General features: G+C 73.3%; 35 protein-coding genes and 4 pseudogenes (1 of these 39 running past the window's edge). 22 read left to right on the forward strand and 17 right to left on the reverse strand.

Features of this window, described 5'->3' with window-relative positions; genetic code table 11:
- Nucleotides 1–196: 196 nt before the first annotated feature.
- Nucleotides 197–571, reverse strand: coding sequence for an ankyrin repeat domain-containing protein (locus MUK52_RS30995; protein WP_284573923.1), 375 nt, complete (start codon nt 569–571; stop codon nt 197–199).
- A gap of 125 nt (nt 572–696) precedes the next feature.
- Here MUK52_RS30995 and MUK52_RS31000 point away from each other — a divergent pair, with 125 nt between their 5' ends.
- From MUK52_RS31000 to MUK52_RS31010, 3 genes are all read left to right on the forward strand, one after another.
- The gene (locus MUK52_RS31000) at nt 697–1,257 is read left to right on the forward strand and encodes a hypothetical protein (protein WP_284581811.1); all 561 of its coding nucleotides are present in this window, start codon (nt 697–699) and stop codon (nt 1,255–1,257) included.
- Entirely contained in the window at nt 1,254–3,914 is a 2,661-nt protein-coding gene (locus MUK52_RS31005) for a DEAD/DEAH box helicase (RefSeq protein WP_284581812.1), read from the forward strand. The genes MUK52_RS31000 and MUK52_RS31005 overlap by 4 nt, the downstream gene beginning before the upstream one ends.
- Before the next feature lie 662 nt (nt 3,915–4,576).
- Complete coding sequence (locus MUK52_RS31010) at nt 4,577–6,013, forward strand: PKD domain-containing protein (RefSeq protein WP_162793223.1); 1,437 nt, start codon at nt 4,577–4,579, stop codon at nt 6,011–6,013.
- Here the strand turns inward: MUK52_RS31010 and MUK52_RS31015 are convergent.
- The 4 genes and pseudogenes from MUK52_RS31015 to MUK52_RS31030 form a co-directional block, all read right to left on the reverse strand.
- Nucleotides 6,007–6,177, reverse strand: a complete 171-nt coding sequence (locus MUK52_RS31015; RefSeq protein WP_284573925.1) for a hypothetical protein — start codon at nt 6,175–6,177, stop codon at nt 6,007–6,009. The two genes, MUK52_RS31010 and MUK52_RS31015, sit on opposite strands and share 7 nt — an antisense overlap.
- 471 nt (nt 6,178–6,648) lie before the next feature.
- Nucleotides 6,649–7,935 (reverse strand): annotated as a pseudogene (locus MUK52_RS31020) (IS256 family transposase).
- A 227-nt stretch (nt 7,936–8,162) separates the two neighbouring features.
- On the reverse strand, nt 8,163–8,702 hold the full coding sequence (locus MUK52_RS31025) for an NUDIX domain-containing protein (protein ID WP_114058692.1): 540 nt from the start codon (nt 8,700–8,702) through the stop codon (nt 8,163–8,165).
- Nucleotides 8,703–8,754: 52 nt separating this feature from the next.
- Nucleotides 8,755–9,315: a hypothetical protein gene (locus tag MUK52_RS31030; protein ID WP_284581813.1), complete on the reverse strand. Its 561-nt coding sequence runs from the start codon at nt 9,313–9,315 to the stop codon at nt 8,755–8,757.
- An 83-nt stretch (nt 9,316–9,398) separates the two neighbouring features.
- On the opposite strand from MUK52_RS31030, the pseudogene MUK52_RS31035 reads away from it, so the two are divergent.
- The 6 genes and pseudogenes from MUK52_RS31035 to MUK52_RS31060 all read left to right on the forward strand — a co-directional run.
- Nucleotides 9,399–9,581: pseudogene (locus tag MUK52_RS31035) on the forward strand (transposase); the annotation flags it as partial.
- Between the two features lie 27 nt (nt 9,582–9,608).
- Nucleotides 9,609–10,103: a TetR-like C-terminal domain-containing protein gene (locus tag MUK52_RS31040; protein WP_284582056.1), complete on the forward strand. Its 495-nt coding sequence runs from the start codon at nt 9,609–9,611 to the stop codon at nt 10,101–10,103.
- 165 nt (nt 10,104–10,268) lie between these two features.
- Entirely contained in the window at nt 10,269–11,126 is an 858-nt protein-coding gene (locus tag MUK52_RS31045; RefSeq protein WP_284581814.1) for an MBL fold metallo-hydrolase, read from the forward strand.
- 428 nt (nt 11,127–11,554) lie between these two features.
- On the forward strand, nt 11,555–12,130 hold the full coding sequence (locus MUK52_RS31050; protein WP_284581815.1) for a GNAT family N-acetyltransferase: 576 nt from the start codon (nt 11,555–11,557) through the stop codon (nt 12,128–12,130).
- A 347-nt stretch (nt 12,131–12,477) separates the two neighbouring features.
- Nucleotides 12,478–12,546 (forward strand): annotated as a pseudogene (locus MUK52_RS31055) (helix-turn-helix domain-containing protein); the annotation flags it as partial.
- Between the two features lie 187 nt (nt 12,547–12,733).
- On the forward strand, nt 12,734–13,012 hold the full coding sequence (locus tag MUK52_RS31060) for a transposase (RefSeq protein WP_350206468.1): 279 nt from the start codon (nt 12,734–12,736) through the stop codon (nt 13,010–13,012).
- 399 nt (nt 13,013–13,411) lie between these two features.
- Here MUK52_RS31060 and MUK52_RS31065 read toward each other — a convergent pair whose 3' ends face one another.
- From MUK52_RS31065 to MUK52_RS31080, 4 genes are all read right to left on the reverse strand, one after another.
- A complete protein-coding gene (locus MUK52_RS31065) occupies nt 13,412–14,104 on the reverse strand; it encodes a DsbA family oxidoreductase (protein ID WP_284581817.1) in 693 nt (230 codons plus the stop codon).
- Nucleotides 14,105–14,142: 38 nt separating this feature from the next.
- Complete coding sequence (locus tag MUK52_RS31070; RefSeq protein WP_114059148.1) at nt 14,143–14,628, reverse strand: nucleoside deaminase; 486 nt, start codon at nt 14,626–14,628, stop codon at nt 14,143–14,145.
- 114 nt (nt 14,629–14,742) lie between these two features.
- The gene (locus MUK52_RS31075) at nt 14,743–15,153 is read right to left on the reverse strand and encodes a DMT family transporter (protein ID WP_114059149.1); all 411 of its coding nucleotides are present in this window, start codon (nt 15,151–15,153) and stop codon (nt 14,743–14,745) included.
- 144 nt (nt 15,154–15,297) lie between these two features.
- Nucleotides 15,298–15,618 carry a DMT family transporter gene (locus tag MUK52_RS31080; RefSeq protein ID WP_114059150.1) on the reverse strand — a complete coding sequence of 107 codons (321 nt, stop codon included), beginning with the start codon at nt 15,616–15,618 and terminating at the stop codon, nt 15,298–15,300.
- A gap of 142 nt (nt 15,619–15,760) precedes the next feature.
- On the opposite strand from MUK52_RS31080, the gene MUK52_RS31085 reads away from it, so the two are divergent.
- From MUK52_RS31085 to MUK52_RS31120, 8 genes are all read left to right on the forward strand, one after another.
- Nucleotides 15,761–16,210, forward strand: coding sequence for a MarR family winged helix-turn-helix transcriptional regulator (locus tag MUK52_RS31085; RefSeq protein ID WP_114059151.1), 450 nt, complete (start codon nt 15,761–15,763; stop codon nt 16,208–16,210).
- Between the two features lie 380 nt (nt 16,211–16,590).
- A complete protein-coding gene (locus MUK52_RS31090; RefSeq protein ID WP_284581818.1) occupies nt 16,591–18,075 on the forward strand; it encodes an AMP-binding protein in 1,485 nt (494 codons plus the stop codon).
- Nucleotides 18,072–18,338 (forward strand): acyl carrier protein, encoded by a 267-nt coding sequence (locus tag MUK52_RS31095; RefSeq protein ID WP_114059153.1) that lies wholly within the window; start codon nt 18,072–18,074, stop codon nt 18,336–18,338. The genes MUK52_RS31090 and MUK52_RS31095 overlap by 4 nt, the downstream gene beginning before the upstream one ends.
- Nucleotides 18,339–18,473: 135 nt before the next feature.
- Nucleotides 18,474–18,848 carry an ectoine synthase gene (locus MUK52_RS31100; protein ID WP_114059154.1) on the forward strand — a complete coding sequence of 125 codons (375 nt, stop codon included), beginning with the start codon at nt 18,474–18,476 and terminating at the stop codon, nt 18,846–18,848.
- 95 nt (nt 18,849–18,943) lie between these two features.
- On the forward strand, nt 18,944–20,062 hold the full coding sequence (locus MUK52_RS31105) for an acyl-CoA dehydrogenase family protein (RefSeq protein ID WP_114059155.1): 1,119 nt from the start codon (nt 18,944–18,946) through the stop codon (nt 20,060–20,062).
- A 43-nt stretch (nt 20,063–20,105) separates the two neighbouring features.
- Nucleotides 20,106–20,783, forward strand: a complete 678-nt coding sequence (locus MUK52_RS31110; RefSeq protein ID WP_114059156.1) for a transglutaminase-like domain-containing protein — start codon at nt 20,106–20,108, stop codon at nt 20,781–20,783.
- A gap of 11 nt (nt 20,784–20,794) precedes the next feature.
- Entirely contained in the window at nt 20,795–21,601 is an 807-nt protein-coding gene (locus MUK52_RS31115) for a maleate cis-trans isomerase family protein (RefSeq protein ID WP_114059157.1), read from the forward strand.
- A complete protein-coding gene (locus MUK52_RS31120; RefSeq protein ID WP_114059158.1) occupies nt 21,598–21,858 on the forward strand; it encodes a DUF6253 family protein in 261 nt (86 codons plus the stop codon). The genes MUK52_RS31115 and MUK52_RS31120 overlap by 4 nt, the downstream gene beginning before the upstream one ends.
- Before the next feature lie 74 nt (nt 21,859–21,932).
- Here MUK52_RS31120 and MUK52_RS31125 read toward each other — a convergent pair whose 3' ends face one another.
- The 4 genes from MUK52_RS31125 to MUK52_RS31140 all read right to left on the reverse strand — a co-directional run bounded on the left by MUK52_RS31125 (nt 21,933) and on the right by MUK52_RS31140 (nt 25,677).
- The gene (locus tag MUK52_RS31125; protein WP_284581819.1) at nt 21,933–23,114 is read right to left on the reverse strand and encodes an IS701 family transposase; all 1,182 of its coding nucleotides are present in this window, start codon (nt 23,112–23,114) and stop codon (nt 21,933–21,935) included.
- Nucleotides 23,115–23,351: 237 nt separating this feature from the next.
- The gene (locus MUK52_RS31130; RefSeq protein ID WP_114059160.1) at nt 23,352–23,918 is read right to left on the reverse strand and encodes a TetR family transcriptional regulator; all 567 of its coding nucleotides are present in this window, start codon (nt 23,916–23,918) and stop codon (nt 23,352–23,354) included.
- Between the two features lie 203 nt (nt 23,919–24,121).
- Nucleotides 24,122–25,081 (reverse strand): NAD-dependent epimerase/dehydratase family protein, encoded by a 960-nt coding sequence (locus MUK52_RS31135; protein WP_284581820.1) that lies wholly within the window; start codon nt 25,079–25,081, stop codon nt 24,122–24,124.
- Nucleotides 25,078–25,677 (reverse strand): ScbR family autoregulator-binding transcription factor, encoded by a 600-nt coding sequence (locus tag MUK52_RS31140; protein WP_342777157.1) that lies wholly within the window; start codon nt 25,675–25,677, stop codon nt 25,078–25,080. Before MUK52_RS31140 ends, MUK52_RS31135 begins: the two co-directional genes overlap by 4 nt.
- Before the next feature lie 130 nt (nt 25,678–25,807).
- Between MUK52_RS31140 and MUK52_RS31145 the strand changes: the two genes are divergently transcribed.
- The 4 genes and pseudogenes from MUK52_RS31145 to MUK52_RS31160 all read left to right on the forward strand — a co-directional run bounded on the left by MUK52_RS31145 (nt 25,808) and on the right by MUK52_RS31160 (nt 28,452).
- A complete protein-coding gene (locus MUK52_RS31145; protein WP_114059163.1) occupies nt 25,808–26,755 on the forward strand; it encodes a ScbA/BarX family gamma-butyrolactone biosynthesis protein in 948 nt (315 codons plus the stop codon).
- Nucleotides 26,756–26,979: 224 nt separating this feature from the next.
- Nucleotides 26,980–27,415 (forward strand): annotated as a pseudogene (locus MUK52_RS31150) (transposase); the annotation flags it as partial.
- Between the two features lie 151 nt (nt 27,416–27,566).
- Nucleotides 27,567–27,725, forward strand: coding sequence for a hypothetical protein (locus tag MUK52_RS31155; RefSeq protein WP_162793357.1), 159 nt, complete (start codon nt 27,567–27,569; stop codon nt 27,723–27,725).
- Nucleotides 27,726–27,897: 172 nt separating this feature from the next.
- Complete coding sequence (locus tag MUK52_RS31160) at nt 27,898–28,452, forward strand: SMI1/KNR4 family protein (RefSeq protein WP_284581821.1); 555 nt, start codon at nt 27,898–27,900, stop codon at nt 28,450–28,452.
- Nucleotides 28,453–28,861: 409 nt separating this feature from the next.
- Here MUK52_RS31160 and MUK52_RS31165 read toward each other — a convergent pair whose 3' ends face one another.
- On the reverse strand, nt 28,862–29,065 hold the full coding sequence (locus tag MUK52_RS31165) for an EF-hand domain-containing protein (protein WP_114059164.1): 204 nt from the start codon (nt 29,063–29,065) through the stop codon (nt 28,862–28,864).
- Between the two features lie 175 nt (nt 29,066–29,240).
- Between MUK52_RS31165 and MUK52_RS31170 the strand changes: the two genes are divergently transcribed.
- On the forward strand, nt 29,241–30,515 hold the full coding sequence (locus tag MUK52_RS31170) for a DUF1266 domain-containing protein (RefSeq protein WP_284581822.1): 1,275 nt from the start codon (nt 29,241–29,243) through the stop codon (nt 30,513–30,515).
- 346 nt (nt 30,516–30,861) lie between these two features.
- On the opposite strand, the gene MUK52_RS31175 is transcribed toward MUK52_RS31170, so the two are convergent.
- The 3 genes in view from MUK52_RS31175 to MUK52_RS31185 are tightly spaced (each overlapping or abutting the next) and all read right to left on the reverse strand, a layout consistent with a single transcriptional unit that may run on beyond the window.
- On the reverse strand, nt 30,862–40,164 hold the full coding sequence (locus MUK52_RS31175; RefSeq protein WP_284581823.1) for a type I polyketide synthase: 9,303 nt from the start codon (nt 40,162–40,164) through the stop codon (nt 30,862–30,864).
- Nucleotides 40,161–47,132, reverse strand: coding sequence for an SDR family NAD(P)-dependent oxidoreductase (locus MUK52_RS31180; protein WP_284581824.1), 6,972 nt, complete (start codon nt 47,130–47,132; stop codon nt 40,161–40,163). Before MUK52_RS31180 ends, MUK52_RS31175 begins: the two co-directional genes overlap by 4 nt.
- A protein-coding gene (locus MUK52_RS31185) for an SDR family NAD(P)-dependent oxidoreductase (protein ID WP_284581825.1) crosses the window boundary here: on the reverse strand, nt 47,129–57,671 show its 3' portion. Its footprint extends 8,969 nt past the window's final position; only the last 10,543 of its 19,512 coding nucleotides appear in the window; its start codon lies beyond the right edge, outside the window — the gene reads right to left on this strand; the stop codon is at nt 47,129–47,131. The genes MUK52_RS31180 and MUK52_RS31185 overlap by 4 nt, the downstream gene beginning before the upstream one ends.

The following is a 57,671-nucleotide window of genomic DNA, read 5'->3' on the forward strand; positions in this document are numbered from 1 at the left end:
CCTCCGGCTGCGCCTGCTGGGACCACGGCGCTGGGCGCGGCCGGGCTGGCTGCAAAGGGTTTGGGGTGGCGTGGCTTGGGTGGATGCGCTCCCCCGGTCCTTCCGGCTTCGCCTCCAGGGGCCATGCCCCGGTGGCGCCATTTCACAGAGTCCGTCCGTCTTTCGGCCCATTGGGCGTGCGCTTCACTCACGTCCGTCAGTCCTTCCGGCTTCGCCTCCAGGACCACAGCCCGCTTCGCGGGCGGCTGGCAGTAGCTGAGGTGATGCGGTCTATCAGGCGGTAGGCGATATCGTGACCGTAGTAGTCGGCCAGATCGACCGCGCTCATGCTCCCCGGGGGTTGCGGTCTCGGATCGGCCCCGTAGGCCAGCAGGATCACTGTGAGCCGGCTGTCGATCGGGGCCCCTGACTGAAGTGCCGAGTCCCCTTCCAGGTCGATGGCATGCTCCAAGAGAGTCATTCCGCAGCAGACCTCGTTGACGTCTGCGCCTTCCTCGAGGAGGCGGGTCAGCGCGGCGTGGTCGCTGGACTCGACCGCCTGGTGGGCGGGCGTCCAGGGGTTCTCGACCATTCGGCTCTCTTTAGTTCCACTACACACTGTCAGCTATGCGCTCGCCTTCGACCCTACATGATGCAGCATGTACCATTGGGGAAATAGGGTCACTCCTTCCCGGAGCTTCGAGTCAGGGTTCACGGATGTCTGTCTACGAGTACCTGCCCCATGAATTAGCTCGCCTCGGGGTGCTGAGAAGAGCGACGGGCATGGACCTGGCCCAGGTTACGGAGCAGGTACGTCTCGCGCAGGAACGCGAGGCGCTCGCGAGTACCGGGTCGGTCGAGCCGCTCGCACTGAGCGAGGGGTGGATCGCTTCTTTTCAGCACAACCAGTGGCGACGGATCGCTCACGCCATGACCGAACAACGGATGCCCCACTACGAGCCCTCCAAGGACCCACGCGCCGTCCGCCATGAGGAGCAACGGCTACGACGCCTTGAAGAAGACCGGGCACACGCAAGAAAGCCTGACGGTCAGGCGCCCCTCGAACTGCTCAGACACCGGGTCTACCGCATCACCGGCCGACCCATCGGCCAGCACGCCTCAGCTGGCGCCGACTTCGTCGTCCACCTGATGGCCGGCACGCTCAGCGAGGCAGCCCACCGAGCCTGGAACACCTACGAGCGACCCGAAGGCGCCTACCGGACGAGCCACATCACATCCGTCGAACAGGTCCTACCCGAACCAGGAGAACTCTTTTGATCGCACTCCGAGAGCACCAAGTGGATCAGAAATCGAGTTTCCGAAACTGGGTGGGATTTCCTGCAAGATCATCCGTGCCCCCGCAAGGCGCTCGGGCCACGATCGTGTCCGCGACAGGGTCAGGGAAGACGATCACGGCCGCCGCGAGCGCGCTGGACTGCTTCCCCGACGGCCGAATCCTCGTCACCGTCCCCACCCTAGACCTCCTCGCCCAGACCGCCCAGGCATGGCGCCTGGTGGGCCACCGGACCCCGATGGTCGCGGTGTGCTCGCTGGAAAACGACCCAGTCCTGAACAAGCTCGGCGTGCGCACCACCACCAACCCCATTCAACTCGCCCTGTGGGCCGGGCACGGGCCTGTAGTCGTGTTCGCCACGTACGCCTCCCTCGTGGACCGCGAGGACACCGACGCACCCGAAGGCCGACGGAAGGTCCGCGGGCCTCTGGAGGCCGCCCTTGCAGGCGGGGAACGGCTCTACGGACAGCAGATGGCAGGCTTCGACCTCGCCATCGTCGACGAAGCCCACGGCACCGCAGGCGACCTCGGACGCCCCTGGGCCGCCATCCACGACAACACCCGCATCCCCGCCCACTTCCGGCTCTACCTCACCGCCACCCCGCGCATCCTCGCAGCCGCCCGCCCGCAGAAGACCGTTGGCGGCCAGGAGCTGGAGATCGCTTCCATGGCAGACGACCCGGACGGCACGTACGGGGCATGGCTGGCCGAGCTCGGCCTCAGCGAGGCGATCGAGCGGGGAATCCTCGCCGGCTTCGAAATCGACGTCCTGGAGATCCACGACCCCTCCCCCGTCCTCGGGGAAACGGAGGAGGCGCGGCGGGGCCGGCGCCTGGCGCTCCTGCAGACCGCGCTCCTGGAGCACGCCGCGGCGTACAACCTCCGCACCGTCATGACCTTCCACCAGAAGGTGGAAGAGGCCGCCGCGTTCGCGGAGAAGCTGCCCGAAACGGCGGCCGAGCTGTACGCCACCCACGCCTCGGATGCCGATCTGGCGGCCGCGGAGAGGCTGCCGAAGTCGTCCATCGACGCGGAGTTCTACGAACTGGAAGCCGGCCGCCACGTCCCGCCCGACCGGGTCTGGTCCGCATGGCTGTGCGGGGACCACCTCGTCACCGAGCGCCGCGAAGTCCTGCGCCAATTCGCCAACGGCATCGACGCCAACAACAGACGTGTACACCGGGCCTTCCTCGCCTCCGTCCGCGTCCTCGGGGAAGGCGTCGACATCACCGGCGAGCGCGGGGTCGAGGCCATCTGCTTCGCCGACACCCGCGGCTCCCAGGTCGAAATCGTCCAGAACATCGGCCGCGCGCTCCGACTCAACAAGGACGGCACCACGAAGATCGCCCGGATCATCGTGCCCATCTTCCTGGAGCCGAACGAGGACCCCACCGACATGGTCGCCTCCGCCAGCTTCAAGCCGCTCGTAGCGGTCCTTCAGGGCCTGCGCAGTCACGATGAACGCCTCGTCGAGCAGCTCGCCTCCCGCGCCCTGACGAGCGGCAAGCGCAAAGTCCACGTCCGGCGCGACGAGGACGGCCGGATCATCGGGGCCGGCGGGGAGGGCGAGGACCAGGAGGACGACACCGACGCGGCCGCGGAGTCGGCGCTGCTGCACTTCTCCAGCCCCCGCGACGCCGCCACCATCGCCGCGTTCCTGCGCACCCGGGTCTACCGGCCCGAGTCGCTGGTGTGGCTGGAGGGCTACCAGGCCCTGCTGCGGTGGCGGGCCGAGAACGGGATCACCGGCCTGTACGCCGTCCCGTACGACACCGAGACCGAGGTCGGCGTAACCAAGGCGTTCCCACTCGGCAGGTGGGTGCACCAGCAGCGCAAAGCCCTACGCACCGGGGAGCTCGAGGAGCGGCGCAAGACCCTGCTAGACGCGCCGGAGGCAGGGATGGTGTGGGAACCCGGCGAGGAGGCGTGGGAAGCCAAGCTCGCCGTGCTCCGGTCCTACCGGCGCGCCACCGGCCACCTCGCCCCCCGGCAAGACGCCATGTGGGGCGAGAACGACGCCATGGTGCCCATCGGCCAATACGTGGCCAACCTCCGCCGCAAGGGCACCAAGAACGGCCTCGGCAAGGACCCGAAACGGGCCGCCGTGCGCGCGGCGCAGCTGACGGAGATCGACTCGGACTGGGACTGCCCCTGGCCGCTGGACTGGCAGCGCCACTACCGCGTCCTCGCCGACCTCGTCGACGCCGACGGACACCTGCCCGACATCGCCCCCGGCGTACTCATGGACGGCGACGACATCGGACGCTGGCTCCAACAACAGAAACAGCCGACCACCTGGACACGACTCCTGCCCGAACAGCAGACACGGCTCACCGCACTGGGCGTCGAACCCGCCCAGGCGCCGCCTCCGGCCTCGACGGCAGCGCGTACGGCGAAGGGGCCGAGCAAGGCACAACAGGCATTCCAACGGGGCCTTGCAGCCCTCACGCAATGGGTCGAACGGGAAGGCGCCCACCGGCCCGTCCCCCGCAACCACGCCGAGGAAATCACGGCCGACGACGAGACCGAGCCGGTGATCGTAAAGCTGGGCGTATGGATCTCCAACACCAAAACCCGCCGGGACAAGCTCAACGTGGAGCAGCTGGACGCACTGCGGAAGCTCGGCGTCGACTGGGCGTAATACCCGCGCAGAAGAACGCGAAAGCCACCCGCGGCGAACCCGCCACCGTGCACGACCTCCCCGCCAAGCAGAAGACCAGCAGCACCGCGCAAGACGGGACGCCAAGAAGACGGCCGCGACGAGGAGCCCGCGCCGCAGCGCGTGAGCCGCCCACCGCCACCGGGCCGCCTTCGCCGTCTCCTGCATCGCGGTCACCGCCTCCGCGGCGCTCGCCCTGGCCCTGACGGCACGCGAAAGCAACCAGTCTGGCGCCCCGCCCGGCCCGAGCGGCGCCCCAGCCCCGATGTGATCAGACCGTGCCCTGATCAGCCCTGGTCAGGCGTATGACATGTCCGTTCCGATCGGTACGCTGGGCGGGCTTTCGAACTCGTTCAATCAGCAACAGAATTGGGGGGCCGGTGCGCAGTCGCCGACTCGTTGTCTCAGCTGCCGCTCTCGCGGTCGGCGTCGGTCTCATACCGGGCGCGGCGCAGGCCGCCGGTCCTGCGGCGCCTGGGGTTTCCGCACCGCCCCCCGAGTCCGCTCCTGACGAGGCGGCGGCCGCCGAGTCCGGAACCTTCCGCAGTCCGGGCGAGAACACGGTCCGTACGGTCCTGCCTTCCAGCGCGGCGGAGGGCGGCTCGACACAGGCCTCCGCCGACGCTTCGAACCTCGAACTCCTTATGTGGGGCGATGCCAGGACCGCCCGCAGCATCTCCTTCGGCGTCAACCTCTACCAAGGGGCGCCCGTCCCCCACGAGGTCACCATCGCCTGGGGCGACGGCACGACGCACACGGCCACCGTCACCGGCGGTCAGATCCTGTACGACGTCAGGCACACCTACCCCCGGCCCGGCGACTACACCGTCACCGTGACGGCCACGGACACCGTGAACAACGTCCAGGCGGTCAACCGGCTCCCGTTCACGACGCCGGGTTCCTTCTTCGCTCCGCACGCTCCCACCCGGCTGCTCGACACCCGGGCCGGTATCGGCGCGGCCCGGTCGAAGGTCGGGGCGTACACGCCGGTCCGGCTGAAGATCGCGGGCAACGCGAAGGTCCCGGCCGGCGTCACCGCGGTCGTCCTCAACGTCACGGCGACCAATGCCACCGCCGGAGGGCACGTCAGTGTCTACCCCTCGGGCAGGGACAGGCCGAAGACCTCGAACGTGAACTACACCGCCGGGCAGACCATCCCGAACCAGGTGATCGTACCCGTCGGCAAGGACGGGTACATCGAGCTGTACAACGGCGGCTGGAACGCCGTGGACCTGATCGCGGACGTGACCGGCTACTTCGACCGTGCGGCCGCCGACGGCTACACCTCGCTGAACCCGGTCCGCTTCGTCGACACCCGCGAAGGCCTCGGCGCGGCGCGCGGGCAGGTCGCCGGACAGGACACCTTCGGGGTCCAGATCACCGGCCGCAGCGGTATCCCTGCCGGCGCGACTGCTGTGGCGCTCAACGTGACTGTCACCAACCCCCGGGAGACGGGCCACCTGACGGTTTTCCCGAGCGGCCAGGCGGCCCCGTCCACCTCCAGCCTGAACTTCACTGCCGGACAGACTGTCGCCAACTCGGTCATCGTCCCCGTCGGCGCCGACGGAAAGATCAACGTCCGCAACGGGGCCTGGGCCGGGACCGACGTGATTATCGACGTCGTCGGCTACTACGGTGCCGGCAGCAAGGCTGCCTTCGCCACGTGGCGGCTCGGCCTCCCGGCGGAAGGCGGCCCGTTCCGTCACATTGACACCAGGGGCCTGCCTCCCAACACCTGGCCCTGTTTCGCCGGCGGTTACTACGCCCTGCACCTGAATTCGGGGAACCGCTACGACCTCCCCATCGAGGCCTACGTCACGAACGTCACCGTCGCCAGCACGACCGGAGCGGGACACCTCTCCGTCGCTCCCGACCCGAACTCGGCCCACGCGTACCAGTACGGGTACGCGGTCAAGCCGCCTCGCCCCACTACCTCCGCGCTGAACTGGACGGCGGGCAAGGACGTCTCCAACCTGGTCCAGGCCAAGACCGGCCCCTACGGCGTCATCGACCTCTGGAACCAGAGCAGCCGGGAGGTCCACTACATCGTCGACTGGTTCGGCGAGTACGACGCCTACTGATCTGCGGGCGGCGGCCGCAGGGGCCGCCGCACCTGACTGCTTTCGATCAGCTCCCGGTCCGCGTCGTCCAGGAAGACGAACCGCTCCAGCTCCGTACGGGACGGCGCCCCACGGAACGCCGCATACGCGGCAGCCTGCTCATCCGTCAAAGACTCGATCGGCACCCCGGACCTCCAGCCAATCGATCAACACGACTGCCGGGCCCCGGTGCCGACCGGGGCTTCTACAACAACAACCGGATCATCGACGGACTCGAGGACGGGTTCATCGTGAAGATCACCTGATGCACACGCGGCGGGGCGGGTCCGCCCACGCGGGCCCGCCCCGCCGCTCAGCCCGCCTTCGGCCAGAAATCGATCCTGTACCGCTTCACCCCGTGCGCCGTACCCTCCGACCGGGTCACCCTCTCGACCTCAGCCCTCCCCGCACAGCACAACCGTACCCGCCACACCCAGGGGCGGCCCAGCCGGATCAAGTCCCCAGAGCAACCCGTACCCCACACCGCCACATCGCCGGTGACCGACTCATAGTCGATCTTCCGCCTTCTCCTCCCAGCCACCATGCCCCTCCTCGGCCTCGGGCCGGCCATCCCAGACGGGTCTGTCAATCGAACGGTGTAACGGGGGTGGTTGGGGTTACTGGCGTGCTGCGGAGAGGCGGCCGTCGAAGGTGATGTCGAAGGCGTTCAGAGCGGTCTTCCAGCGCATGGTCCAGCGGGCCTGGCCCTTCCCGGTGGGGTCGAGCGACATGATCGCCATGTAGACGCACTTCAGGGCGGCGGTCTCGTTCGGGAAGTGCCCGCGGGCCTTGACCGCCCGCCGGATGCGGGCGTTCACGGACTCGATCGCGTTCGTGGTGCAGACGATGCGGCGGATCTCGGTGTCAAAGCGGAGGAACGGGGTGAACTCCTCCCAGGAGTTCACCCACAGGCGCACGATCGCCGGATACTTGCGGCCCCAGGCGTCGGCGAACTCGGCGAACCGCTCCAGTGCGGCTTCCTCGGTCGCCGCCGTGTAGACGGGCTTGAGGAGCTTGGCGATCTTGTCCCAGTCCTGGCGGGCCGCATAGCGGAAGGAGTTCCGCAGCAGGTGGACCACGCAGGTCTGCACGATCGTCCTCGGCCAGACGGTCTCGACCGCGTCGGGCAGGCCCTTCAGGCCGTCGCAGACGAGCATGAGGACATCGTTCACGCCGCGGTTCTTGATCTCGGTGAGGATGTGCATCCAGTGCTCGGCGCCCGCGCCGCCGTCGCCGGCCCACAGCCCCAGGATGTCGCGGCGGCCTTCGACGGTGACGGCCAGGGCGACGCAGACAGGCCGGTTGGCGACGGCTCCGTCACGGATCTTCACGTGGACCGCATCGATGAACACCACCGGATAGACGCCGTCCAAGGGCCGGCTCTGCCATTCGGCCATGCCCTAGAGGACCTTGTCGGTGATCGTCGAGATCGTCTGGCGAGAGACCTCGGCGCCATAGACCTCGGCCAGGTGGGCCTGGACCTCACCGGTCGTCAGGCCCTTCGCGGACAGGGAGATGACCATCTCGTCCACGCCGGACAGGCGCTTCTGCCGCTTCTTGACGATCTTCGGCTCGAACGAGCCGCCGCGATCGCGGGGCACGGATATCTCCACCGGCCCGACCTCGGTCAGGACGGTCTTCGCGCGGGTGCCGTTGCGGGAGTTGCCGCCGTTCTTCCCCGCCGGGTCGTGCTTGTCATAGCCAAGATGGTCGGTGATCCCACCCTCCAGGGCAGACTCCAGCAGCCGCTTCGTCAACTGCTGCAGCAGCCCGCCCTCACCGGTCAGCTGCACGCCCTCGGCCTGGGCACGGGACACCAGCTCATCAATCAGCCGGCCGTCCACCGCCCTGGCCCGCTGCCGCGCAGCCGCCTCGACGGCCTCGGTCACGTTCTCACTGGCCATCGGTGCACCTTCCTTGATCGGAAGTTACACCGAACGATTTACAGTCCCGCCGGAGGTGGCCGGCGCCGCCGTGCACGGGCCGGTGACGGCGGTAGACGTCCATCGGCGGGCGCCTGCGCTTGTTGTACGCGGCTAGCGGGTCGTCGGCGTTCACGCGCGGAACGGCGCGGGACGGCTGGTTCGGGGGGCCGGGTCGGCGGTGCTTGCCCATGTGCTCGCTTCGGCGGTCAGACCCAGGTGTAGTTCGCGTCGGTGACGGCGTCCAGGGCGGCGTTGGCGACGGCGGCACGGGGGCCGGCGAGGGCGGCGAGGGCGGAGCCGATGGGCGGGAAGATCGGCAGTTCGGCAGTCTTGCGGTAGTCGATCCACTCGATCACGCCGACTTCGTGGCTGCCGTCGGGCAGCTCGTCCAGCTCCTGCTCGGCGAGCGTCGCGCGGACGTCGGGGCTGATGTGGAAGCGGTAGATCAGGTGGAGCTTGCGCGGGGGCGGAGTCGGGCCGGGCCGGGTGACGCACTGGTCGACGACCCACAGCAGGTCTCCGCCTTCGGCGAGCGCCGTGTCCAGGCCGAGTTCCTCGGCGAGTTCCCGGGCGAGGGCAACGTCGAGGTCTTCGCCGTCCTCGACGTTGCCGCCGGGCGGGGTGTAGTGGGTGGAGTCGGCGCGGTCGCGGCGGATGAGGGCGACGTCGTCGCCGCAGAACACCAGCGCCCCGGTCCGGATCTTGATCCGGGAGAACGGGGCGGGTGTGGCAGGGGTGTTCGTCATGGCGGCCAGTATCTCGGCCAGCGCCAGGTACCGGGTGGGCTTCGCCCCGACTTCACCCACCCCGCGCCCGGGGCCTTAAGTCCGCGTGCCGACGGTCAGAGAGAGCGGGGAGGCCCGGCAGAGCGAATGCCTCGCGCCCCTGACTCATGCTGGTGTGCTCGATCCAGCCGACCGGCAGACGCAGAACGTGGAGGCGCGGCTGGCAGCCGGTGGCACGCATCACCGGGGAGAGGGGGCACGGGTCGAGCTCCTCCACCAGCAGGCTCAGCGCGGTGGTGGTCGGGTTCTTCTTCCCCGCGACCGCGATCGGCAGCCGGCCGGTGGGGGTGAGCGGGACCGGGGTGATCCGCCAGATCGGGCCGCGGACGGTGGACAGGCTGGCCTGGCCGAAGCCGCGTTCCTCGCGCGGGGTCATCGGTTCGCCGTTCGTGGCGGCGAGGCCGCAGAACAGGGCTTCGGCGCGGCCCTGGTTGACGATCTGGCCGGTGTCGATGGTGAAGGTGCGGGAGAAGAACAGGCTCGGCGGGTAGCCGGCGCGCTCCAGCGCGGCCGCGTACGCGGCGACCTGGGGGTGGACCTGTCCGTGCAGGTGCTCGGCCGCGGCAGCGGCCAACCGGCGGCCGCCTCGCGACCAGGCCGGTGACGCCCTCGAAGTCGTCGGCGAGCTTCGCCCACACCTTGGCCCGCTGCTCGGTCGCCTCGATCCGGCGGGCGGTCAAGGCCCGCGGGCACTTCCCGAACGAGACCGCCGCCCTGAAATGCGTCTACATGGCGATCATGTCCCTCGACCCCACCGGGAAGGGCCAGACCCGCTGGACCATGCGCTGGAAGACCGCCCTGAACGCCTTCGACATCACCTTCGACGACCGCCTCTCCGCAACACGTCAGCAACCTCGAACACCCTGGTTGCACCGTTCGATTGACAGACCCCTCTTCGGCGGCAAAGACGGGCTGATCCGTGCGGTACGCGACAGAGCCGTCGCCGGGCTCTTCCAGAGCCTGTCGGCGGTACAGGCCTCCGCCGACCCCCTGGCCGACCTCTACGCCCTGGCCGCCGCCTACCGCCACTGGGGACGGGAACACACCCACCTGTACACCGTCCTGTTCGGCGGTGTTCAGTCCTTCGAGCCCGGCGGGCAGGTCGGCGAAGCCGACCCCGTCCGCCCCCTTGTCGAAGCGATCGACCGCGCACGGGCGGCATCTCTCCTCGACGGCGAGCCCACACCCATCGCCCTGTCGATCTGGGCCACCCTCCACGGACTCGTCGCCCTCGAACTCGCCGGAGCCCTCGACACCGCCATGGCCGACACCGCATTCCGATCGGCAATCCACGCCACACTGCGCGGATGGACAACTCCCTCGGTATTCCGCGCCCTCCGCCGAACGGAACCCGGCCCCTGAGGAGAGAGCGATGCCCACGGACTCGCGACCTCGACGGTGACAGCGCGGAGGTGGAGCGTACGGAGCCGACGTCGCGAAAGTCCCCTGTGCTGTGAAAAGCGCGCTCCTCGGCACAGGAGACGCACCCGCCTCCCCAGCGCGCGAGGACATGACAAGATCGGGGCCATGCCTCTCCGCGTTCCTCGCCTCCGGATCGGCTCGGCCGAGATCTTTGCCCTCGCGGATGCCGAGGGCCCGTTCTTCTCCCCACGTGCCGAGGCATTCCCCGAGGCCACGGCCACACAGTGGGCCGAGGCCGACCGCTACGACCCCGGCGGGGTCGATGCCGAGGGACGGTGGCACCTGCAGTTCCGCGCGTACGCGGTCCGCAGCGACAAGGGTCTTACCGTCGTGGACGCCGGCATCGGCCCGGCGGACAGCCCGGCCAGCTCGTGGGCGCCGGTGCCTGGTTCCCTCCCCGCGTCGCTCGCCGCCGCGGGCATCGACCCGGCCGAAGTCGACACCGTGGTGCTCACGCACCTGCACACCGACCACGTCGGGTGGGCGGTCGTGACCGAGGAGGCCGTCCCGTCCCGGGACGGCGCAGGGGACGGCAACGTCTCGGCGAGCGACCGCCGCCCCTACTTCCCAAACGCCGAGTACCTGCTGCAGCGCGCCGAGTTCGACGCCCTCGACACGCTCAACCCGCAGCTTCGCGAAACCCTCACCGACCCGCTCGCGGCCGCCGGCCGGCTCCGGCTCCTCGACGGGGACACGCCGCTGCGGGCCGGGCATGTCGTCGCCACGCCGGGCCACACGCCCGGACACCAGAGCGTGCTGATCGCCGACGGGCACGAGACGGCGCTCATCACCGGAGACCTCCTGGTGCACGCGCTCCAGCTGCTCCACCCCGACCTCGCCTACGCGCACGAGGCCGACCCCGAGACGGCAAGGCACTCGAGGAAGCGCATGCTCGCACGCGAACCCGCCACCACGCTGCACCTGGCCACGCCCCACCTGACCGAGCCGTTCCTCCCGGCGTGATCGCGGCCTTGCGCGGCCGACCAGGGTCGGCGGGCCACCGCCACGCGGGCTCATCCCCGCCCTGGCCCGCGTTCGGCGCGCGGGCGACCGCTCCGGTCAGCCGGCCCCTTCTCGCGGGCGGGGACGGACCAGGGCGCCAGGACGCCGTCGGCGAACGGTGCGAGGTCACCGCCCGTCGGGCGGCCAAGCGGGCGCGGCCCGTCCGGCCCCCGGCCCTGCACCGGCAACCCGCGACGGACCTGCCCAGCAGCCCACCCGGGGCGGCCGCACTGGCGCGGAGAGGTTGCTGCTGGGTGGGATGGCCGGCACGGCGCTGCGAGCTCACCGACCATCCGGCGCGTCCGGCGTCACCGCGGGGACGTACGCGTCCCCAGCCGTCCGGATAAACGAGTGGCCGGCAGCGAGCGTGCCGCGGCAGGATGCTCCGCATGGCCTTGCCCACCCCCGAGCTGCACACCGCCCGCCTGCGGCTGCGGCCGTTCACCGAAGCCGACGCGGCGTCGCTCTACGCGCTGCACAGCAGCGCCGACGTGCTGCGCTATTGGGACTCCCCGCCGTGGACCGAACCAGCCCGCGCCCTGCGCTTCCTCGCGACCTGCCGGACGATCGAGGAGGAAGGCACGGGAGCGCGGGTGGCCGTCGACCGCGTCTCCGACGGCGCGTTTATCGGCTGGTGCGGCCTGGCCAGCTGGAACCCGGACTTCCGCAGCGCGTCCCTGGGCTATGTCTTCGATGCTGCCGCGTGGGGCCGCGGCTACGCCACGGAGACAGGGCACGCCGTCCTGCGGTGGGCGTTCGACACCCTGGACCTGAACCGCGTCCAGGCCGAGACCGACACACGCAACATGGCGTCCGCGCGGGTCTTGGAGAAGCTCGGCTTCGTCCGCGAAGGCACCCTCCGCGAGGACTGCGTCGTCAACGGCGACGTCTCCGACTCCTGGGTCTTCGGCCTCCTCCGCCGCGAGTGGCACCCGACCGCCACGCCTACGGCCAGCCGCCGCTGATACGGGGGGGTGCAGCAGCTGTTGATCCGAAACGCTTTGAGTTCAGGCTCCTTGATGGCGTGTGAGTGATCTGGTGGGGGATGCGCGGGCCTGGTCGCCGGACGCGCAGGAGGCCGTGCGGTTGCTGGCGGTGTCCGCGCTGGTGGAGGGCAGGGACCGGGTAGAGGTGGCCGCTCTGTTCAAGCACTGCTGTCGCGCCCGCGAGGCCGTCGCGCGGGCGAGCATCAGGTCCTGTCCGAGGCCGGGCTGCCGCCGTCCGGCAGGCCGTCCTCGACCACATCCCCTGTGACCTGGGGCTTTCGGGTCAGCTGTGGAAACGCAGGCAGACAGGCGAGCTGATCTTCAAGGTGTACCAGGTCCGGTTCACCGAGCCCGGCGTGGGCAAGTACCTCAAGCGCTGGGGGCTGACCTTCCAGCGTCCGGACAAGCGGGCGGTCGAGCAGGATCCGGAGGCGGTCCGGGTCAGGCACGAGGAGACCTGGCCGGCGATCCGGGCCAGGGCGAGGGCGGAGAACGCCGAGGTTCTCTTCGGCGACCAGGTCGGGGTCCGTTCGGACCAGGTCACCGGCCGCAACCCGGGGTGTCGAGGGCGTCACTCCCCTCGTGCGCCGCACTGGGAACCGGTTCTCCGTGAACGCGATGTCCGCGATCAGCACGAAGGGCCGGATGCATTTCATGGTCTTCGCCGAGTCGTTCGACGCAAAGGTCATGTGCCGCTTCCTGGACCGGCTCGTCGGGCACCTCGACCGCAAGGTCCACCTGGTCGTCGACCGGCACCCGGCCCACCGCTCGAAAGCCGTCCGGGCCTGGCTCGTCGACCACGCCGACGAGACCGAGCTGCACTTCCTGTCGTACCCACCCGAGCTGAACCCCGACGAGTGAACCCCACGAGTTTCTGATCAACAGGGCGCCCCTGAAGTGCGGGCCGGAATCCGGTCGCGCGCGGTCCGGATTCCGGCTGCAGGGGCCGGGAGCGGATTCCGTGTCTGTACGCCGCCCCTGGCGCGGGCTGCCCGCCGCCGGTCGGGGACCCCGGAATGCGCGAGGGCCGCCACCGCGGGTGGCGGCCCTCGGCCCTCGGCCGGGTCGTCCGATGCCCTGCTGGGCCACGGCGGTCGTCGGCGGACTCGCCGACCCGGGGCCTCGTCACCGCCGCCAGGCCTTTCTCACGTGAAGGCGAGGCCGGCGGTGCCGCCGCAGGCAAGGACGGCCGGGGCGTGCCGGCCCGGTTCGGTACGGGGTATGCCGGGGGCGGAGGTGAAGCGGGCACGGATGCTCACGTCAGCAGCCGCCGTCCACGCTGCAGGCGGCGCCGTGGATCGCGGCCTCTTCCTCTCGTGCGGCGTGGGCGTCGAGGATCGCCTTGCGCAGCCGGGGAACGCTGGGGACGCCCTCGATGCGGGTGTCTCCGACGAGGAGGGTGGGCACGGACTGGATGCGGTGGGCGGCGGCCTCGCGCAGGGCATCCTGGTGGGCGGCGCTGTACGTGCCGTCGTCGAGGGCCTTGCGTAGCGCCTGGCCGTTCAGGCCGATCTCCTCCGCGAGCCGGACGAGGACGTCCGGCTGTCCGAGGTCCTGGTCCTCCTGGAAGAAGGCGCGGAACATGCGGGCGGTGTACTCGGTGCCCCTGCCCTGTTCGGCGGCGTACTGGTAGCCCTCGAACGCGAGCCGCGTGTAGGGCTGCGGGGAGACGGTGGGCAGCGTGATGTCGACGCCCATGCGGCGGGCCATGGGGTACACGGCGCGCTGCCAGATGGCCGGCAGGTACTCGTCCTCCGGGCGCAGGGTGGGGTGCGGGTGGGGCCGCAGCTCGAAGGGCTTCCACTCGATCTCGACATCGATGCCGAGGCCCTCGATCGCCTCTTCCAGGGGCCCTTCCGCCAGCATGCAGAAGGGGCAAACGTAGTCGGACCAGATCCGGATCTTCACCGGGTCGCTCTTGGCCTGGCCGTTCGCTGTGCGGTCGTGTGCCACCGGGGCGTTCCCTGTCTGGTCGCTGGTTGCCTGGCCGCTCACTGCAGTCCGCCCTTCCGGCGTGCCAGGAATTCCTGGAACGGCACTTCGTGACTCTCGACGGGGGCGTGCGTCACCTTGAGCGGCCACGCGGTCGGGTCGGTGGAGAAGATGGTGTACGAGCCGGCGTAGTCGAAGCCGTAGGCGGCTGCGGTCCTGCGGTCGGCGGCGTACACGATGTGCTCGACGTCGAAGTAGAGGGCCGCCATGTAGCACAGCGCGCAGGGCTCGCCCGAGGCGATGAGGGTGGCTCCCGCGACGCCGAACCGGCCGGCCCTGCGCGTCGCCTCGCGCAGGGCGACGACTTCGGCGTGGGCGGTGGGGTCGTTGTCCTCGGCGACGCGGTTGAAGCCGGTGCCCAGGACGTGGCCGTCGCGTACGACGATCCCCGAGAAGGGGATGCCGCCCTCGGCGACGTGCTGTCGGCTGATCCTGACCGCTTCCTCCACGTGGGGGGTGAGCTGGTCGAGTAAGTCAAGAGGCATGGCGGAGTGAGTCCTTGGGAGACGGAGGGGCGGATCGGCGGAGGTACCGCGCGGGCCGCAGGGGGGGGCGGCCCGTCGTCCTCGCCGAGAGGTGCCCGGGGGTGCTGGATGCGCTCAGACGCCGGCGCTCTGGGCGGCCTGCGGCCGCTCGACGGCTGCCTGCGTGTCGTCCGCACCGCTCGTCTTGTCGGCGAGCTTCAGCCAGACGACGCCCGCGATGATGACGGCGAGCCACACGGACTGGACGAGGTTGAGCTGCTCGTCGAAGAAGACGGGGCCGAGCGCCGCGGCTCCGACGGCTCCGATGCCGGCCCAGACGGCGTAGCCGGTGCCGACGTCGATGGTCTTGAGGGCGACGCTCAGCGCCCACAGGGTCAGCAGGAAGAAGACGACGGCGACCAGGGACCAGGTCAGCTGCGTGAAGCCGTTGCTGCCGCCGACGGAGAGCGCGTAACCGATCTCGAACGTGCCGGCGAGGAGGAGCATGAGCCAGGCGTTGGCCGCGGAGCTGTTGTTCGAGGACATGAGCGGAGGTTCCTTTCGGTAGGGCGTGAAGGCCTGGGAGTGGGAGTGCGCAGGGCGCGCGGGCCCGCGGGGCGCACGGAGCCGAGGAGGGGGAGGCGCGCAGGCCCGAGGTGGGCTTGCCGGTCGGCCGGGTGCGGCCGCGGATCAGGCGGCGCCGCTGAGCTGGAGGCCGACGACCCCGACGATGACGGCCGCGATGCCCAGGGCCTTCTTCCAGTTGAGCTTCTGGCCGAACAGCAGGGCGCCGAGCAGGGTGATGCCGACGCCGGAGACCGAGGTCCACAGGGCGTAGCCGACGCCGACGTTGAACGTCAGCAGGGCACGGCTGAGGAAGTAGGTGCCGAGGGCGCCGCTGACCAGGGTGATCGCGGTCCATTTGCGGTTCTTGAAGCCTTCGGCCTTGCCTGCCGCGAGTGCGACGCCGATCTCGAAGACGACGGCGATGGCGAGGTAGAGCCACTGCATGAGGGAAGCCCCTTCCATTTGGTTGCTTGTGCATGCAAGAAGATGATGACCGACTACCCCCTGAGGCGCAATCGGGGAAACGCCATGAGCTTGCATGCGCATGTACTCTGGTGTCAAACAGGCACTCCCTGAGGACGCACGTATGGCAACTTCACCCCTCGCAGCCCGGCACAACTCCGACCAAGCCGTGTGGAATCGCGTGCTCAGGGTCCACGCGCACGTCGAACGCGAGCTGGCTGCGGCCCTCCAGCGACGGCACGCGATCGGCCTGTCGGAGTTCCGCTCCCTGGAGCACCTGCACCGCTCCGAGACGAGCGAGCTGCGGATGCAGGACCTGGCGGACAAGGTGGGCCTCGGCCAGTCGTCGGTGACGCGGCTGGTGGGCCGGCTGGAGTCGGCGGGCTTCGCCTTCAAGGACCTGTGCCCCTCGGACAAGCGGGGCGTCTACGCGGTCATCACCGACGAGGGCCGCCAACGCTACGAGGCCGCGCGCGCCACCTACGCGGAAACCCTGTCCTCCGCACTGAACACGCTCGCCGCCGACCCCGAGCTCGGCGCGACGGTCCGGGCACTGCGCACGCCCCAGGACTGACGGGCCCCCGCTCCCCGTACCGGACCGCCGCACCGCACAGCGCGCCACGGCACGCTGCGGCGGGCCTTGACGCGGCCACCACCCCCGATATCGCCACAGCACGGCCCCGCGACGCGGTGCAGCCGTCCGGAGCCCGGTGACATTCCGGCTCCGGACCGCCGCACCGCGTCGCAGCCGTTTTCAGGCCCCCCGCGCGTATTCCGCATCGAACTTCATTGCTTGATCAAGCAAAAACGAATGCATTGAGTCACACTCACTTCGCCAAGTAGGTGCTTGACCAAACATGTACTTGCCCGGATACCTTCTTGCTCGACACCGCAAGATTCGAACAGCCGAGCGACCACTGTGGTCGCGGCTGAGCCGACCGCAAGGAATCCGCCGTGCCATCGCCCCGCCTGGCCGAGACCGTCGCCGTCCACGGTCGTCACCGGCCCCACAGCATCGCGCTCCACTTCCGAGACCAGGCCGTCACCTACGGCCGACTGCACGAGCTGACCCAGGATCTGCGCGACCAACTGCACCGCCTCGGTCTCCCGGCAGGCAGCACCGTGTGCGTGCCGGCGCACAAGACGCCGCAGACCATCGCGCTGCTGCTCGCCGTCTTCCACGAGGGACACATCGCCCTGGCCCCCTCCCCCGACCTCGGCAGCGCCGCCCGCGGGCGGATCGCCCGCCAGGCCCGGGTCGGGCACCTGCTGGCCGCCGACGCCGACGGAGTGCTCGACGCGACACCCGTGACGCCCGACGAGGACGAGGCGACGGGATTCGCGACGCCGGACCCGGAGCGGACGCGTCTGCTGCTGACCACGTCCGGCTCGACCGGTACCCCCAAGATCGTGCCGATCGAGGCCGCCGGCTTCGACGCCTTCGCCGACTGGGCCGTCGACGAGTTCGCGCTGACGCCGTGCGAGACGGCGCTCTCGTACGCGCCGCTCAACTTCGACCTCGCCCTCCTGGACGTCTGGACGTTCCTGCGCCTCGGCGCGTCCGTGGTGCTGGTCGACAGGGAGCACGCCACCGACGCCACGCACCTGGCCTCGCTCGCCGCCGGCCACGGACCCACCTTCGTCCAGGGCGTGCCGATGATGTACCGGCTGCTCCTCGAGGGCAGTGCGGGCAACGGCGCGGGCGCCGTCTTCGACACCGTGCGCCACGCCGTCTTCACCGGCGACCGGCTCCCGGCCGACCTGCTGGCCCCGATCGCGTCGGCGTTCCCCGGCGCCGCCTTCCACAACGTGTTCGGCTGCACGGAAACCAACGACTCCTTCATCCACCGCGTCGACCCCACGGCGACCGGGCCGATGCCCATCGGCCTCCCGGTACGCGGCACCGACGCCCTCGTCCTGGACGCCGAGGGGCAGCGGGTGGAGGGGGCGGGCACGGGTGAGCTGCTGGTGGCCACCCCGTTCCAGACCCGCGGCTATCTGCGCGAGGAGCTGAACGAGACCGCGTTCACCCGCATCGACGGCCGCGACTTCTACCGCACCGGCGACATCGTCTCCCGCGACGCCGACGGCCTGTACTTCCTCGAGGGCCGCGCGGACTGGCACGTCAAGGTCAGGGGGGTGCGCACGAACCTCCAGGAGGTGGAGAGCGTGCTCGCGTCCCACCCCGACGTCGCCGAGGCCGTCGTCGTACCGCTGCCCGACCCGCAGGCCGGCGTCCGGCTGCACGCCCACGTCACCCGCCGCCCGGGCACCGGACTCACCAGCCTGCGCCTGCGCACCCACTCGGGCCGGCACCTGCCCCGCCACGCCATACCGGCCTCCGTGCACCTCACCGACGCACCACTGCCCCGCACTTCGACGGGGAAACCCGACCGCAATCTCATCAAGCGGAACCGTATGAAGGAGATCGACGCATGAGCACCACGGACATCGCCGGTGAGATCCGCGCCTACGTCGTGGGCCAGTTCCTCGCCGGGGAGGACACCACGGACCTGACCGGGGACTACGACCTGATCGACTCCGGCGTCATCGACAGCCTGGGCTTGGTGCGTCTGCTCTCGCACCTCACGCGGGCCTTCGACATCGCCGTCGACGACATCGAGTTGACGCCGGACAACTTCCGCACCCTCGACTCCATCACCGCCGTGGTCGAGGCGCACGCCCCGGTACGGGCCGCCTGACCTCCGCCGCACCCTCCACAGGTGCAAAGCGCCCGGGCACCCCCGGGCACGACGCGCCGCCACACACCACGGGCGCGACGCACCACGCACGACCTCACCGCCACGTACCCCTCATCGACCGAAGGAGAACCCGGAATGTTCGTTCGCAGCCTTGATGACGTCGCTCCCGTCGAGTGGGGCAACGGCCTGAGCACCCGGCTGCTGACCAAGTCCGACGGCATGGGCTTCGCGGTCTGCGACACGATCGTCCGCCAGGGCACCACCAGCGCCCTGCAGTACCGCAACCACCTGGAGGCCTGCTACTGCGTCGGCGGCTCCGGCGAGGTCGTCGAGACGGACGGCACCCGCCACAAGATCGTGCCCGGCACCATCTACGTCCTCAACGAGCACGACCCGCACTACCTGGTGGCCTCCGACTACGAGGACCTGCACCTCGTGTCGATCTTCAACCCGCCGATCGTCGGCGACGAGAAGCACACCCTCTCCGAGGACGGCTTCTCCCAGTACTGAGCCGCCCAGCCCGGGCCGGCCCGCTTCCCACCCCAGTCGTGGGCCGGCCCGGGCGACGGGCCCCTCACCCGACCACCGCCGACCTAGGACCCGCCTTGACCGACGACCTCTTCCATCTCACCGCCCCGTGGGCCCAGCAGCTGAACGCGGATACCCGCGAGCTGGACGCGGCGGGCGCCTTCCCCCACGACAAGTGGAAGGTCCTGCAGGAGACCGGTCTCCTGCGGACGCACTTCGCCCCGGAGTTCGGCGGCGCCGGCCACGGCGTGACGGCGACCATGCGGGCTCTGGAGGGCCTGGGCTACGTCTGCCACGACGCCGGCCTGTCCTTCTCCGCCTCGACCCAGATCGTCTCCGTGGGAGTGCCGCTGCAGCGCTTCGGCAGCCAGGAGCTGAAGGAACGCCACCTGCCGAGGATCATGTCCGGCGAGGCGATCACCGCGCACGCGATCACGGAGGAGTCCGGCGGCTCGGACGCGATGAACCTCGCCGCGACCGCCCGCCGCGACGGCGACCACTACGTGGTCAGCGGCGGCAAGATGTTCATCACGAACGCCCCCGTCGCCGACCTGTTCCTGCTGTACGTGCGCACCGGCAAGCCGGGCCCCTTCGGCCTGACCACCCTGCTCGTCGAGGCCGCCACGCCCGGTCTGACGGCGGGCCCGGCGATGGACAAGATCGGCCTGCGCACCAGCCCGGTCGGCACGCTCTCCTTCGACGAGCTGCGCGTCCCCGTCAGTCAGCGGGTCGGGCAGGAGGGCACCGGCTTCCTCATCCTGGACCACGTGATGAAGCGGGAGGTCCTCTTCGGCTTCTCCATCACGCTGGGCGAGATGACGCGGCGCCTGGAGGAGACCATCGCCTACGCCGGGAAGCGCCACCAGTTCGGACAGCCCATCGGCTCCTACCAGGCGGTCTCCCACAAGATCGCCGACATGAAGATGCGGGTCGAGACGGCCCGCAAGTGGCTCGCCGACACCGGAGTGAAGGTCGAGGCCGGCCAGGACGCCTCGCTCGACCTGGCGGCCACCAAGACGATCGTGTCCGAGGCCAATGTGCAGACCGCACTGGACGCGGTGCAGATTCACGGCGGCCGCGGCGTGCTCACCGAACACGGCATCGAGCGGGACCTGCGCAACTCGATCGCCGGAACCATCTACTCGGGCACATCCGAGATCCAGCGCAACCGCATCGCCACACTCCTCGGTCTCTGACCGACCGGCCTCCGGCCGAGCCCTCGACCGACAGGAAACCCGCATGACTGACCATCTGGAACGACTCACCCGGCCCACCGAGTTCCTCGACTACGAGACCGACGCAGTGCAGGCCTTCATCGACCACGCCGTCAAGGACCGCGCCGCGGACCGGACGGCCAACGCCGTCGAGCTGTACCACGCGGTGCGCGACGACGTCTTCTACGAGGTGTACGGCGCCCCCCTCTCCCGGGAGGGCCTGCGGGCCTCGACCACTGCCACCTCCAAGGAAGGGTTCTGCCTGCACAAGTCCGCGCTCTACGCGGCCTGCGTGCGCGCGCTCGGCATCCCCTCCCGGCTCGTCTACGGCGACGTGCGCAACCACCTCGCCTCGCCGCGGCTGCTGAAGCACATCGGCGGCGACGTGTTCTTCCACGGCCTCACCCAGGTCCACCTGAACGGCAGGTGGATCAAGGCCACGCCGGTGTTCAACAAGGTGCTCTGCAAGCTCTACGGCATGGAGGCGCTGGAGTTCGACGGCGTCAGCGACAGCCTCTACCACCCCTTCAGTGAGGGCGGCGGCTCCATGGAGTTCCTCACGGACCACGGTTCCTTCGACGATGTCCCCTACGACTTCGTCATGTCCCACATGCGCAGCAAGCACCCCGGTTTCCTCGACGCCGACGGAACCGGCACCGTCCGCGGCGGCAGCCTGGCGGACGAGTCCGCACTCACCCGGTAGGAGATCCCGACATGACCGACACGACCTCTCCCACCGACGGCTGGGACGCCTCGATCCGGATCGGCGTCGTCGTGCCGCACGCCGACGTCGGCCCGGAGGCCGAGCTGCAGGCCATCGCCCCCGCCTCCGTGTCAGTCCACGCCTCGCGCATCCACTTCGCGGCGATGCGTGCCGGCGGCGAGATGGACGAGAAGATACCGCACGCCCCCGTCCGGGCCTTCGTCGAGCCGCCCTACCTCGACCAGGCGGTGGAACTGCTCGCCGCGTCCCCGCTGCACGCCCTCACCCTCGGCTTCACCTCCTCCAGCTACGTCCTGAAGGCGGAGGGCGAGCGGGAGCTGTACGAGCGGCTGCGGCCGGTCACCCGTGACCTGCCGATCACCGGCACCACCAAGGCCGCCCGGGCCGCGTTCGACGCCCTGGGCGCGCGCAGGATCGCGGTGGTCAACCCGCCGTGGTTCGACGACGAGCTCTCCGGCCAGGGCGCCGACTACTTCCGTGAGTTCGGCTTCGAGGTGGTCCACCACGGCCCGTGCGGACTGCCCTCCGACCAGAAGGCGATCACGCCGGGCAACCTGTCCGCGTGGATCCGCACCATCGCCGAGCACCGTCCGGACGCCGTTCTCGTCGCCGGCAACGGCATCCGCGCGGTGGGCACCATCAAGCCGCTCGAAGCGGAGCTCGGCTTCCACGTGGTCACCGCAAACCAGGTGATCCTGTGGCACGCCCTGCACCTGGCCGGTGCCGCCGACACCGCCCTCGGCATCAGCGACTACGGCCACCTGTTCGGCACGTCGCCGAAGAGCGAGGACGCGTGAGCCTGCTGAACGCGACCGGGTACGAAGCGGTCTTCGCGACGCCCGAGGGCGACACCTACCGCATCCCGCTGGTGTGCTGGCGCGAGGACGAGGACCGGGTGTACGGCATGGTCCTGGTCAAGGGACAGCTGCGGTGCGCGGAGCGGGTGCGGCACTTTCTGCGGTACGGCACCCGGGCCGCGGCCGGGCCGGACGACGAGGCCGGCACGCCCGGCACCGCGCCGCACGCCGCCGCCCTGCCCACGGCACTCCGCTGACCGGGGCCCGGAGCGGGATGAGGGGCCCGTGACCCACCGAGCCGGTGGGTCACGGGCCTCGCACAGGGACCTGCCTACGCCGACAGCAGGTCCATGGACCGGTCGAAGTCGCTCTCCCGCGACCAGTCGCCCGGCATGTCGAGGGCGCCGTGCCCGTCGGCGGCGGTCGTGAGCCGGCTGTGGGCGAAGGCGGCGGAGACCAGCGTCATGTGGTGGTGCCAGCCGGGGAACGACCGGCCCTCGAAGTCCCGCAAGCCGAAGCCGCGCTCGAGCAGGCTGACGGTCTCGCCGACCGCCGCGGTCCGGTCCGCGTACTGCATGAGTTCACCGACCGGCCGGTCCACGATGTTGGTGAGCCACAGCCGGCCGCTGCTGTCGGCCCTGGTGCCAGGCCCGGCGAACAGCCGGAACGGCTGCGGCCGCTGCTCGTCCCGCGCGAACGGGAGCTGCACCAGCTGGTTGCGTACCAGGCCCCGCACCGCCCGCTCCGGTCCGCTCGGACCGTCCAGCATCCGGGCCGCAGCCCGCGGCCGGGCACGGACGGGCCGGGCGGCGGGGAAGGGCGCGAGCGGCAGGCCGTCGGGGACGGCGACGACGAAGTCGCGCCGGGCCCGGATCAGAACGTGCAGCAGCGGACGCACGTCCAGGTAGCCGTCGACGCCGACGACCACCGGGACCGGCTCGTGCCGCGAGGGCCGCAGCAGCAGCTCGATCAGGCTCAGGACGGGGCTCTCCGGCCGGGCGACCGCCGCGTCGGGGACGCGGGCACGCTCCCGCAGGTCGCCCCGCGCCCACGGCTCGGGCAGCAACAGGCTCCAACCGCACGGGAAGTCGCCGATGTCCGCCGACATGAACAGGGCGGTGCCGACCTGGCAGTTGACGGTGCGTCCGGTGTGCGGGATGAACCGGCGGTGCACGCCGCACGACCTCTCGCCCCGCTTGGGCAGGACGACCGGGGCGATCGTCCAGGCCCGGGGCCGCACCCGGCCCTCGATCCAGTGCCGTAGCCGGTCGCAGACGGGCCTCCAGTCCCACGGGCTCTCGTTGATGAACTGGTGCAGTGCCTGCGCCGCCGTCGGCGAGTCGCTCGCCGCCGCGGCGAGGCGACGCATCGACTTCTTTCCCGGTGTGGTGAGCAGGCCCAGCACATAGGCGTGGGCCCATCTGCGCTGGTCGCTTCTGCGCAGATCTCCGAAGAGCAGGTCAGTGAACCGGTTGACGGAATCCACTCCCCCGGATCCGGCTGTCCCCCTCATACCTTCTCCCTCTCTCGGTGCGTCACAGCTCCGTGTGGGCTTCGCATCACAATAAAGAGAATGAGCACTATTTTCTTACGGGGAAGGAGTCCTCGGCTGCGACTTCGCCAACTTCCCGGGCGGCCGGAAGCCCGGCTCCACCGGCGCCGAACCAGGGCAGGTCCAGGCGACCGCGCGCCGGCGGGGCGCGGACCGGTACGGCGGGGATCGAAAGGGCCGGGATCGAAAGGGCGGGGGTCAGAGCTGGAGGCCCGCGGCGAACCGCTGCCACAGGCGGCCCAGTTCCTCCCGGACGGACTCCACCGGGCGGCCGGCCCGCATCCGGGCCCCCGCGCCGGCCAGCAGGTAGGCGATCAGCAGCCGGACGTCGGCGACGACCGTGGCGTCCGCTCCGCCCGCCCGGGCCCGCTCGAGGGCGTGGTCGAGGGCGGGGCGCCAGGCCTCCTCCCAGGAGGCGCACTCGTCGGGACACTCGTCCAGAAGGCGTACGGTCGCACGGGCGTGGACGTCCTGCTCCAGGAGGCCGACGACGACCTGCGTGAGCTGCTCGGCGGCGCCCATGCCCGGGTCGGTGATCCGCTCCACCTCGCCCACCGCCGCACGGGCGGCCTCGACGCCGGCGTCGGCGACGGCGCGGGCGAGCTCCTCCTTGGACAGGAAGTGGAAGGTCAGCGCGCCCGAGGTCACGCCGGCGGCGGTGGCGATACGGGCCACGGTGGCGCCGGCGTAGCCCAGGCGGGCGAACTGGCCCGCGGCGGCGGTGATCAGTGCAGACCGGGTCTTCCGTGCCCGTACCTGCCTCATCACGACGGGACGTCCCGGTACGGGACCGCAGGTCCGGCAGGCCTGGCGCCCCGGAGACTCCGTGCGAGCTGCACAGCTCCTCCCGTACTCCTGTGGCCGTCTCCCGTCACAACCCCTAAACCGTACCGGGCAGTCCGGTGAACACTGATCGGCCTCCCGGCCGTGAGGACGACTTTGGCATGTTGGCCGTAACGGAATCCCTTTCACGCCGCCGCGCGGACGGCACCGCCCCTCCGGTGCAGGTGAGCGCGGTACCAGGGCGCCGCCGCCGCGAGGCGGGCCAGCGGGCCGGGGCCCGCGGCGGCGCCGGCCGCGATCCAGATGCCGTCGCTGCGGTACCAGTGATCGGTCGCCAGGAGCGCGAACTGGCGCTCGCTCACGCCCCCCGGTCCGCTGCGCAGCCGCTCCAGGCACTCCTGCCAAGACCAGTCCGTCGGCGCGGCGGGCAGGATGTCGAGTTCCGACAGCCTGGCCATCAGGTCGCCGTTGCGCACGGGCGTGGGGTGGCTGGCGTGGTGGACGCCCGCGGGCACCGGGTCCGGGGCCAGCACGAGCGCCGCGATCAGCCGGGCGAGATCCTCCGCGTCGACCATGGACAGCAGCCCGCGGCCGCTGTCCCAGCGGGCGGGCACCAGGGCGAGCAGGTCGGCGAGCGCGGGCACCACCCACCGGTCGCCCACCCCGGTGACCAGGCCCGGCCGCAGCACCGTGCCGCCGGCGGCGAGCACCGCTTCCTCACCTGCCAGGCGGGACCGGCTGGCAGGCGACAGCGGGGCGGGCGCGACCCCGTTCTCGGTGATGCCGCGGTGCGGGCCCGCGCCGTAGACGGCGGCCGTGGACAGGTGGACGATGCGGCGCACCCCGGCACGCTCGGCCTCGGCAACGAGCGCCGCGGTGCCGTGGCGGTTGACCGCGTCGCAGGCGGCCTCGTCGCCCGCGACCAGGGCGGCCAGGTGCACGAGGACGTCGACGCCCCGGGCGAGCCCGCGCAGGGACTCCGGGTCGGACAGGTCGGCGCGGCGGGAGGCGACGCCGGGGGCGCTCGCCGAGCGCCCCGCGACCACCACGTCCAGGCCCTGGCCGGCGCGGCGCGCCCCGAGCAGCCGGCGCAGCACCTTCGAACCGATGAACCCGGTGGCTCCGGTCACCAGGACGGTGGTCATCGTGTGTCCGCCCCGCCGTCGACGGTGATCTCCAGCCGGTCGATGACGTCGGCTGGAGCGAGTCCCGGCAGCAGGCACCGCCACAGGTTCGCGATGCGCCCGGGCAGGTCGGCCCGGCCGCTGGCGAGCTGCGACATGATCTGCGCGCCGGTGAAGGCGGCGACCAGCGTCGAGGCGAACACCGCGGCGTCGGCCTCCGGAAGGAGTTCGCCGCGCTCCCGTGCCTCCTCGAGCTCCTGCTCGAACCGTTCGGCCCACCACTGGTAGATCGAGTACTCCTGCAGCCCGGCCTCGCTCTGTTCCACCGCGAGCCGGACACCGGCGCGCAGCAGGGTGTTGCGCCGCATCTCGCGGGCGAGGTACAGGGTCAGGTCGAGGAGTCGCTGCAGTCCCGCCTCGCCCTCGGGGAAATCCAGGTCGGCAGCCTGCTCCCGGATGACTGCACGGGCCAGGCCCTCCTTGGAGCGGAAGTGGAAGTAGGCCGCGCCGGTCGTCACGCCGGCCCGGTCGATGATCTTGGCGATGCTCGCCCCCGGGTAGCCGACCTCGCCGAACACCTCCGCCGCCGCGCGTAGCAGCACCTCCCGCGTGCGCACCGCCCGCTCCTGCATGACCCGAGCCAACTGTTCACCCTCTTTCAGTAAAAAGAATCATCACTATGTTAAATTCGGCGCCCGCCAGGCCCTAGTCAGCGCACACCAGTTGAGTCAGTAGGGGAGAACTGACATGTCACAGCTGCACCTTGCGCACGACCGGACAGACGGAGCACACCGAGTCCCCACACTCGTCGCCCAGAGGCACACCCACAAGACGAACCCCGACGAGGTCCTGCTCACCGAATGGCAGCGTACGGACGAGCACTCCTTCGTCGTGCGGGCCACGTGGCCCAGGACGCACGACTTCTATACCACCCGGCACGGGTTGCACGACCCGCTGCTGCTGAGCGAGACGGTGCGGCAGGCGCTGCCGCTGCTCTCGCACGTCGCGTACGAGACACCGATGGGCCACCAGCTGCTGTGGCACGACCTGCGCTGGGTGCTCGACCCCGCGGCGCTGATGGCGGCCGAGCAGGAGACCGAGCTCGAGCTGCACATCACGTGTTCGGAGGTGAAGTACCGCCGGGGTCGGGCGGTATCCATGCTCCTGACGGCGCTGGTGTACCGGGCCGGCCGGCCGCTCGCGCGCGCCCGCACCCGCTTCGCCATCCAGGACCGCGCGATCTACGAGCGCCTGCGCGCACAGTACGCCGACATCGACCTGGCCAACGCCCGGGCACTGCCGCCCGCGCCGCCGGTGCCCGCCTCCACCGTGGGACGCACCCGCGCTGCGGACGTCGTCCTCTCCCCCGCCGGCCGCCCGCATCAGTGGCTGCTGCGGGTGGACACCACCCACCCCATCCTGTTCGACCACCGGGTCGACCACGTCCCCGGCATGCTGCTGCTCGAGGCCGGCCGCCAGGCGGCGCAGGCCGTCGCGTCGCCGCAGCCGAGCGTGGTCGTCGGCATGGACACCGCCTTCATGCGGTACGCCGAACTCGACGCGCCCTGCCGGATCCACGCCCACCGCCACACCGCCGACGAGGCCGGGCGGCGGCGCGTGCTGGTCACCGCCCACCAGCACGACGTCGAGATCTTCGCCAGCATCGTCACCCTGGTCGGGGCGGCCTTGGGCTGAGCCGGGGAGGCGGCCCCGCCGGGCTCGGTACGACTTGGGCAGGCCCGGTGTCCGGTGCGACACGCCACTCCGCGATGCCGTCCTCGGTGCACGGCCCGACCGGCACACCGAGGGCGGCGCCGCCGCCGCTGCTGCCGAACGCCCAGTCCGCGACGGGGCAGCTCCGGCAGGATGTGAGTGAACGCAAGCCGTACTCGAGCGACTGATCGGACGAGCAGTGGGCGTTGATCGAGTCGGTGATCACCGCGTGGATTGACCGGCACCGCTCGGTCAGCGGCCACCAGGGCGCCTAGGCGATGCGGGAGATCATCAACGCGATCCTCTACCAGGGCCGGACCGGCTGCCAGTGGGCCTACCTCCCGAACGACCTGCCGCCCAAGAGCGCGACGTACTACTACTTCGCCGCCTGGCGGGACGACGGAACCGACCAGGTCATCCAGGAACTCCTGCGCTGCCAGGTCCGCGAGGAGGCCGGCCGGTTAGAGGAACCGACCCTGGTGGTCCTGGACACCCAGAGTGTCCACGCGGCCGCCGGGGTCCCCGCGTCCACGACCGGCCGGGACCCGGCGAAGAGGGTGCCGGGCCGCAAGCAGGGGTCTGGCCGTGGACGTGCTGGGCCTGGTCATCGCCGTCACCGTCCTTGCCGCGAACACCCACGACCTGCACGGCCGGCTGCGGGAGGCAGAGACCCACCTCGAACACCTCGCGATCACGCGGAAGACCGTCACCGCTCTCGCCGACCGGCTCCCGGCCGTCCCACCGGCCCTGCCCGAGCACCCGGACTACACCCGCATCCTCGGTGTCCTCATCGATGCGACCGGACCGCTACGGGCCCGGGACGTCTGGCGAAGCCTTCGACCACGAACTGCTGCCGAAGAACATCGAGGGCACCCGCGCCAAGCTGAAACGCCTGGTCAAGCTCGGCATCCTCACCGAGGCCGACGCCGGCAGCTTCACCAGGAAGCAGTAGCCGCCGAGCCCCGCGACCAGCAGTCCTGCCCCAACCTCACCGGGAAACGGACACCAGATCACGAACCGTCCTCTGAGAGGGTGGTTCGTGACTCTTTGAGCAGTTGTGCCGCCGTGCCCGCCCGCATCGAGGCCGGAGTATTGTTCGAGACCATGGTCGAGAACTTTCCGGATTGGCAGACGACTTGGTGAGAGTCGAGGAGCTGGAGGGCGTGCTGCCTTCGATGACACGGTGGCGTGTGCCAGGCGGACGCAGCGTGGACTGGGCCGCCCTCGAGGCGGGCCTAGGGACGGCGCTGCCCTCGGACTTCCGCTCTCTGGCGGAGGCGTACCCGGTGCTTGTCATCGATGATTTCCTCATGGTGTCCCTTCCGACGCCCGGCGCCGAGGCGCCATGGGCGTCCGAGTCCAGGGACGACGAGATCCTTCAGGATCTGTACGAGATGGGCGACACCGAGAACTACGTTCCCTACCCGCAGCCGGGAGGCCTGATCTCCTGGGCGTCGTCCCATTCGGGGGACACCTTCTACTGGAGGACGAGCCCTGCGGATCCGGACGCATGGCCCGTGGTCGTCCGCACGGACAACGCCGACTGGATCGAGTTCCCAGTCGGTGCCGTCGAGTTCCTGGCCGGCGTGTACGGGCGCACCATCGACGTGCCGGGCATGCCCAGGAACTTCCCCGGCGACGACCCGAAGGTTCTGGGCCTGAGCGACCGCATCGACTGATCGGCAACTCAGAGGGCGCTCAGGTGATGTCCGTTTCCGGCTGAGGTCCGTCAGCTATTGCTTCCCGGCGAAGTTGCCGGTGTCGGCCTCGGTGAGGATCTCCAGTTTGACCAGGCGTTTCCTGCATGACCGTGAAGAGCCGCTCCTGCGACAGGAACGTCGACGGCCGGCCTCCCCACCCGACGCGGATCCGGGCGCGCGCCTCTCGGAGGCCTCCGGCCTGCCGGTGCCTGGTCCGGCGCGGGAAGTGCCGCCCGCGGCGGCTCCCCGCTTCACCGACTCGGAGAACGCCCGATCGGGACACGACTCGTTGCCCGGATGTCCGGCGGACGGGGGCGGGACGCCCGTTTCCGCGGTGCCCGGGCAAGCCCTCCTCCTGGGAGGCCTGCCCAGGGCGCGCAGCCTGCCGCTACTTCAGCAGGGTGCGGAACTCCTCGAAGTCGAGGACCCCGTCATGGTTCGCGTCGGCCGCCATGGCCTTCTTGACCTCCTCGGCGAGGTGCCCCTGAGCGCCCTCGGCCTTGAAGCCCTCGGCCAGTTCGACAATGTTGATGCGCCCGTCGCCGTCCGTGTCGATCTCGTCGAACAGCGCCCTGAGCTCGGCCTCGTTCATGACACAACCCTTTCGCGTTCACAGGCCCCGAAGGCCTACGTGACCCACCACCCTGCCACACCGGCAAGCTCGCGCCGCTCGCCGAGCATGGGCCTGCCGTCACACTCCGGCCGGGCAGGGCGCCCTTCGCAGCCGGTTTGCGGGGCGCAGGGGGCCCGCCCTTAGGGTCTTGCCCATGAGCTTGACAACCGGTCACAACGAGGGGGCCCTGCCCGGTCCGGCGGCATCGGCGCATGGCTGGCAGGCGCCGAGCGCGGTCGAGCGGGGACTGTACGAGGCGAAGGCGCGCGGCGACTGGCCCGCGTACTACGACCTCGTCGCACGAGCCGACCTGTACATGATGCAGTCGCGGGCCCACGTCGACGGGAACCCGCGCAGCAGCCGCTTCCACCCCTACTGGAACCCCCAGACCCGGACCATGTGCGTGGCCGTCTACACGGGAGGCATGCTGCCGCCGCCCGTCGCCGACCCCGTCTACAACTGCTACGACCTGGGCTGGTTCGCGGAAGTCTGGGGACAGGACGACCCGCCCTACCTCGTCGTCAATCCGGGCAGCCCCTGCGAGGGCGTCCTGCCGGCCGGGCCCGAGGGCCGCGCCCTGTGGCGGCGTCACTCCGCCCCGGTGGAACGGCCGGGTCTGGCCCGGGATGTCGTCCACACGCTGGAGGTGGGCGGCCCCCGCACCGGCCCCGTCGCCTTCGGCCTCGCGGTCGGCGCGCACATCAACGTGCGCAACGGGCGGTACTGGAACTCGATGGCCTACCACGGCTGCGGCTACCGCTGCGAGAAGCGGACGCTGGAACAGTGGTGGGGCGTCACCACCCGCGAGGACTGGCAGGACACGCAGGAGCGGCTGCTGCGCGCCGGAATGGTCAGTGGAGTCTGGGAGTTCGTCCTGCAGCTCCGCCGCTCCATGGCGCTGGACTTCGCGGGCCCCGTCGACGTCGGCCACTGGCGCCAGGCCGCGGGGGACGTGGTGCGCCGGCGCGCCGAGGCCGCCGCCGGGCCCCGCCTGACCGCGGACGGCGTCGCCCCCGGCCGCGCCGTCGGAGCCGAAGAGCTGGAGGGCCGGGTGGCCGGCGTCCAGCGGCTGATCGGCCGTATCGCCCGCTACGAGGCGCGGTTCCGCGCGGACGGGCTGCTGCCCGAGGGAGGCTTCGTCCGAAGCGCCGAGGCCTGGGACTACGGCCGGGCATCGGGAATGGCCCGCTGGGGGCTTGCCGCCCGCCTGTGCTCCCTGCAGGAGGCCGAGGCGGCCGTGGTCCGGGCCGGCCGCCTGGTCCAGGTCAACTACCGCTCGTGGGAGGACTTCTCGGCCGCCTATATTCTGGGCCGCTGCCTCCACTTCGACGAGGAGGAGTTCGGCGAGTGGTACGAGACGGTCCTCGCGACCCACCGTGCCCTGACCACGGACCCGGCCAGTCCGTGGCGCACGCTTCCCTGGACCTGACGGTCCCGCTTCGGCGCAGCCGAGCGCCGGCGGGACGCCGCCACGCCTCCCGACGGTCCCCGCCTCCAGGTGACGGTGGCACAGTGCGCCGGTCCCGTACCGCAGCACGCGGACGCCGTTCTACGGAGCATCGGCCACCGCCTGCGCCGGGAGCAGCCGCGCATCCTGCCCGCGGGAACGGCGTGCGCCCCGGCCATCCGGTCTTGCTCCCCGGCTCCCGGTTCCTGCCGGCTTCGGGCCGCGCCTACGGGAGCGAGGGGGAGGGCCCGGCCGCAGCGTTGTGCCGTGCCGAGGAGGCCCTGCGGCGCCGTACCGACCGGAGTCGGTACGGCGCCGCGGTGGCGGATCAGGCAGCGGGCGCGGTCAGTCGGTCGGCCACGGCGTCGGCCAGTTCGCGCGGGGTCGGGTACTCGTAGAGGAGGTCCGCGGGCCATTCCAGGCCGGTCAGCCCGGTCAGGTGGTCGCGGAGTTCGAGCGCGGTCACCGACGTCAGGCCCATGTCGAGGAACTCGCCCTCGGCGTCGATCTCGGACGCGGACTCGTACCCGAGCACCGCGGCCGCGAGGCCCCGGACACCGCCGAGCACGGCCTCCGCCCATTCCGTGCGGGGGAGTTCCGCGAGGGTGGCCCGGAGTGCGGAGTCCCGGGGCTGCGAGCCGTCGGGCTCGGGCTCGGGCGTCGGTACGGACTTCGGTTCGGGTTCGGGCTCGGGCACCGGTGCGGGGGGCGCCGGCTCTGCCGTGGCCGTCGCGGTCTCGGCGGGTTCCGGCACGGCGCCCGCCCGCTCTGCCGTGGCAGCCGCCGACCCCGCGGCCGGCGACGCCGGAGCGGTGTCCAGGAGGCGTACGGCCGTCTCCCCGGTGGACATCGCCCGCCACAGCCCGGCCACCGCCGCCCGCGGATCGAGGCCGGGGTGGACCGCCGCGGCGAGGGAGCCTGCCGCTTCCTGCACGGTCTCCCCCAGGGACACGACTGCCACCAGCGGTGCCCGCACGTCCTCGAAGCCGCTCCCGGCCCGGACGATCGCGGCCGTGAGCGTTGCGGCCTCCGCCACGTCGCCGAAGGCCAGCGCACCGGTGGGGCGGTCGGCGCCGCCCGCCACCAGACAGCGGGCTCCGGACGCGAGCACGGCGTCGACTATCGCGGCGGTGAGCGCGTCAGCCGGGCCGGCCACCAGGACGTCCCCTTCGGGACGCCACACGCCGGTCCGGACCAACGGCTCGTAGGCACGCACGAACAACCCGTCGGGATCGATCCGCGCCTCCCGGTACCCGCCGGCCACGGCCGCGCACAGGCGGCGCCGCGCGGGCGCGGCGAGGTCCTTCGGGAGGATCACGGTGTGGTCGCAGGCGGGCACCGCGCCGTCGCCGTCGACGAGGGCCCACCGGGGGACCCCCGGCTCGGCGGCCGGTTCGGTGCCGGGGAGGGCCAGTACGAGATCCGGGCGCCCGGCACCGCCCGAGCGGACCCGGGCTCCGTGCCGGACCAGGGTGCCGGCGACCGCGTCGGCCAGTTCCTCGCCGCCCGTGGAAGGGGCGAGCAGCACGATGTCGTGGGCGAGCCCGGGGGCGGGGCCGTCCGGCACCCGCGTCCACCGCGCCGCTTCGAGGACCGGTGCCGTCACTCCGGAGCGGAGCCGCCCGAGGGCGTGGAGGACCTGGGCCGGCGTCTCGTCGCCCCGCAGGTCCAGCAGGTCGAGGGCGGTGCCGAGGTCGGCGCTCTCGACGGCCGACCAGAGCGGGGCGAGCGCGGGCGCCCCCTCCGCCGGCTGTGCCTGCGCCTCGGGCACAGGTGCGGGTGCGGGTGCGGCCTGGGCTGCGGCGGGCTGTTCGGGCCAGTGGCGGCGGCCCTGGAAGGCGTACTTCGGAAGCCGCACCGGGGTGGCCGGCCGCCCCGCGTGGACGGCCTGCCAGTCGACCTCCACTCCGTGGGTGTGCAGGCGTCCCAGCGCCTCGGCGGCGGTGCGGACGTCGTCGCGGTCGCGGCGCAGCAGCGACACGGGGCGCACCGGGAGGCCGGGCAGGCACGATTCGGCGGCAGGTGCGAGGACGGCGTCGGGCCCGAGTTCCAGGAAGGCCGTCGCCCCGCTGCCGTGGGCTTCGCGGACGGCGTCGAGGAAGCGCACGCAGCCGCGCAGCTGGTCCGCCCAGTAGTCGGGGGTGTCCATCGCGTGTGCGGTGCGGACGGTGGAGACGACCGGGACGGCGGGCCGCCCGAAGCGGACCTCGGCGGCGGCGGCCCGGAACTCGGCGAGGGCTGTGTCCACACGGGGCGAGTGGAACGCGACGTCCACGCGCAGCCGGCGCGTGCGGTGGCCGCGCTCCGCGAGTTCCCGGGCCGCCGACAGGACCTCCTCCTCGTCGCCGGACAGGACCACCGACCGGGGGCCGTTGACGGCGGCGATGCCCACGCGGTCGGTGCGGCCCTCCAGGACTGCGAGGGTCTCCTCCTCCGTCGCCCGCACGGCCACCATGGCCCCTCCGGCGGGCAGCCGGCCGAGGACGCGACCGCGGGCGGTGACGAGGGCGGCGGCGTCGGCGAGGGTCATCAGGCCCGAGACGCAGGCCGCCGAGAGCTCGCCGACGGAGTGCCCGATCAGGAGGTCGGGGGTGACGCCCCAGCTCGACAGCAGCTGGAACTGGGCGACTTGGACGGCGAAGAGGGCCGCCTGGGTGTACTCGGTGCGGTCCAGCAGGTCGTCCCGCTCGAAGACCGCTTCGCGCAGCGGGGTGCCGAGCCGGAACTGCGCGGACACCTCGTCGAAGGCCTGCGCGTACACGGGGAAGGCCTCGTACAGGCCCCTTCCCATTGCGGGGAGCTGGCTTCCCTGCCCGGTGAAGAGCAAGGTGAGCCGCCGGCCGGTCGCGCGGGCCAGGTGCAGGCCGTCGGCCGGGCCGCCGGACGCCAGGGCCGCGAGGGCTGCGCGTTTGTGCTCTGGACCGGCGCCGCCGATCATGGCCCGGTGGCGGTGGGCGGACCGGGTGGTGGACAGGGCCCGCGCCACGGCGGGGACGTCGGCGGTGTCCGAATCCAGCAGGCGGCGGGCCTGTTCGCGCAGGGCCTGCTCGGAGCGCGCCGACAGCAGCCAGGGCACTCCGTCCAAGGGCGGCAGCGGCGCCGGGGTGTCCTCGGGTGCCGGTGCCTGCTCGATCAGGACGTGCACGTTGGTGCCGCTGATGCCGAAGGAGGAGACTCCCATGCGGCGCGGTGCGGTCCCCTCGGGCCACGGCCGCGCCCGGTCGAGCAGGGCGATGTCGCCGGAGGCCCAGTCGACGTGCGGGGAGGGCTCGTCGATGTGGAGGCTGCGGGGCAGCAGGCCGTTGCGGATGGACAGGACCGCCTTGATCACTCCGGCGGCGCCGGCGGCCGCCTGGACGTGTCCCACGTTGGACTTGAGCGATCCGAGCAGCAGCGGAGCCGGCCGGTCCTGGCCGTAGACGGCGAGGAGCGCCTGTGCCTCGATGGGGTCGCCGAGGGCCGTCCCGGTGCCGTGCGCCTCGACGGCGGCGACGTCGGCGGGGCGCAGGCCTGCGGCGGCCAGTGCCGCGCGCATCACGTTCTCCTGGGCCGTGCCGTTGGGGGCGGTGAGGCCGTTGCTGGCGCCGTCGGAGTTGAGGGCGCTGCCGCGGAGGACGGCCAGCACTTCGTGGCCCTGTGCGCGGGCCCGGGAGAGGCGTTCGATGAGCACCACCGCTGCGCCCTCGGCGAGTGCGGTGCCGTCGGCGGCGGCGGCGAACGGCTTGCAGCGTCCGTCGGCGGCCAGTCCGCGCTGGCGGCTGAACTCGACGAAGGGCACCGGTGTGGACAGGACGGTGACTCCGCCGGCGAACGCGAGGTCGCACTCTCCCGCCCGCACCGCCTGGGCGGCGAGGTGCAGGGCGGTCAGCGAGGACGAGCAGGCCGTGTCGACGGTGACGGTCGGGCCTTCCAGCCCGTAGGTGTAGGCGACCCGTCCGGAGAGGACGCCTCCGCCGACGCCCGGGGCGAGGAAGCCCTCGGCGGCGGCGTTCTCCAGGAGGCGGCCGTAGTCCTGGTACATGGCGCCGACGAACACGCCGGTGCGGCTGCCGCGCAGCGAGTCCGGGTCGATGCCGGCGTCCTCGCACGTCTCCCAGACGGTTTCCAGCAGGATCCGCTGCTGCGGGTCCATGGCGACGGCCTCGCGGGGCGCGATCCCGAAGAAGGCGGCGTCGAACACGGTCGCATCGGCCATGAAGCCGCCGTGCCGGGTGGAGGCGGTGCCGGGGGTGGCCGGGTCGGGGTCGTAGAGGCGCTCCAGGGGCCAGCCCCGGTCGTCGGGGAACGGGCCGATGCCGTCGCGTTCGCGAACGAGCATCTCCCAGAGGTCGTCGGGTGTGCGGACGCCGCCGGGGAGCCGGCAGCCGAGGCCGACGAGGACGACGGGGTCGTCCTCGTCGGCGGCAGCGGCACGGACGGCGTGCGCGGGTGCCGGGGCCGTGCCGGCGAGGAGCCCGTCAAGGTGGCGGGCGACCGCCGCCGGGCTGGGGTGGCTGAACACGAGGGTGGCGGGCAGGCGCAGGCCGGTGGCTGCGGCGAGGCGGTTGCGCAGTTCGACGGCGGCGAGCGAGCCGAACCCGGCGTCTTTGAAGGCCCGGCCGGGCTCGACCGCCTCCGGCGAGGCGTGTCCGAGGACGGCGGCGGTGTGTCCGACGACCAGGTCGAGCAGGGTGCGCAGGCGCTCGGGGCCGCTCTTCCCGGCGAGGCGGGCCGCGAGTTCGGAGACGGCGGCGGCTCCGCCGGGAGCGGCGCTGCGGCGGGCCGGCTTCCCGGCCAGGCCGCGCAGCGGCGCGGCGACGTCCTCGCCCTGGGCCCGCAGGGCGCCGGGGTCGAGCCGGATCGGGGCGAGCACCGGCTCGTCCGAGGCCAGTGCGGCGTCCAGGGCGGCGAGGGCGTCCGCGGTGGGCAGCGGCCGGAATCCGGAGCGGCCCAGGCGGTCCCGGTCGACGCCGTCGGTCATGCCACTGGTGGCGTCCCACAGGCCCCAGGCCAGGGAGGTCCCCGGCAGGCCGGCGGCGTGGCGGCGGCGGGACAGGGCGTCGAGGCCGGCGTTGGCGGCGGCGTAGTTGGCCTGGCCGAGGCCGCCGAGGATGCCCACGGCCGAGGAGAACAGCACCAGGCGTGCCTGGGGCAGCAGTTCGTGGAGGTGGAGCGCGGCGTCGAGCTTCGGCGCGAGCACGCGGTCGACGCGCTCGGGGGTCAGTCCGGTCACCAGTCCGTCGTCGAGGACGCCCGCGGCGTGGACGACGGTCCTGAAGTGCTCTCCTGCGGTCAGGGCCGCGAGGCCGGCGCGGTCGGAGATGTCGCAGGCGACGGCGCGGACCTTCGCCCCGGCCCCGGCCAGTTCCTCGACGAGGGCGGCCATGCCGGGGGCGCCGCCGCCGCGCCGGCCGGCCAGCACCAGGTCGCGTACGCCGTGTGCGTGGACGAGGTGCCGGGCGACGAGCTGTCCCAGGGTTCCGGAGGCGCCGGTCACCAGGGTGGGGCCGAGCTCCCCGGTCGCGGCCGGGGCGGGGAGCCCCCGCACGAGCCTGGTCGCAGTCGCGGTTCCGGACGCCAGCGTGAGCTGGGGCTCGTCCGCGGCGAGGGCGGCCGGGATCGCGGCGAGGGTGGCCGCGTCGAGATCGGCCAGGTCCAGGATCCTGAAGCTGCCGGGGTGTTCGAGCCGGGCCGACCGTACAAGTCCCGCGACGGCGGCTTCCGCCACGTCGGTGTCGGCGTTGCGGGTGACGAGGACGAGCGTGGAGTCCGCGCGGGTGTCGTCCGACAGCCAGTCCTGGACGAGGGTGAGCGCGCCGCGCACGGCCTCGCCGGGCTCGCCCGTGGGAGCCGGTACGAGGACGTGGCGCGCGGGTTCCCCGGTGGGCTCCTTGCCCAGCTTTCGGGCGAGTTCGGGGTCCCGGACGGCGTAGTCCTCGTGCGTTCCGGCGGGCAGCGGCAGGGTCACCCGGTCGGGGCGCAGCACGTCGCCGCGGTCGGGGCGGCCGAGGGCGCCCGCCGGAAGCTCGCGGAGCACGAGGGTGTCGACCGAGGCGACGGGCGCCCCGGTGGTGTCGGTGAGGGTGAGTCGCACGGCGTCGGGTCCCGCGGCGGACAGGGTCACGCGCACGGCCTCGGCGCCTGCGGCGTGGAGGCGCAGGCCCTGCCATTCGAAAGGGAGTGCCGGGCGGCGGCCGTCTCCGGTGGTGGGGAAGCCGCCGAGGGCGACGGGGTGCAGGCAGGCGTCGAGGAGGGCCGGGTGGAGGGTGAACGCGCCCGCCTCGGCGGCGTCGGGCAGTGCGACCTCGGCGTGGAGGTCCCCGTCGCGTCCCCGCCACAGGGCCCGCAGGCCGCGGAAGGCCGGGCCGTAGTCCAGGCCGGCGTCCGCCAGGGTGGCGTAGACGGCTTCGACGTCCTGGGGTTCGGCGTCGGCCGGCGGCCACTCGGTGGCGGCCGCAGCCGGTTCGGCGGCGTCGGGCCGCAGGACGCCGGTGGCGTGCGTGGTCCAGTGGCCCGCCCCGGCGAGGGTGTGGAGGGTCAGTGCGCGCGAGCCGTCCTCGGCCGGGGCCGCGACGTCGACGCGCAGCCGGATGTCGCCCGTGCCGGGGATGACGACCGGGGTGAGCAGGGTGAGCTGGTCGACGGCGGCGCAGCCGGCCTCGTCCGCCGCCCGGGAGGCGAGCTCCGCGAGGGCCGCGCCCGGCAGGACCACCTGTCCTTCGACGGTGTGGTCGGCGAGCCAGGGCTGGGACGCCAGGCCGAGCCGGCCGGTGAGCACCAGGCCGTCGGCGGCGGGCAGGGCGGCGCGCAGGACGGGGTGGTCGACCTCGTCGAGGCCCAGGGCGCCCGCGCCGCCGGCGCCGGGCCCGGGGACGATCCAGTACGGCTCGGTGAGGAAGGCGGTGGTGGGCAGGTCGGTCGGGCGGGCTCCGGGCCAGAGCGCGGACCAGTCGGGACGCACGCCCTTCACGTACAGCCGGGCGACGGCGTGCAGCAGCTGCTCCGGGCCGCCCTCGTCACGGCGCAGGGTGTGGGCGACGGCGGTGTCGGTGCCGAGCGCGTCGACGGTCTCCTGTGCGCCGGTCGTGACGACCGGATGGGGGCTGACCTCCAGCAGGGTGGTGCAGTCCCGCCGGACGAGCGCGGTGACGGCCTCGTCGAAGCGGACGGTCTGGCGCAGGTTCCGGTACCAGTAGTCGGCGTCGAAGGCGTCGGCGTCCTCGATCCAGCGGCCTTCCACGGAGGAGAAGAAGGGGATGGCGGGGGCGAGCGGTCTGAGGGGGGCGAGGGCCTGGAGGATCTGTGTGCGGACGGCTTCCACGTGTGCGCTGTGCGAGGCGTAGTCCACGTCGACGCGCCGGGCGCGTACGCCGTCCTCCTCGCAGGCTGCCAGGAGTTCGTCGAGGGCGTCGGTGTCACCGGAGACGACGACGGAGGCCGCGCCGTTGACGGCGGCGAGCGACAGCCTGCCGTCCCAGCGGCGGAGCCGGTCGCGCGCCTCGTCGGCGCCCAGGGCGAGGGACATCATGCCGCCGCGGCCTGTGAGCGCGGTCAGGGCCCGGCTGCGCAGGGCGACGACACGGGCGGCGTCCTCGAGGGTGAGGGCGCCGGCCACGCAGGCCGCGGCGATCTCGCCCTGGCTGTGTCCGGCGACGGCGGCCGGGTGGATGCCGAGCGAGCGCCACACCTCGGCGAGGGAGACCATGACGGCGAACAGGGCGGGTTGGACGACGTCGACCCGGTCCAGGTCCTGTTCGCCGCGGAGCACGGCGGTCAGCCGGAAGTCCACGTGGGGGGCCAGGGCGCGCTCGCACTGCGCTATCCGCTCCCGGAACACCTCGTTCGTGTCCAGCAGGCCGACGGCCATGTCACGCCACTGCGACCCCTGGCCGGGGAAGAGGAAGGCCACGCCGCCGGCCGGCCCGGTGACTCCTTCGACGACGGCGGGCGAGGGCCGGCCGGCGGCCAGGTCGTCCAGTGCGGCGAGGAGTCCGGCCCGGTCGCCGCCGACGACGGCCGCGCGGTGCTCGTGGGAGGCGCGCGTGGTGGCCAGGGAGAGGGCGACGTCCTCGGGGCGCGGGTCCTGCGGGCGGTCGGCCAGGAAGGCGGCGAGGGCGGCGGCCTGGGCGCGCAGGGCGGCGTCGGAGCGGGCGGACAGGGTCCAGGCCAGGGGGCCGGGCGGGGCCTGCGGTGTCAGGGGCGGCTCGGTGCGTCCGGCATTCCCGCTGTCCGCGGCATCCCGGGCGTCCCCGGCGTCTGCCGCAGCGGCCGGCCGCCGGGCGTCGGGCTGTCCGGCGGTCCGGCCGTCCGCGGGCAGCGGAGGTTCCTCCAGGATCACATGGGCGTTGGTGCCGCTGACCCCGAAGGAGGAGACGGCGGCCCGGCGGGGCTCCGTGCCGGCGGGCCAGGGCGCCTCCTCGGCGAGGAGTTCCACAGCGCCCGCCGACCAGTCCACGTAGGGGGACGGGGCGTCGAGGTGCAGCGTCCGGGGCAGAACCCCGTGCCGCATGGCCATGGCCATCTTGACGATCCCGGCGATGCCGGCGGCGGCCTGGGTGTGCCCGAGGTTGGACTTCACCGATCCCAGGCGCAGTGCCCGGTCGCGGTCCCTGCCGTAGGCGGCCAGGACGGCCTGGGCCTCCACGGGGTCGCCGAGGGGGGTGCCGGTGCCGTGCGCCTCCACCGCGTCTACCTGCTGGGGGGTCAGGCCGGCGTCGACGAGGGCGTCGCGGATGACGCGCTGCTGGGCGGGGCCGTTGGGCGCGGTGAGGCCGTTGCTGGCGCCGTCGGAGTTGACGGCGGTGCCGCGGACCACGGCGAGTATGCGGCGGCCGGCGGCGAGGGCGGTCGCGAGGCGTTCGACGACGATGACGCCGACGCCCTCGGACCAGGCGGTGCCGTCCGCTCCGGCGGCGAACGGCTTGCAGCGGCCGTCGGGGGCCAGGCCGCGCTGGCGGCTGAACTCGACGAAGGCCGCGGGAGTGGCCATGACCGTGGCGCCTCCCACGAGGGCCATGTCGCATTCGCCCCGGCGCAGGGAGCGGACGGCGAGGTGGAGGGCGACGAGGGACGAGGAGCAGGCGGTGTCCACCGTGATGGCGGGCCCGCGCAGGCCCAGGTGGTAGGCGACGCGGCCGGAGACGACACTGCCGGCGCCCTGGGCGCCCGGGTAGTCGTGGTGCATGACCCCGGTGAACACGCCGGTGCGGCTGTCGCGCAGCGCAGTCGGATCCAGGCCCGCCCGTTCGACGGCCTCCCAGGACGTCTGGAGGATCAGCCTCTGCTGCGGGTCGGTGTGGAGCGCCTCCTTGGGCGATATCCCGAAGAATCCCGCGTCGAAGCGGGCCGCGCCGTGCAGGAATCCGCCCTCGCGGACGGTGGTCGTGCCCGGGTGGTCGGGGTCGGGGTGGTACAGCGTGTCCAGGTCCCAGCCGCGGTCGCCGGGGAACGGGGTGATCCCGTCCCGCCCCTCGGCGACGAGCGACCACAGGTCGTCGGGGGACTCGACGCCGCCCGGGTAGTGGCAGGCCATGCCCACGATGGCGACGGGCCCGGCGGATCGCTCCTCCGCGTCGCGCAGCCGCTGCCGCGTCGACTGCAGTTCCGCGGTCACACGGCGCAGGTAGTCGCGGAGCTTGTCCTCGTTGGTCATCGGGAGCGTTCCTCCAGTCCCGGCAGCGGGCTGCCGAGCTCGGCGTCGATCAGTGCGAAGACTTCGTCGTCGGTCGCCGAGGCGAACGCGGTGACGGATTCCGTCGCGGTGCGGGGTGTCAGCTGTTCGAGCAGGCCGCGGACGCGTTCCGCGGTGCGGTCGCGGGACACGTCGTCCGCGGCCGCCTCCGTGAGGGCGGCGGCCAGGCGGTCGAAGGCCGCGAACAGGGTCGGCAGGTCGGCCGCCTCGGACGCGCCGGCGAACCGCTCGTCGAGGTGGGCGACCAGGTCGGCCGGGGTGGGGTGGTCGAAGACGAGCGTGGCCTCCAGGGTCATGCCGAGGGCCGCGCCCAGCCTGTTGCGGAACTCGATGGAGCTCAGCGAGTCGAAGCCGAGTTCCTGGAAGGACCGGTCGGACTCGATCAGGCCGGCGTCCGCGTAGCCGAGGACGGCCGCGGCCTGGCCGCGGACCAGCGCCGACAACCGGGCGCGCCGCTCGTCGGGGCCGAGGCCGGCCAGGCCGGGGTCCGCGGCGGGGGCCGCCGCGGGGGTGTGCACGAGGCTGCGCAGCACGTGCGGTACGGCGGTGGCCGGACCGCGGGCGAGTCGCAGGGCGGTGACCGCGGGGTGCGGTCCGGCCAGGGCTGCGTCGAGCAGGGCGAGGGCCGCCCCGGTGGGAAGCGGTTCGATGCCGCCGCGGGCCATCCGGTCCCGGTCGGCGGCCATGCCCTCGTCGAGCGCCCACGGCCCCCAGGCCACGGACACGGCCCGGCGGCCTGCTGCGGCGTGCTGCCGGGCGAGGGCGTCGAGGAAGGCGTTGGCGGCGGCGTAGTTGCCCTGTCCCGGGCCGCCCAGTACGCCCGCCACGGAGGAGAACAGCACCAGCTGCGCCTCGGGAAGCAGCTCGGCGAGGTGGGCGGCGCCTTCCGTCTTGGGCCGCAGCACCCGCTCCAGGCGGTCCGCGTCCAGGGCGGTGACCACCCCGTCGTCCAGGACTCCCGCGGCGTGGACGGCCATGGTCACCCGGCGGCCGGCCAGCAGGGTCCGCAGGGCGGCGCGGTCGGCGACGTCGCAGGCGGCACTCTCGACCCGGGCGTCCAGCCCGTCCAGTGCGGCGGGTACCGCGCCGCTGCGGCTGACCAGCAGGAGGTCGCGCACGCCGTGCCGCTCGACGAGGTGGCGGACCACCGGTCCGGCCAGGGCGCCACTCGCGCCGGTCACCAGGACGGTTCCCTCCGCGCGGGGTGCAGGGGCCGGCGCCGCGGCCGGTACGCGGACCAGCCGGGCCCCGAGCACCTGGCCGTCGCGCAGGCGGATGTGCGGTTCGTCGGAGCCGAGCGCGCGGTGCAGCGGCGCCAGGTCCTCGGCGTCCACGAGGCCGAAGCGGCCCGGGTGTTCGGACTGGGCGGAGCGCACCAGTCCCCAGGCCGCGGCCGTGGCCGGGCCGGGGGCCGTGGTGACGAGGACCAGCCGCGCGGACGCGAACCGGCGCCCGGCGAGCCACTGCCGGAGCCGGTCCAGAACCTCGGCGGCGAGGGCGCGGGCGGCTTGGGCGGCCTCGGCGGGACCGGCCGGTGATGCCGGGACCGGCAGCACCACCACCGGCGGCACGTCCGTCAGGGCGTCCAGGTCGGCGGCTCGTACCAGCACCGCCCCGGAGGCCTCCAGGGCGGTGCCGATGCCCTCGGGGTCCGGGCCGACGACCGCGTACCGCGCGCCCGGTGACGGCTCGGGGGCTTCCACGGGCAGCCACTCCACGTGGTGGAGCGGCTCGTCGGGAGCATCAGCCCGGCGCAGCACCACCGAGTCGACGGAGGCCACGGGCGCGCCCGCCGGGTCCGTGAGGAGGAGGCCGACCGTGTCGGGCCGGTGGTGGACCAGCCGTACCCGGGCGGCTGTCGCCGCCGGGGCGTGGACGCGCACGCCTGACCAGGCGAACGGCAGGTAGGGGGTGTCCCCGTCGAGGGCCGAGGTGAGGGCCACGGTGTGCAGGGCCGCGTCGAGGAGTACGGGGTGCAGCGCGTGCGCCCCGGGCGCCCCGCCGGCGGCTTCGCCGGGTACGGCGACGTCCGCGAAGACGGCGTCGGCGGTGCGGCGGGCGCCGTGCAGGCCGCGGAAGGCGGGCCCGTACCCCGTGAGCGTCCGGTAGAGGCCGGTGACGTCGATCTCCTCGGCGTCCGCGGGCACGGCCGCGGACGCCGGGGGCTCCTCGGGCGAGGGGGCGAGGACACCGGTGACGTGGCTCGTCCAGCCGCCGTCCCCGGTGCGGGCGTGGATGGTGAAGGCGCGCGTACCGTCGGGCCCAGGGAGGTCCGCGACGAGGCGCAGGTCGGCCTCGGTGGTCGCCAGCGGTGTGTGGGTGACGAGTTCGGCGATCCGCGGGCAGTGGAGCCGGGCTCCCGCCCGGAGGGCGAGGTCGACGAAGTACGTCCCCGGGACCAGGACGGCACCGTCGACGGTGTGGTCGGCCAGCCAGGGCTGCCGCGTCGTGGTGATCCGCTCGCCGAAGACGTGCCCGTCCGGCAGCTCGACCTCTTCGGTCGTGCCCGGAAGGGGCGCGGACGGGGTCCGGGCGGTGGCGACCCAGTGGCGGTCGCGGGCGAAGGGGTAGCCGGGCAGCGAGAGCCGCCGGGGTCGGCCGGGCGCGGGCAGGCTGATCTCGGCGCCGTCGACCCAGGCCCGGGCCAGCTCGTGCAGGTCGCCGCCGTGGACCGGTGCGGCCCCGCGGCGCCTGCGTCCTCGGTGGCATCCCTTGCCGGTGCGGAGTGCGTCGGCGAACTCCGCCGCGGTGGTCGCGACGACGGCGAGCCGCTCGTCGAGGTGGTCGCGTCCGGACCAGAGCGTGAAGGCGAGTGCCGCCGGGTCCGTGCCGGTGCCGGTGCCGGCGAGGCGGCCAGCCAGCTCGGCCGGCGTCGTCCCCGCGTCGATGTGGAGCCGGACGCCGAACTCCTCCTCGACGCGGCGGGCCAGTGCGGTCAGGCGCGGGTAGTCGAGGCCGAGTTCCGCGAACGGCTCACCGGGATCGGCCCGCAGGCCGACGGCCTCGGCGACGATCCGCTCCACGACTTCGGGGTCCGCGCCCCGGCCGGCGCGGTCGAGGTGGGCCAGCATCCGCGCCGCGGTCTCGTCGAGCCGGGCGGCGTCCTTCGCCGACAGCACGAAGAGCCGGGGGCGGTCCTCCTCCGTCGCCTGCGGGCCCGGCACGGCCGGGTGCTCGGCCAGCACCACGTGGGCGTTGGCGCCGCCCGCGCCGAAGGAGCTGATCGCCGCGGTGAGCGGAGCCCCCGCAGGCGGGTTCCAGGGTGCCGGGGTGCGCTGCACGCGGAACCGCGAGCCCTCCCAGTCCACGGCCGGGTTGAGCCGTTCGGCGTGGAGCGAGGGTGCCAGGGTGCGGTGGCGCATCTGGAGGACGACCTTGGTGAGGGCGGCGATGCCGGCCGCCGACTCCAGGTGGCCGATGTTGGACTTCACGGAGCCGATGGGCCAGGGCCCCCGGCCGGCGCCGAGGGCGTCGAAGGCCCGCTCCAGGGCGGTGATCTCGATCGGGTCGCCGAGGCTGGTGCCGGTGCCGTGGGCCTCCAGGTAGCCGAGGTCGGCGGGGTCCACCCCCGCCGCCGTGAGCGAGTCGCGGACGAGAGCGGCCTGGGAGGCCGGGTCGGGCACGGAGAACCCGCCGGTGCGGCCGCCGTGGTTGAGTGCCGTCCCCCGGATGACGGCGTGTACGTGGTCCCCGTCGCGCAGGGCGTCGCGCAACGGCCGCAGCAGCACCACGCCGACGCCCTCGCCGGGCACGTAGCCGTCGCCGCCCTCGCCGAAGGCCCGGCAGCGGCCGTCGGTGGACAGGAAGGACGACTGGCTCAGCAGCAGGTACTTGTTGGGGTGGACGTGCAGGTTGACGCCGCCCGCGAGGGCGGCCTCGCACGCGCCCCCCCGGATCGCCTCGACGGCCAGGTGGAGCGCCGTCAGCGAGGACGAGCACATGGTGTCGAGCGCGATGCTCGGCCCCTTGAGGTCGAGGAAGTAGGAGACGCGGTTGGCGATGGAGGCGCTGAACGACGAGGGCACGAGCCCCGGTTCGCCGCCGACGCCGTGCAGTTGGTACTGGTTGTACATCACTCCGGCGAACACGCCCACGGAACGGCCCCGCCAGGCGGAGGGGGCGTGTCCCGCCTCCTCGAAGGCGTGCCAGGCCTCCTGGAGGAACAGCCGCTCCTGGGGGTCGAGGACGGCGGCCTCGTTGGGTGAGATGTGGAAGAAGGCGGCGTCGAACTCGTCGATGCCGTCGACGAATCCGCCCCAGCGGCCGTACGAGCGCCCTGGCACGCCCTTGGCGTCGCTGTGGATCGTACGGTGGTCCCAGCGGTCGGCGGGCACCTCTGTGATGCCGTCCCGGCCGGCCTTGAGGTTCTCCCAGAACGCGTCGAGGGTGCGGGCGCCCGGGTAGCGTCCGCTGATGCCCACGACGGCGATCGCGTCGTCCGCGTCGCGGGCGCGGGCGCGGGCGCCGACGGCCGGCGGGTGGGGCGCGGGGGCCGCCTCCTCCGAATCGGCCGGGGCAGGGGCCGGGGCCGCGGGGGCCGCGGCGGCGGGGGTGAACCGTTCGGTGATCTCGGACGCCGAGCCGACGAGCGCCACCAGGTGCGGCCGGCCGCTGCCGACGGCCCGCAGCATGATGTCCACCGCGGTCGGGGTGTCCATGCCGCGCAGCCCCATCAGGCGCAGTGCACGGTCGTCGAGCGGCATGCCGCCGTCCGACCAGCCGGGCCATCCGATCGACACGACCCCCGGCCTGCCCTCGGCGAACCGGTCGAGGAAGGCGTTGGCGCAGGCGTAGTCGGCCTGGCCGCGGTTCCCCCAGGCACCGGCCGTGGACGAGCACAGCACGAGGAAGTCCAGGCCCAGGTCCCGGGTGGCCTCGTACAGCAGGCGGGCGCCGGTGACCTTGGGCGCCAGGACGGCACGGACGTCCGCGGCGCTCTTGCCCGCAATCAGCCCGTCGCGCAGCACGCCGGCGGCGTGCACCACCCCGTGCAGCGCGCCGTACCGGGAGAGCGCGAGGCCGACCGCGCGGTGGACGTCCTCGGCACGGGAGACGTCCGCTCCGACCACCTGCACCTCGGCGCCGAGGGCGGTCAGTTCGGCGCTCAGCGCGGCGGTCCGCGTGCTGTCCCCGGCCGTCCGTCCGCAGAGCACGAGCCGGGCGCGAACGGTCCGCGCCAGGTGCCGGGCGAGGGACAGGCCCACTCCGCCGAGGCCGCCCGTGATCAGGTACACGCCCCGGTCGCGCAGTGCCGCCGGCCGGTCCGGGGCCGGCACGGGGAGTACCTCGCGCACCTGGCGCCTGCCCGCCTCGTAGCGCACCTCCGTGTCCGGTACGCCCGCGGCGAGTTCGGCGAGGGCGTCGGCGCGCTCCGGCGAGCACACCACCGAGGCGCGCACGCCGGGCTGCTCGCGGTGGAGGGTGTGCAGCAGAGCCGAGACCGCGGAGGCCTCCGCGCCCGGGGGGACGTGGCAGACGATCCGCGCGGGGCCGCGCCGGGTGCGCAGGAGGGCGGCCGCGAAGCCGGTCAGGGCGACGGCCTCGCCTTCGACGTCGTGCGGATCGGCGGGGATCCAGAGCACGTCCGCGGCCTCGTGCCCGGTGAGCAGTGCCTCCGCGTCGCGCCCGGTCCGCGAGTCGACGGTCAGGACCGGGGCCGGCGCCGGGTCCTGCACCGGCGGCAGGGGCGCGTCACGCCAGCGGGGCTCGAACCAGACCACCTCGGAGGGCGCCTCCTCGCCTGCGTCCCCGGCTGCCGTCTGCTCCTGCGGCGCGCCGACTGCCCGGCGGGCCCCGTCCGCCGGCAACTCGTACGCACCGAGGTAGGCGACGAGGTCCTCGAAGGTGCTGTGCTCGAACAGCAGAGTGGGCGAGAAGTCGGTGCCGTACGCGCGTTCCAGATCGGCGGCGATGCCCAGCAGCGCCGTCGAGTCCAGGCCCAGCTCGTAGAAGCCCGCCTCCTCGTCGAACGCGGTACGGCCGAGCCGTTCGGCGAGCAGGCCGTGCACCAGGCTCGCCGCGGTCCGCTGATCGGGGGCCGCTCCGGCCTCTGCTGTCGCGGCGGGCTCCGCCGCGCGCGGGGCGCCGTCGAGCCGGGTGATGGCGTCCTCCTCCCGGACCCGCTTGGAGGTGAGGCCGCGCAGCCACAGCCGGACGGCTCCGTCGGCGTCGAGGAAGCGCAGGTCACAGGTGGTCAGATCGCCGTCCGGTCCGGTGGCACGGGGCGGGGTGGCGTGCACCAGGGTGCGGCTCCCGAGCGGCCCGCGGGCCCGGAAGGAGTCGATGAGCATCGGGATGTAGGGCCGGGCCCCCTCGTCGGCCCCGGCCGCGGCGAACTGCGTCGGCAGCAGGGTCGAGGAGTCCAGCGCTGCCGGGTGCAGGTGGAAGTACTCCGCGTACGCGGCGGCCTCCGGGCCCAGCGCCAGGTCCGCGAGCAGCTCGCGCTCACCGACGTGCAGGGTGCCCCGGGCGCGCATGAACGCTCCGTGCTCGATGCCGGTCCGGCGGACGAGCGCGTACAGGTCGGCCATGTCGGCCGTGCGGGGCAGGCCCGCGCGCAGGGCCGACAGGTCCACGGCCTCGGCCGGGAACGGCACGTCCAGGTGGAGGCGGCAGTCGAGGACCGGCTCGGTCTCGCCGGTGGGGCGGCGGGTACCGGTGACCAGGACCCGGTGGCCTTCGGCGTCCGCCGAGAACTGCAGCCGCAGCTCGGTGTCGAAGTCGGGCCCGGCGGCCACGGGGTTGCGGAACAGCACGCGGCGCAGTTCCACGCGGGAGGTGTCGACGCCGCGGGCGCGCAGGATCCGGTAGATCATGTCGAGGAACGACACTCCGGGCAGGATGCGCGTGCCGTGCACGCGGTGGTCACGCAGCACCGGGTCGGTGCCGCGCACCACCACGGTGCAGGTCAGACCGTCCAACAGGTTCATTGCTTTCCTTCCGGCACGGCGGAGAACTGGAGCTCGAAGAACGGCGCGGGGGCCGCTGCCGGCGTCTGCGCGGGCTGTACGGGCTGTACGGGCTGTACGGGCTGTACGGCGGCGGGCGCGTCGAACCAGAAGCGCCGCCGCCGGTAGCGGGGCGGGTCCAGCGGTGTACGCACCGGGACGTGGGCCCCGGGTGCCTGGCGCACCACCATGTGGGCGTTGGTGCCGCCGAAGCCGAAAGAGCTGACGGCGGCCCTGCGCGTACCGTCGCGGCCGGTGAACGCGCGCGGCTCCCGTACGGGGAACAGCGGCGACTCCTCGAAGCGGAAGCGGCGGTTGAGGGTCGCGCAGTGCAGCGTCGGCGGGAGCTGGGCGTGGTGGACGGACAGCAGAACCTTGATCAGCCCGGCCATGCCGGCTGCGCTGAGGGTGTGTCCGATGTTGGTCTTCACGCTGCCGACGCCGCAGAAGCCGACCTCGCCGGTACGGGCGCGGAAGGCCTCGGTGAGTGCCTTCAGCTCCATCGGGTCACCGATCATGGTGCCGGTGCCGTGGGCCTCCACGTAGCCCAGCAGGGCCGGGGAGACACCGGCGTCGGCCAGGGCCGCCTCGATCACCTCGCGCTGTGCGCGCGGGTTCGGTGTCGTGATGCCCATGGTGCGGCCGTCGTTGTTGACGGCGCTGCCCTCGATCACGCCATAGATCCGGTCGCCGTCTCGCAGGGCGTCGGAGAGCCGCTTGAGCAGCAGCGTACCGGCGCCCTCGCCGAGCACGATGCCGTCGGCCCGCTCGTCGAACGTGTGGCAGCGCCCTGTGGGCGACAGGGCACCGGCCCCGCTCATCCCGACGAAGGGCACCTCGTCGAGGAGGATCTCGGCCCCGGTCGCGAAGGCCAGGTCGCACTCGCCGGTGCGCAGGGCGGCGGCGGCCATGTGCACGGCGACGAGCGCGCTGGAGCAGGCCGTGTCGACGACGACGGACGGTCCGCGCAGGTCGAGGTGGTGGGACAGCTGTGCGGCGATGAAGTTCTGCGCCATTCCGCTGATCGCGTGCGGGCCGGCCGCGGCGACGTGCGCTCCGTAGTTCGCCGCCCGGGCTCCCGCGAAGACGCCGACACGCCGGCCGGCGACCTCACGCGGGGTGAGCCCGGCATCGGCCAGGCACTCCACTCCGGTCTCCAGGACCTGCCGGACCAGAGGGTCGACGTACGCCGCCCCGGCCGGGTCGATCCGGAAGTACTCCGGGTCGAAGTCCTCGACGGCGTCGAGGAATCCGCCCCACTTGCTGACGCTGGTGCCGGGCTGCGGGTCGGGGCGCCAGAAGCGGTCCGTGTCCCAGCGGGAGGGCGGCACCTCCGTGACGGAGTCCGTGGCGGACATCAGGTTTCGCCAGAACGCCGCGTGGTCGGGCGCACCGGGGAAGTGGGCGGCGATGCCGATGACGGCGATGTCCTCGCGCCTGGCCGCTCCCCCTGCGGGGCGCGGACCGCCGGCCTCCAGGGCCTCGGCCGCCACCGGGGCCGGGACCTGGGCGGCGGGCGCGGCGGTGGGCGGGCCGTCCGGGTCGGCCTCCTGGGACGCGTCCGGAACGTCCGGCACGAGATCGCGCAGCGCCTCCGTGAGGAGCGCCACGGTCGGGTTCTCCAGGACGGTCGACGGCTCCGCGACGACGCCGAGTTCCCGCTCCAGCGCGGTGAGGATCTGGGCGATCATGATCGAGTCCACGCCGAGGTCGGCGAAGTCCGCATCCTGCCCGATCTCGGCCGGATCCATGCGGAGCGTCGAGGCGAGCACCGCGGTCACCCGGCGGGCGAGACGGTCCGCGGCCGGCTCCCCGCTCGTGCGGGGGGCGGCCGGCGGAGCCGGCGCGGGCACCTCCAGCAGCCGGGCGGCGTCGAAGCGCCCGGCGTCCACGACGCAGGGCAGCACGACCGGGTCGGGACCGCTCATGGCACGGTCCAGCAGGTCCAGACCCGTCTCCGGAGCCAGGGTGCGCAGGCCGAGGTCCCGGTACGCCGGGGTGTCCACCTCGGGCATGCCGGCCGCACGCCAGCTCGGCCACTGGACGGACCGGACGACGGGGGCGTCCTCACCCCCGGTGGCGGTGCGGTACTCGGCGACGCGGTCCAGCACGGAGTTGGCCAGCGCGTAGTCGCTGAGGCCCACGGCCAGCGCGGGCACACCGCCCGCGACGGACGAGTACAGCACGACGAAGCGCAGCTCGTCGCCGGTGCAGGCGTCCAGGACGGCTTGCAGTCCCGCGGTCTTCGGTTCCAGGACCCGCCGCATGTCCTCGGTCCGCTTGCCGATGAACGCCGGGTCGCGCATGACGCCGAGTCCGGCGCAGTGCACGATCCCGGCGATCGGGCCGAGCTCGCGCCGTGCACGGTCGAGCACCTCGGCCACCCCGTCCAGCGGGCCGGACTCGATCGCGATCCGGACCCCGGGGCGTTCGAGGGCCGCGAGGTCGCGCAGCCTGGCCGCGAGGGCCGCGTCGGTGCCGGGGTCCGCGAGGAGTGCGGGCCACTCGCTCCGGGCGGGCAGCGCCGTACGGCCGAGGAGCACGAGCCGGTCGGCACCCCGTTCGACGAGTCGGGCAGCGAGGAGCCGGCCCAGTGCGCCCGTCCCTCCGGTGATCACGACGGTCCGGCCTGCCAGGTCCGCCGACCAGTCGGCGCGGGCGGGCGCCGCGTCGGCGGAGCGCAGCACCGGTCGGTGCCGCACGCCGGCCCGTATGCAGGCCTCGGTCACCGGGTCGGCCGCCGCGAGTTCCGCGGCGACCGCCTCGCGCAGCGCGTCCGGCTCCAGGGTGTCGAGGTCCAGGGTGCGGGCGGCCAGGCCGCGGTACTCGGCCGTGAGCATCTTGACGAGGCCCGCGTGGGCCGCTCCGCGCAGCGTGGGCCGCTGTGTCCGGAACGCGGCGAGTTCCCGGGTGAGGTGGAGGTAGGTGAAGCCCCGGGTGCGGTTCGCGGTGACGAGCTCGCGCAGGAGCGCGATCCGCGCCCAGTCGGGCTCCGGCACGGCCTGCGGGGTGTCGGCCGGGTCGGGGTCGGCCAGGTCTGTCAGGTCGACCAGGGCCGTCGCGGCGCGGGCGGCTTCCGCGATCCGCCGGGCGGCGTCCGCGTCGCCGTCGTCCATGCGGACCACCGTGGCGGCGGGCCCGAAGGCCTTCTCGGCGAGGTTCTCGTTCCCGGCGCGGGCCAGGACCACGATGTCCGCGGGCAGTTCGGCCGGGGCCAGCGGGGCGGCCTCCCACCGCTTGACCAGGAGCAGTGCGGGGTCCTGCGGGACGGTCGCGCCCGCGGTCGCGGCCGGTGCCGTGAGCCAGTGCCGTTCGCGGGCGAACGGGTAGGTCGGCATGGACGCCAGCGGCGGCCGGACGGTGCGCAGCGCGGTCCAGTCGATGTCGGCGCCGTCCTGCCAGAGCCGGGCGAGCCGGTCGAGCCGTCCCTCCCGGACCAGTCGGGCGAGGTACTCGGCTCCCTCGGGTTCGGACAGCCAGGCGTGGTCGGCGTCCGCGCCGGCGGGGGCCCGCTCGGCCGCGAGGAAGCCGGCCAGTTGTTCGCGCAGGTCTCGGGTGGAGCGGGCGACCACGGCGAGCCGGGCGGCCATGGGGACGCGGGCGGACTGGGAGGTGTACGCGAGGGAGGCCAGCGACGCCCCGGCGTCCGTGCCCGTGCCCGTGCCCGTGTCTGCGTCCGCGTCCGCGTCCCCGTCCGCGTCTGCGTCCGCGTCCCCGTCCGCGTCTGCGTCCCCGTCCGCGTCCGCGTCCGCGTCGAGGAACTCCACCATCGCGGCGGCGTACCGGCGCAGGGCGGCTTCGTCCCTGCCCGAAAGGAGGAACACCTCCGGGGCGTCGTCCCGCGGCGGGGCCGGGGGCGCGCCGGCGGGCGCCTCTTCGAGGACGACGTGGGCGTTGACCCCGCCGAAGCCGAAGGAGCTGACGCCGGCGCGCAGCGGCAGCGGCGTGCCGTCGGCCGCCGCGGGTTCCCACGGGGCGGTCCGCCGTACGGGCCGGAACGGTGTGCCGGTGAGATCGATGCGCGGGTTGAGCGTGTTCAGGTGCAGGGTCTTCGGCAGCGTGCGGTGCCGCATCGCCAGCACCACCTTGATGACGCCGGCGATGCCCGCGGCGGGCTCCAGGTGTCCGATGTTGCTCTTCACGGTGCCGATGCCGCAGGGCGTGGCGGGTCCGCCGGCCAGGGCCCGGTGGGCCCGGACGAGGCCGTCGATCTCCACCGGGTCGCCGAGGGCGGTTCCGGTGCCGTGGAGTTCGGTGTAGGAGACCGTTTCGACCGGTACCCCGGCGTCTTCGTACGCCTCGACCAGCAGGGCGGCCTGGGCCTCGGGGTTGGGTGCGGTCAGCGACGAGGCGTGCCCGCCGTGGCCGACCGCGCTTCCGCGGATCACCGCGTGGACCCGGTCGCCGTCGGCGAGGGCGCGGGAGAGCGGCTTGAGGACGAGGACGCCCACGCCCTCCCCCTTGACGTATCCGTCGGCCGCAGCGTCCAGCGCCTTGCACCGGCCGTCCGGGGAGAGCACCCCGAGCTGGTTCCCGGCCACCACGGTCTGCGGCGAGAGCACGAGGCTCACGCCGCCGGCGACGGCGAGTTCGCTCTCCCCGGCGCGCAGGGACCGGACGGCGCGGTGCAGTGCCACCAGGGAGCTGGAGCAGGCGGTGTCGATGCTCTCGCTCTCGCCCTTGAGGTCCAGCAGGTACGAGATGCGGTTGGCCAGGATGGTCCGCGCGAGCCCGGTGCCCGCGTGGGGGTTGACCTGCTCGCCGCGCAGCACCATCGACTCGTAGTCGTTGAACTGGACGCCGGCGAACACGCAGACGCGGCGGCCCGCGAGCCGGTCGGCCCGGCAGCCGGCGTCTTCGAGGGCGGTCCAGGTGTGTTCGAGGAACAGCCGGTGCTGCGGGTCCATGACCTCTGCCTCGGCGGGCGAGATCTTGAAGAACCGTGCGTCGAACCGGTCGACGTCGCCCAGGAACCCGCCCCAGCGGGCGGTACCGCCGAAGCGCCGGGACACCTCCTGCCAGTCCCAGCGGTCGGCCGGCGTCTCGGTGACGAGGTCGTCGCCGTCCCTGAGATGCCGCCAGAACCCCTCCAGGTCCGGCGAGCCCGGGAATCGTCCGGACATGCCGATGACGGCGACGGCGTCGTCCCGGACGGGCCCGGTGGAAGGAGCGGCGGACGGAGCGGCGGACGGAACGGCGGGACTGACGGCGGTGGCCGCGGGTCCGGCCGACGGCCGGAGGTGTTCCGCGAGAAGGTACCGGGCGAGACGCACGACGGTGTTCTCGGCGAACAGGGCCGTCGTCGGCACCGAGATGCCGTAGCGCTCCTCCAGGGCCGCGGAGAGGGACTGGAGCCCGAAGGAGTCCAGCCCGTACTCCCCGAAGCCGGCCTCCGGGTCGAGTGCCTTCGGCTCCAGGCCGACCAGTCGGGCGACGAGCTCCCGCAGCTGCCCGGTCAGCTCGCCCGCGGGTACGGGAGCGGAGGCGGCGGAAGGGCCCGCGGGAGCGGGCGCCGGGGCGGGCCGGCGGGTGTCGTTCCCGTGCTCCCGGAGCCGCATCGCGGCGACCTGTCCGCGCATCCGCTCGGGCTCGCCGGGCAGGACGGCGACCTGGGGGCGTCCCAGCCTCAGGACGAGGTCGAGCAGCCGCTCCCCCTCTTCCGCCTCCAGGTAGCGGAAGCCGGTGTCGGCGAGGTAGCGGCGCTCGTCCTCGGCATCGACGTGCATGCCTCCGGCGCGCCACATGGGCCAGTCGACGGAGACCGTGTGCCCGCTGCGGCGGCCCGCGCGGCGCAGGGCCTCCCGCTCCTCGGCGAAGCCGTCGAGGTAGCGGGCACCGACGGCGTAGTCGACCAGTCCGTAGTCGCCGAGCTGCCCGGCCAGCGAGGAGTACAGGACGAACAGGTCCAGCGGTTCGTCACGGGTCGCCTCGTCGAGGACCCGGGTGCCCTCGAAGCGGGCCCGCAGGTGGGAGCGGAACTCCGCGAGGTCCTTGCCCGGGAGAGGAGTGCGCGAGGCGGTCGCCGCCAGGTGGAACACCCCGTGCAGGGCACCCCACTTCTCCTTGACATCCGCCACGACGCGGGCCATGGCCGCCTCGTCCTCCACGGACGCCTGGTAGTAGGCGACCTCACCGAGAGCACGCAGGCCGGCGAGCTGCCCGGCCCGGTCCGCGGCCGGCGAGCGGCCGGTGAGCGCCACTCGGGCGCCGCGTGCCAGCAGGGTGCGGGCGAGCAGCAGTCCGAGGCCGCCCGCGCCGCCGGTCACCAGGTGGACGGTGCCCGGACGCAGCGGGGACGGGGTGACGGGGCTCGGGTCGGCCTCGGTGAGCACGCGTACGGTACGGCCGTCCGCGGAGAGCCGGACCGCAGCCGAGGAGAGCCGCTCGGCGGCCGCCTCGGCGAGCAGGGCGGCCGGTTCGACCCGGCCGGCGACACGTACGACACCGAAGGCGGTACCGGGCAGCGCGGCGCGCAGCGAGGCGTCGAACCCTCCCCAGGCCTCCGCCATCGCGCCCTCGGGCACCAGGACCTGGATCCGCGCGGCGGCCCGGGAGGCCGCCATGGCGCGTACGAGCAGGAAGACCGACTCCAGCCCCAACTCGGGGCGTTCGGGGTGGAGCAGGGGCCACTGGTGCACGATGCGGTCCGCTCCGGCCGCGAGCAGCCGGGCGTAGTCCTCGGCTTCGCCGGGACGGATCGTGACGGTGGTGCCCTCGTCGGCGTACGCCGATCCGGCGCGTACGGTCACGGCGCCGGGGACCGGCAGGTCGCCGAAGACCAGCACCCGGCCGGTGTGGGGGGCGGCGGGCGGTACGGGTTCGGCCACCCATGCGGCCGTGAACAGGCTGACGGGTGCCGGGCCGGCGGGGCCGTCGGCATCCTGGGAGCCGGAGGTCGGGGCGGCGGCCCCGCTGCCGCCCGCCGGGTCCGGTGCCGGGACGGCCTCGGCGGCCGGCGCCGCCGCGGCTCCGTCGGTGAACCAGTGCCGGTCGGCGGCAAAGGGGTACGGCGGCAGCGGGCGCAGCTTCGGCAGCCGCTCCCACCGGCCGGACCAGTCGACCGTCGCGCCCCGCACCCATGCCGCGGCGGTCTCCTCGTCGCCCCTCCCGTCGAACGGGGCGCGGTCGGCGTGCCGTTCCACGTGCCCCTGGTGGATTCCGGCGGGGTCTCCGGCGAGGTAGCGGCGCAGGACGGCCACCGCGTGCTCTCCCGAGTCGGCGACGAACGCCAGGCGTTCGGCGTGTTCCGTGCGGCCGCACTGGAGGGTGCGCGCGGTGCCGTCGAGGTCGTGCTGCCAGGTTTCCCGGGCGTCGACGAGGGAGCGGGCGGCTGCCCGCAGCCGCTCCGGGTCGCGGGCGGAGAGGACGAACACCGCCGGGCGGCCGGAGGGCGCCGGCTCGTCGGCCGGGTACTCCTCCAGCACGACATGGGCGTTGACCCCGCCGTAGCCGAAGGAGCTGACCCCGGCGCGGCGCGGGACACCGGGGGCCGCGGGCTTCCAGTCGCGTGCCTCGACCGCGATCTCGCAGGCCGTGCCCTCCAGCGCCAGGTGCGGGTTGCGTTCCGGGCCGTGCGGGTCCCCGGTGATCCGTCCGTGCCGCAGCGACAGCAGGACGCGCAGCACGGCGGCGATTCCCGCCGCCGGCTCCAGGTGGCCGATGGTGTTCTTCAGGGCACCCAGGGCGCAGTGCGGGGCGGCCGGGGCGGGATGGCCCCAGTCCCGGTAGAGCTCGGCGAAGGCCTGGCGCAGGCCGTTGGTCTCGGCGGGGTCGCCGATGACGGTGCCGGTGCCGTGCGTCTCGATGTACCCGATGGTCGCCGGGTCCACGCCCGCCTCGCGGTGGGCCTTCACGATCACCTCGGCCTGGGCGCGCGGGTTGGGCGCGGTCAGCGAGTTGGAGCGGCCGCCGTGGTTGACGGCGGTGCCGCGCAGGACGGCGAGCACGGGGTTGCCGTCGGCTAGGGCGCGGCTGAGGCGCTTGAGCACCACGGCTCCGACGCCCTCGCCGCGCACGTATCCCTTGGCGTCCTTGTCGAAGGCCCGGCCCACGCCGTCGGGGCTGAGCATGCCGGCCCGTTCGAGGGAGGCGAAGGTGACCGGGGACAGCATGAGGCTGACGCCCCCTGCGATGACCGTGTCGCAGTGGCCGAGCCGCAGGGCCTCCGCTGCTCGGTGGAGGGCCACGAGCGAGCTGGAGCAGGCGGTGTCCACGGGTTCGCTGGGGCCGCGCAGGTCGAGGTGGTACGAGATGCGGTTGGCCAGCATGGAGGGGGTGAGGCCGGTCGAGGAGTAGGCGTCGGCGGCCGCGCCCGAGCGCTGCACGAGTTCGGCGTACTCGGACGAGCCGGCGCCGACGAACAGGCCGGTGTTGCTGCCGGCCAGGCGGGCCGGGTCGATGCCGGCGTCCTCCAGCGCCGACCACACCGTACGCAGCAGCAGCCGCTGCCGGGGGTCCATCCAGCGGGCCTCTCGGGGCGAGATGCCGAAGAACAGCGGGTCGAAGCGGTCGATGTCCGGTATGAAGCCTCCCCGGGTTATCCGGGTCCGGTCGGGGTGCAGGGCGGGGTCCCCGTAGTGGGCGACGGCGTCCCAGCGGTCGGCGGGGACGTCGCTGAAGAGGTCGCCGCCCTTCTGGAAGGCCGCCCAGAACTCGTCGAGGTTCCGTGCGCCTGGCAGGGTGCCGGCCATGCCGACGATGACGACGGGATCGTCCCGGCCCGGCACGTCCTGCGCGGCGGGTCCGGCCCGCAGGGGCGCGACGGCGTCCGGGTGCTGCTCCTCCAGCCAGGCGGCGAGCGCGGCGGGGGTCGGGGTGGCGAGCAGTTGGTCGGGGCCGACGGGCACGCCGAAGGCGGTGGAGGCCTCGTCGGCGAGCCGGAGGAGCCCGAGGGAGTCCAGGCCGTGGTCGTGGAAGGACTCCGCCGGGTCGAGGTCGGCGGGAGCGTAGCCGGTGACCGTGCCCAGCAGGGCCAGGACGGCGTCCCGGAGGCGAGCGCCCCGGGTGGCGGCGTCCGCTGCCCCCGGGGCGGCGGGGGCCGCGGGGGCGGCGGGGGCGGCGGGGGCGGCGGGGGCGGCCGAAGTGACGGCATCGATCCAGCAGCGGGTGCGCGCGAAGGGGTATCCGGGCAGGGACAGCACGGGTACCGTGCCGACGCGGCCGGCCTCCCAGTCGATGGCCTCTCCGGCGGCCCAGCGGCGGGCCGTGTCGTGCGGGTCCGCGGCGGAAGGCGCGGACGGGGCCCCCGGCTCGGCGGTCACGACGCCGGTGTGGCCCGCCGGCCGTCCGGCGAGGAACGCGTCGAGGGCCTCGGTGAGTTCCTCCGCGGACCGTGCGACGACGGCGAACCGGTGGGCCATGGCCTCCCGGCCGGTCTGCAGGGTGCGGGCGAACCGGAGCAGGTCGACGCCGCCGCCGCCCGCGACGCGTCCCGCGAGGTCGCGCAGGGTGGTGCCGCCGTGCACGGCGCCCGCCGCGACCGCGTCGCCGAGGCCGATCAGCCGCACCATCGTGGCCGGCTCCAGGCCCAGTTCGTCGAGCGGTTCGTCGACCGCCGTGACGGGGACGCCGGCAGCGGCGGCGATGTCGCGGGGGTCGGCGCCGGTGCCCTGCGAGCCGAGCCATGCCCGCATGCCCGCGACGACGCGGCGCAGGCCCTCCGCGTCCCGGGCGGAGAACGGGAAGACGTCCGGGCCCGCGGGGGTGTCGGGCCGCGGCTCCGGCGTCCGGTACTCCTCGACCACGAGGTGGGCGTTGGAGCCGCCCGCGCCGAATGCGCTGACGCCCGCGCGCAGGGGTTCGGGGCTCTTCCAGGGAGCGAGTTCGCGCTGCACCCGGAAGGGCACCCCGTCCCAGTCGACAGCCGGGTTGAGTGCGTCCGCGTGCAGGGAGGGCGCCAGTTCACGGGCCTTCATCTGGAGCAGGACCTTCGTGAGCGCCGCGATGCCCGCGGCCGACTCCAGGTGGCCGAGGTTGGACTTCACCGAGCCGAGCGCGACCGAACCGGCCGGCAGGCCGCCGAAGGCCCGTACGAGGCCGGCGATCTCGGCCGGGTCGCCCAGCCGGGTCCCGGTGCCGTGCGCCTCGACGTACGAGATCCCGTCGGCCGGCACTCCGGCCGTGCGCAGCGCCTGGGTGATGACCTCGCCCTGGGCGCCGGGGCTGGGCACGGCGAACCCGCCGGTCTTGCCGCCGTGGTTGACGGAGCTGCCGAGGATCACGCCGAGGATGCGGTCCCCGTCGCGCTCGGCCGCCGCCAGCGGCTTGAGCAGGACGGCGCCGACGCCCTCGCCGGGCACCATGCCGTCGCCGTCCGCCGCGAAGCTGCGGCACCGCCCGCTCTCGCCGGTGAACCCGCCGGCCGCGAGCTGGCGGTACTTGCGCGGGTGGGGGGCGAGGTTGACGCCGCCGGCGAGCGCGTAGTCCGCCTGTCCTGCGGCCAGGGCCTCGCAGGCGAGGTGGATGGCGGTGAGCGAGGAGGAGCACATCGTGTCGACGGCCAGGCTCGGCCCCTGGAAGTCG

It is taken from the genome of Streptomyces sp. 2P-4 (assembly GCF_030167965.1).
GTDB lineage: Bacteria > Actinomycetota > Actinomycetes > Streptomycetales > Streptomycetaceae > Streptomyces > Streptomyces globosus_A.

What these genes read in the sequence shown, in the direction of transcription:
- MUK52_RS30995 (WP_284573923.1), bottom strand. Translation starts at nt 571, where the DNA reads ATGGTCGAGAACCCCTGGACGCCCGCCCACCAGGCGGTCGAGTCCAGC.
- MUK52_RS31165 (WP_114059164.1), bottom strand. Translation starts at nt 29,065, where the DNA reads ATGAACGAGGCCGAGCTCAGGGCGCTGTTCGACGAGATCGACACGGAC.
- MUK52_RS31085 (WP_114059151.1), top strand. Translation starts at nt 15,761, where the DNA reads ATGGCAACTTCACCCCTCGCAGCCCGGCACAACTCCGACCAAGCCGTG.
- MUK52_RS31010 (WP_162793223.1), top strand. Translation starts at nt 4,577, where the DNA reads ATGTGGGGCGATGCCAGGACCGCCCGCAGCATCTCCTTCGGCGTCAAC.
- MUK52_RS31045 (WP_284581814.1), top strand. Translation starts at nt 10,269, where the DNA reads ATGCCTCTCCGCGTTCCTCGCCTCCGGATCGGCTCGGCCGAGATCTTT.
- MUK52_RS31155 (WP_162793357.1), top strand. Translation starts at nt 27,567, where the DNA reads ATGCGACCGGACCGCTACGGGCCCGGGACGTCTGGCGAAGCCTTCGAC.
- MUK52_RS31095 (WP_114059153.1), top strand. Translation starts at nt 18,072, where the DNA reads ATGAGCACCACGGACATCGCCGGTGAGATCCGCGCCTACGTCGTGGGC.
- MUK52_RS31080 (WP_114059150.1), bottom strand. Translation starts at nt 15,618, where the DNA reads ATGCAGTGGCTCTACCTCGCCATCGCCGTCGTCTTCGAGATCGGCGTC.
- MUK52_RS31075 (WP_114059149.1), bottom strand. Translation starts at nt 15,153, where the DNA reads ATGTCCTCGAACAACAGCTCCGCGGCCAACGCCTGGCTCATGCTCCTC.
- MUK52_RS31100 (WP_114059154.1), top strand. Translation starts at nt 18,474, where the DNA reads ATGTTCGTTCGCAGCCTTGATGACGTCGCTCCCGTCGAGTGGGGCAAC.
- MUK52_RS31070 (WP_114059148.1), bottom strand. Translation starts at nt 14,628, where the DNA reads ATGCCTCTTGACTTACTCGACCAGCTCACCCCCCACGTGGAGGAAGCG.
- MUK52_RS31125 (WP_284581819.1), bottom strand. Translation starts at nt 23,114, where the DNA reads ATGAGGGGGACAGCCGGATCCGGGGGAGTGGATTCCGTCAACCGGTTC.
- MUK52_RS31170 (WP_284581822.1), top strand. Translation starts at nt 29,241, where the DNA reads ATGAGCTTGACAACCGGTCACAACGAGGGGGCCCTGCCCGGTCCGGCG.
- MUK52_RS31110 (WP_114059156.1), top strand. Translation starts at nt 20,106, where the DNA reads ATGACTGACCATCTGGAACGACTCACCCGGCCCACCGAGTTCCTCGAC.
- MUK52_RS31175 (WP_284581823.1), bottom strand. Translation starts at nt 40,164, where the DNA reads ATGACCAACGAGGACAAGCTCCGCGACTACCTGCGCCGTGTGACCGCG.
- MUK52_RS31135 (WP_284581820.1), bottom strand. Translation starts at nt 25,081, where the DNA reads ATGACCACCGTCCTGGTGACCGGAGCCACCGGGTTCATCGGTTCGAAG.
- MUK52_RS31115 (WP_114059157.1), top strand. Translation starts at nt 20,795, where the DNA reads ATGACCGACACGACCTCTCCCACCGACGGCTGGGACGCCTCGATCCGG.
- MUK52_RS31000 (WP_284581811.1), top strand. Translation starts at nt 697, where the DNA reads ATGTCTGTCTACGAGTACCTGCCCCATGAATTAGCTCGCCTCGGGGTG.
- MUK52_RS31025 (WP_114058692.1), bottom strand. Translation starts at nt 8,702, where the DNA reads ATGACGAACACCCCTGCCACACCCGCCCCGTTCTCCCGGATCAAGATC.
- MUK52_RS31180 (WP_284581824.1), bottom strand. Translation starts at nt 47,132, where the DNA reads ATGAACCTGTTGGACGGTCTGACCTGCACCGTGGTGGTGCGCGGCACC.
- MUK52_RS31130 (WP_114059160.1), bottom strand. Translation starts at nt 23,918, where the DNA reads ATGAGGCAGGTACGGGCACGGAAGACCCGGTCTGCACTGATCACCGCC.
- MUK52_RS31050 (WP_284581815.1), top strand. Translation starts at nt 11,555, where the DNA reads ATGGCCTTGCCCACCCCCGAGCTGCACACCGCCCGCCTGCGGCTGCGG.
- MUK52_RS31145 (WP_114059163.1), top strand. Translation starts at nt 25,808, where the DNA reads ATGTCACAGCTGCACCTTGCGCACGACCGGACAGACGGAGCACACCGA.